This is a genomic window from Paenibacillus brevis, from assembly GCF_018919145.1.
GTDB classification, from domain to species: domain Bacteria; phylum Bacillota; class Bacilli; order Paenibacillales; family Paenibacillaceae; genus Fontibacillus; species Fontibacillus brevis.
The window spans coordinates 57,672-115,342 of sequence record NZ_JAHLQJ010000008.1; the positions used below are offsets into that span (position 1 = coordinate 57,672).

Sequence of the window (57,671 nt, forward strand, 5' to 3'; positions counted from 1 at the left end):
TTTGGGCTCTATGTGTTATATGGATCATCCCTGTCATCTTCGGCATATCTACCTCTTTCAGAACACAGTCGGAGATTGTGAAATCGGGCTTCCGTCTGTTCCCGGCAGAGTGGAGACTGGAGAACTATGTGACAATTCTGGGTAATACATCGACTGCACCGATCATGAGATGGTTATTCAACTCTGTGTTCATAGCATCTCTGCATACCTTTTTGGTTATTGTCGTAATCTCGTTGACCGGCTACGGTTATGCACGGATGAAATTCAAGGGCAGAGATACTTTGTTTTTCACTTTACTAGGGATATCCTTCTTTCCGGGTGTTGTGAACATAATTCCTTCTTATAAAATTATTGATATTTTTGGTTGGGTGAATACTTCCTGGGCGATGATTATTCCAGGTTTGGCGGGGATGGGGAATATCTTTCTGGTCCGTCAGTTCCTGAAGGGAATTCCGCATGAACTGGATGAATCCGCCAGAGTAGACGGTGCGGGAGATTTCAGAATATATGCCTCAATTATTCTTCCGTTGATTAAACCTATTTTGATTGTATGCGGACTGTTCTCTTTCGTTGGCTCATGGAATGACTTTTTGTGGCCAGTCATTGTTTATACCGATGTTGACAAGATGCCGATTACCGCCGGGTTGTTGTTGCTTCAAGATATTTATGGCAACTACCGCATGATCGGCCAGTTAATGGGTTCAGCAATCATAGCTATTATTCCAACCTTGTTGCTATTTGCATTCGCTCAGAAGTACTTCATTCAATCGATCAACCTGAATTCAGGCATTAAAGGATAATCGGCGGGACTACTAAGTAAGCTGGAGGGACAATAGATGGGGAACCGTATTCTTATAAATGCAGACATTTCCAAGGCTCAAATTAATAAGCATATTTACGGCCACTTTGCAGAACATCTCGGAAGATGTATCTATGAGGGTATTTGGGTAGGTAAGGAATCCTCCATCCCGAATACTAAGGGAATTCGAAATGATGTGCTGGAGGCATTAAGAGCGATTCGTGTTCCGGTGTTGCGCTGGCCGGGGGGATGCTTTGCCGATGAATATCATTGGAAGGATGGAATAGGACCGTATGAGCAGCGCAAGCGGATGGTCAATACCCACTGGGGCGGCGTAATTGAAAACAATCACTTTGGGACCCATGAATTCATGCTGCTTTGTGAATTGCTGGAGTGCGAGCCTTATATCTGCGGAAATGTTGGCAGCGGTACGGTACAGGAAATGTCTGAATGGGTCGAATATATGACCTTTGACGGTGAATCTCCTATGGCTTCCTGGCGTGGAGAGAACGGTAGAGAAACGCCGTGGAGGCTAAAGTATTTTGGAGTGGGCAACGAGAATTGGGGTTGCGGGGGTCATATGCGCCCTGAATACTATGCTGACCTGTATCGCAGATACCAGACCTATGTCCGTAACTATGGAGACAACCGGATTTTCAAAATTGCCGGCGGAGCTAACGTGGATGACTATAACTGGACGGAGGTGTTGATGAAGCATGCAGGCGGATTAATGGATGGCTTGAGCCTGCACTATTACACGATACCCGGTGATTTTTGGCTGGGTAAGGGATCGGCACTGGACTTCGATACAGATGAATGGTTCATCACGATGAAGAGAGCGCTTCATATGGATGAGCTCATTTCAAGACACGGAGCAATTATGGATAAATATGATCCCGATAAACGCGTGGGTCTGATTATTGATGAGTGGGGAACTTGGTTTGATGTGGAACCGGGAACCAATCCGGGCTTCCTTTATCAACAAAATTCGATTCGGGATGCTCTTGTGGCCGCGCTGCATTTCAATATTTTCCATAAGCATGCGGATCGGGTGTATATGGCGAATATTGCCCAGACCGTTAATGTGCTGCAAGCCATGATTTTAACGGAGGGGGATAAGATGCTTTTGACGCCGACGTATCATATCTTTGATATGTTCAAGGTCCATCAGGATGCTGAATTGCTATCGGTCGAATCAAGCCTTGGCGTCTGCGGGCATCAGGGCCAGGAGTTGCCGCAAGTGATGGTGTCAGCTTCCAAGGATCACGCGGGAAGAGTTCATCTTAGCCTGGTCAATATCGACCCGGGTCAGGAAGCAGAGATTTATGTTGAAGTGCGCGGGTTGGATGCTGAAGAATTGCGGCCTGTGGGGAGGATTTTAACTGCCCGGCATATGAACGATCATAATACTTTCGAGCAACCTAGCACCGTTGCCCCGGCTCCTTTTGAACAAGTAGTTGCGGATAAGACTGGCTTGAAACTACGGCTTCCTGCGATGTCGGCAGTCACGCTGTGTCTGAACTAGGGGAGGAGAAATCTATGAAATCGTTAAAGAGAGGGTTGACGCTGCTGTTACTGGTTGCCCTGCTGATTCCGGCCACGGGCTATGCTCGGGAAAACACGGCTTCAGGGATTACGAGAGTAGAATTTGCCGCCTGGATTAATCAAGTGTTTCGTTATATCAATGAAGGTGAATGGAGCTTCCGGGATCAGGATGTGAATGAGTCCTCATTGTCAGAGCTCAGAAAGGCTGTTGCTGCAGGATATATACAAGGATACGGGGACGGTACGCTTCGTCCATATCAAACGGTGAGCAGGCAGGAAGCAGCTGTAATGCTGGTAAAGGCATTTCGCTTGTCTTCTGAATCTGATTTTGTGATACCCGAAAGTATAAAGGATAGCAATGAATGGCCTGCGTGGAGCAGTTCGGCAATATCGGCCCTGTTTGAGCAGGGGTATGTATCGGGTTACCCCGATCAAACCTTCCGGCCTAAGCAGCCTATTAGCCGAAGTGAAGCATTTAACCTGATCGGACATATTGCCGGGGAAATGATCGACAAGCCGGGAACCTATTCAGGAATATCGAGTCGTAATGCTGTCATTAATCAGGCTGAGGTTGTGCTGGAAGATTCCGTGATCGCAGGAAACCTTTATTTGAGTGAAGGGATTGCAGAGGGAGCCGCTACGTTGAATCGAGTAACCGTAAGCGGCACGGTTTTTGTTTCGGGATCGCAGACTCTGCATTTATCGGGTTCTAAGTTACATCGGCTGGTTATGGAAAGAAAGGCTGATCTGGTCTTGGACAGTGATAGCTCGGTCGAGATCTTAGATATTCTGGTCAATGAGGAGATTCATGTCAAAGGCAACGGCTATATCGGCAGCGAGGATTCCAGAATAGTGCGTGAGGAAGAAACGGCAAAATCCGATGATTCCAAGGGAGCGGTGTCCTTGGGGATAACGCCAACAGCTCCTTCGCAAGGCGGAAATAGTAATAATCCCGCTAATCCGGAGCCGGGCGCTGAACCGCCGTTATTTACTAATGTATCAGTCCATGATCCTTCTGTAATTAAGGATGCTTCGGCTTATTATGTTTTTGGATCCCATATTGATGCTGCCAAATCAGCAGATTTACAGAATTGGACCAAATTCACGAATGGTTATACGACACCCGGAAACGTGATTTACGGGGATCTGTCGGAAAACTTGGCGGATTCATTCAAGTGGGCAGGCGAAGATGATGCCGATAGCAAGGGAGGGTATGCTGTTTGGGCGCCGGATGTAATCTGGAATGAAAATTATAAGAACCCGGATGGAACAATCGGAGCCTTTATGCAGTATTACAGCGCCTCTTCCACCTATATCCGATCAGCTATCGGGTTTGCCGTATCCCAAAATATCGAAGGCCCGTATTTGTATGGAGATACTGTTGTCTATTCCGGCTTCACGCTTAATGATGCAAAGGATGCCGATAGCTCGGTCAATAAGAAATGGACCCAAACCCATTTGCCTGAGCTCATCGAAACCGGACAGCTGAATAGCGAAAATCCGGGATGGTTCAAAAATACAGGAGAATACAACAATGCGATTTACCCGAACGCTATCGATGCTTCCTTGTTTTTTGATAAAGAAGAAAAGCTGTGGATGGCTTATGGCTCGTGGTCAGGCGGCATTTTCCTGCTTGAGCTTGATCCGGAAACGGGCCTGCCCAAGTATCCTGGACAGGATGGAGTCACCGAAGACGGCAGGCTGATCGATCGGTATTTCGGGGTGAAGATCGCCGGCGGCTTTACCAAATCGGGTGAGGGCCCATATATATTCTATGATCCGTCTACGGACTGCTATTATCTAAATGTGACGTATGGCTGGCTTGGAGCGGACGGCGGCTATAACATGAGGCAGTTCCGCGCGAGCAGCCCGGCCGGCCCCTATCTCGATGCATCCGGTCAAAATGCTGTCCTGACAGACCAGAATACAGCAAATGATCTTGTCGGCATCAAGATGATGGGCAACTTCCTTTTCAAGAAAGAGATTGGGGAAACCGGTCTGGAGGACGGCTATGGATATGTCTCTCCAGGTCATAACTCCGTATTCAACGATGAGGCTGCAGGCAAGTACTTTCTATTGTTCCATACCCGCTTCCCGGAGCGTGGGGAGGCGCATGAGCTTCGCGTCCATCAGATGTTTATGAACAAGGATGGATGGCTCGTGACGGCACCTGAAAGATATTCCGGGGAGACGGCTGCGGCAGTTAAGGAGGACGATATTTCCGGAGATTATAAGTTTGTGAATCACGGCTTGTCCTATTCCGGGGCTGTGACGGAGTCACTATCGATTACGCTTGAAAAGGATAAGAAGATCACGGGCGGCGTGGAAGGCAGCTGGAATCTGGAAGGTGGATATGACGCTGAGATTGTGGTGAACGGCGAAGCTTATAATGGGGTATTTGTCCAAGGCTGGGATCCGCTTCTGCAGCAAAACACATTAACCTTTACGGCTATTTCGGCCAAGGGAGAGACAATTTGGGGAATCAAGCAGCCGGATATGACCGATCAACAGGCAGTGAGAGCCGTTGAACAGGCGCTTACGCTTGGAGACACAAGCAGATTGACCGATAATCTTCAATTGCCTGAGAGAGGTGTGCGTGGAACTAAGATCGAATGGTTTAGCTCCGATCCTTCTGTTATTTCAGATTCAGGCGTTATCAGCCCTCCTGATCCAGGGGAAGAACCGCTGGCCGCAGAGCTTACGGCAACGATTACAAAGGGGGCCTTCAGCGCCGCGAAAAAATTCCAGGTTCGCGTCATTCCGTTGGATTTGAATGAGGGTCTAGTTGCTTATTATGCTTTTGAAGACGACTTGTCCGATTTGACAGAAAACTATAAGGATGGCAAAGTGACTGGGCCATTGATCGATGAACAGAATGGAAATATAACCTTTTCAAAAGGCGTCACCGGGAATGCGGCCGTATTTGACGGTGGATCCGGCATCCGCCTTCCGGATGGACTGGTCTCCGGAAATGAATACTCTGTTTCGCTTTGGGTATACCCGGAGGAGCATAGCCAGTTCTCGACCACTTTCTTTGGGGCGCGGTCCAAATCAAGCTGGGTCAGCCTTGTGCCGGATTCTTGGGATAACAATACAATGCTATGGTCTGGTGAGGCTTGGTATGATGGTTCGACAGGATCCAGAATTCGTACAAAAGAATGGCATCATCTTGTCTTTACCGTAAATGAGGGCAGCGTGAAAGTGTTCGTTAACGGTGAGCAGCAATATACCGGTAAAGGCTTCCCGGATATTTTTAAAGATGAGTCGGCGGTATTCAGCCTTGGCGTGAATTGGTGGGATCGTCCTTTCGAAGGGAAGATGGATGAATTGCGGATTTATAATACTTCATTGACCGATGCATTGGTCAAGCGGCTTTCACAGGAATCTTCCTTTGATGAAGAGGAGGGAAAAGCCGAATTGGCAGCCAAATTTCTGTTTGAGCATGATCTTGCAGATCATTCAGGGAATTTTGGTTCCGGAGAAATCATTGGCAGTCAGCTTGCCTCCCTTGATGCTGGCAATTTGGATTTTGCGGAAGGGGTAAACGGTTCTGCTGTGGTACTTGATGGCAAGTCAGGTATTCTGTTGCCGAAAGGCCTGGTAGCCACACCAAGTTACTCCGTCACAATGTGGGTTTATGCCGATGAGTTGACACCTTACACCCCGGTCTTTTTCGGTGCGCAGTCCAATACGAACTGGGTTAGCCTGCAGCCTATGGGCCATGACGGGGCAGGCAACAGTGCCATGCTCTGGTCCGGGAGTAAGTGGTATGACGCAGGTACCAGCATAAGGATCGCTCCGCAGGAATGGGTTCATCTAGCCTTTACCGTGAATCGCGGAAATGTAGTTGTATATGTGAACGGTGAGGTCAGATTTACAGGATTGAATTTCCCGGATGTCTTTACGGATGATCAAGGAACATTCAGCCTTGGCGTAAACTGGTGGGATCCTCCGTTCAAAGGGAGGATCGATGAGGTTTGCCTGTTTAAAGGAGCGCTTACGGATGAAGAGGTGAAGGAGCTGGCCTCTCCATAATAATTAGTGTAAGCAGATTTTTGGGAACCTGATCCAAGGTGTATATAAGTAAAGCGTGAGATCCAGCAAGTAATCCCCGGATTTCACGCTTTATTTATTATTCTTCATTTACATCGTAAAGAACACGTGCCAGCAGATCCTGCCCATAGTTGCCGAAATTTTTACCGAAGATGGTTAAGCCCCGCTTGTTTACGGATCTGTCGGTTACGGCGATACGAAAGGTCAAGTCGCTCTTGTAATCCAGTTGGATTTGGTCCAAGGTCACATCCGATATTCTGCATCCATCAATAAAACTGCCCTCGTGATTAATCCGAATGAGCTTCAGCATCCCGTACTGATTCAAGTGAGGCGGCCACCATTCCGGATTGAAGGTTCCTCGAATATCGCCAAAGTCGCCTGGACTAGTCCAGAAGCCGATCTCAATATCATTAATGTAGAAATGAATATCGGAAGGATAGTTATCACAATAGCCCGGGGCTTCCGATCCCAGCTCCATGGAGAACTGAATCTCTCTAAATGTATGATTAGGCTTTAAATAGTTAGGTATCCGATATTCCAGAAAGCCCTCAGACAACCATATGATCTCGGAATCAATCCGTTGCGGGTCGGCAAAATAACGCGGATCATCAAAATCGCCAATGATGCTGTCTTTAGTTGCCAGCCCACATGTTGGTAACGCCTGGTAGTTGCTGTAATGCCCCACTTGAATCTCAACTTCATAGAGATTCTCTACATCTTTTTTACGCAGATCAACCATAAGCTTATCTTTGTTCAAGTAGCAGATTTTTTGAATCCCATGCTTGCCGACAGTGGTATTAATCTCGATTAGCCCGCTTTCTTCAAGCTTTTTGATATGCATTGTGATAGCCCCGTTACTGAGATTCAGCTTGTTAGCAAGGTCATTCAGGTTCAGCGCTTGATTCTTCGCGAGCAGTTCGAGGATTTGAATTCTGATTTCAGAGCTTAAGGCTTTGAAAATATCGATGCCGCTCATTAAATCTTTAATATAAATCATGCGTCATATCCCTCTTCCAGAAAAAGTAATTAAATTTATGTTTGTTTTATATAATTATAAACCAACTTAGTCGTTTGCAAAAGTATTAAATCGAAAAGTGTAGATTCAGATAAAATTTTATATAAAATGTGGATATAAATGTCTATATATTTCATGTAATTATAAAATTAAATGAAGATTCAAGTATAAGTTTATTTAGATTAGAACTAATAAACATTGGGTTTTGCTAATAAATAGAATAATTTAATTTATAAAAACATGAAAAGATTTATGTTTTTATATTTACAGCTATGTTCTTGTATGTTATTTTATATCTGTAAGCGGATTCATTCAAGTGAACGGAAAACATTTTATTGTTATTTAAAATAGGAATGGAAGGTGATCATTTGTCATCCGCAACAGCTGGGCTCAAAGCAAAAATGGTTGTAGACAAATCATATAAAATTGCCGAAATTGATCCGCGGATTTATGGCTCTTTTGTGGAGCATCTAGGCAGAGCCGTGTACGGGGGGATTTACGAAGCAGCTCATCCTACGGCAGATACCTATGGCTTCCGCAATGATGTCAAGACATTGATCCAAGAGCTAAATGTACCGATTATCCGCTATCCAGGCGGAAATTTTGTGTCCGGATATAACTGGGAAGATGGAGTAGGACCGTTGGGTGATCGCCCCAAGCGGCTGGAGTTGGCCTGGAGAACGATAGAACCGAATGAGGTTGGCACGAACGAATTTGCCCGATGGGCGAAGGAGATCGGCTCTGAAGTGATGATGGCGGTCAATCTCGGAACTCGTGGAGTCGATGCGGCAAGAAACCTTCTGGAATATTGCAATCATCCAGGCGGGAGTTATTGGAGTGACTTGCGCCGCAGTCATGGATACGAGCAGCCGCATAAGATCAAGACCTGGTGTTTGGGCAATGAGATGGACGGTTCTTGGCAAATTGGACAGAAGACGCCTCAAGAGTATGGCCGAATCGCTTATGAGACAGCGAAGGCGATGCGCCTAGTTGATCCCACGATCGAGCTTGTTTCCTGCGGCAGTTCCAGCACGGCTATGCCGACCTTCCCGGAGTGGGAGGCAGTTACGCTCGACCACACCTATGAAATCGCTGATTATATATCCCTTCATCAATATTATGGCAACCGGGACCATGATTCAGCTAATTTCCTAGCCAGATCGATGGACATGGAGCATTTCATACGAACCGTGGCCTCTACCTGCGACTACGTCAAAGCTAAGAAACGCAGTAAGAAGACGATGTATCTCAGTTTTGATGAGTGGAATGTCTGGTATCACTCCAATGATACCGACGCCAAGATTGATCCATGGACGATTGGTCCGCCGCAACTTGAAGATGTATATAACTTTGAAGATGCTCTGCTGGTTGGAAGCATGTTGATTACTCTGCTTCGTCACGCAGATCGGGTTAAGATGGCTTGCCTGGCTCAGCTAGTGAATGTCATAGCGCCAATTATGACGGAAAATGGGGGACGCGCTTGGAGACAGACCATATTCTACCCGTATCTTCATGCATCCAGATACGGCCGGGGCGAGTCGTTGTTGCCCATCGTTGATTCGCCGAAATATGATGCGCAGGATTATACCGATGTTCCTTATCTTGATAGTGCAGTTGTATACCGTGAGGAAGAAGAACTTACCATCTTTGCAGTCAATCGTCATTTGGATGAAGCGCTCGGGTTGCGGTGTGATGTCCGCGGCTTCGAAGACTACCGGATCATAGAGCATATCGTACTTGAACATGAGGACTTGAAGGCGGTAAATACGGCGGAAGTGGAATCGGTCAAACCTCATTCCCGGGGAGGGGCGGAATGCCGGGATGGTTTTGTGCATGCCCGCTTATCCAAAGCTTCCTGGAATGTTATTCGTTTGAAAAAGGCTTAAGCCGAAAATTATATGTGGGAGGTCAAGGTATGAAGGGAAAATGGTTCACGATCTGTTTAGTGCTTGTAATGGCAACAGTACTCGGGGCGTGCGGCGGGAATTCTTCTTCCTCCAGCAGCGGTGAAACTTCAGTGCTCGATGGAGGAGCTGGAGAAAATGCGACGGAATTATCACTGTGGACATTTGTGGAGCTTCATGGTCAGCACTTTGAGAAAATGTTGGGAAAATGGAACTCATCTAATCCTGATCGCCAAATTAAGCTGAATGTAACCGTTATGCCATATGATGACATGCACAACAAGCTTTCTATCGCGGTGCAGACGGGGGTTGGAGCGCCGGATATTGCAGACATTGAGTTAGGCAAATACCCCGATTTTATGAAAGGCACCCCACAGCTGGAATCACTGGATGACGTGGTTGAACCATACAAAGACACGGTTGTTCAATCACAGCTCGATCTATACAGCAAAGACGGAACAGTTTACGGCTTATCGACACACGTCGGGGCATCAGTTGCGTTCTATAATACAGAAATTTTGGAAGCAGCAGGCGTGAACTACGAAGACATTGTAACTTGGGAAGATTTCAAGCAAGCGGGTATCCAAGTTTATGAGAAGACCGGGAAATATATGGGCACAGCCGATACGAGTGCAACCTGGCAAGAATCTATGCTGCTCGGTCAGCAAGGAGCTGACTTTACGGATGATGCGGGCAATCCAGTTGTAAACAATGAAGCAATGATTAAAGGCTTAACAATGTTGAAGGATCTGCAGGATAACAACGTGATCTCAACGATTGCAGGTGGCCAACCGGATACGGAAGAAGCATATGGCGAGTATAACGCCGGCAACTATGCAGCAGCATTTATGCCATTGTGGCAGATGTCCCGTTACACCAACTATATGCCTGACCTGGCGGGTAAAATTGCGATTGCTCCACTGCCTGTGTTTGAAACAGGCATGCCTCGTTCTTTCGGAGGCGGGGGTACGGCAACCGTGGTGACCAAGACGGCGAAAGATGTTCAGCTAGCCAAGGAATTCATTGCCTATGCGAAATTGTCACTGGATGCAAATATTGAAATCTGGAATACCCTTGGTTTTGATCCGATCAATATGGATGTCTGGGATATGGAGGATGTGACGCATAATCCGGACAATCAATTTGTGAAGTACTTTGTTAACAATCCGTTTGATGTATTGAATGAAATCAGAGAGGAGATTCAGCTCATTAAATCGACTCCGGCTAGTCCAACCATCAATAATATCCTCTGCACTGTAACCTTGAATGAAATTTTCGAAGATGGAAAAGACGTCAAGCAGGCGCTTGATGACGCCCAGGCACAAATCGAACAAGAATTGAAGTAAGCCTCAAGGTGACATGATTTGAGAGCTGCTCTAGCCGGAGCAGCTCTCTTTAAAGAGGAGGAGAGGACTATGATAAAGAGGTTCCTGTACTCGCAAAAGGTTGCGCCTTATGTGTTCGTACTTCCTTTTATCGCTGTCTTTTTGATTTTCTGGGTTTATCCGCTTGCAAGTTCATTCTCGATGAGTTTTCAAAAGCTGACACTCGGTCAGGAAGCGGAATGGGTTGGGTTTGATAACTACTCAAAAATGATCACGGATGGAGTTTTTTTCAAGGCAGTAACTAACAGCGTCATTTATATGATTCTTACTCTGATCATCTTAATTCCTTTTCCGATGTTATTTGCAGTTCTGATCAACAGCAAGTTCATGTGGGGAAGAGAGTTCTTCAAATCCTCCTTCTTCTTTCCTGCATTAACTTCAGTCGTTGTCGCGGGTACGATTTTCCGTCTAATGTTTGGAGAGATGGAAACCTCGATGATCAATAGTATTCTTGGGTTTTTCGGGATGGATCCGGTCAAATTTTTAAAAGGCCAGATTACGGGCTATGTTGCCCTGCTGGTCCTGGCTACCTGGCGCTGGACAGGAGTAAACATGCTTTATTTCTTATCAGGTTTAAAAAACATACCTGATGATTATTACGAAGCGGCGGCCATTGATGGGGCTTCCAAGGTTCAACAATTTACGAAAATCACCATGCCCTTGCTTAAGCCGACGACCGTTTATGTGCTTACGATCAGTATTTATGCCGGTTTAGCGATGTTCATTGAGAGTATGATGTTGTGGAATGGCAATAATTCCCCGAAAAATATAGGTCTTACGATCGTGGGTTATTTGTACCGTCAAGGGATTGAGAAAAATAATCTGGGTTATGCGGCTGCGGTGGGAATTGTTCTGCTTGCCGTTACGATGATTATCAATTTGACGCAGTTAGCGTTCAGCGGCCTCTTTAAAAAGGAGGATAACTGATGAGAAAAGAAGTTGCGTTCAAGGCGGTTCTCTTTTCACTTTTCTCCATTCTTTGCATCCTGGTACTTATTCCGTTCTATGCGATTGCATTAGCTTCTTTTAAACCCGGAGAAGACCTTGTGAGAAATGGCTTGAATTTGAGCTTTGATTTAGGCCGTATGAGTCTGGACAATTATATTTTTCTATTTACCGGCAGTCATTCTTACTTTACATGGTTCTTCAATTCGGTTTTTTTAACGATCGTTCAAGTAGTACTTACCTTATTTGTCAGTGCCACCGTGGCATACGGGTTTTCAGCCTATGAATTTAGAGGAAAGAATTTTCTGTTTATCTGCGTGCTGCTCATCATGATGGTTCCCTTTGAAATATTGCTGCTGCCCTTGTACAAACTCACGAATGATCTTGGCCTTATGAATACTTATTCCGCAATTGTTCTGCCGGGAATAGCGGGAGCCGCGACGATCTTTTTCTTCCGGCAATATCTCAGCGGAATTCCGAGGGAGATTATTGCTGCCGGCCGTGTAGACGGGGCGTCGGAATACGGCATATACATGCGTCTCATTCTGCCGATCATGAAGCCTTCCTTCGCTGCAATGGCTATTTTGAACGGCATGAACAGCTGGAACAACTTCTTATGGCCGTTTATGGTGCTTAGCAATTCCAATAAATATACGCTGCCGATCGGTCTGAAGACACTGCTTACGCCGTATGGGAACAACTATGATTTGCTCATCGTGGGTTCTTTTTTCTCCATCATCCCCATCTTTATTTTGTTCATGGCCTTCCAGAAGTACTTTATTGACGGGATGACGGCAGGAGCGGTGAAAGGCTGATAAAAAAGGATTAAAAGGATAAAGGAGAAACCGATATGAATACAAAGAGAGAATACAAAAACCCCATTGTTCTGCAACGAGCCGATCCTTGGATCTATAAGCATACAGACGGATATTATTACTTCACCGCATCGGTTCCGGAATACGACCGGATCGAATTGCGCCGGTCTGCCACGATTCAAGGGCTGCAAGGCGCAGCTCCAAAGGCGGTGTGGCATAAATATGATGCCGGTCCGCTTAGCGCCAACATTTGGGCACCCGAGATTCACTACCTTCAAGGCAAATGGTACATTTATTTTGCGGCAGCCAGAACGACGGAGACGCAGGATGGTTTGTTCGATCACCGGATGTACGTGCTGGAGACGGGGGCGGAGAATCCGCTAGAGGGAACGTGGATCGAGAAAGGACAGGTGCATACCCGCTGGGAGTCCTTTGCCCTTGATGCGACTGTGTTTGAACACCGGGGAGAACTATACTATGTCTGGGCGCAAAATGATCCTGAGATCGAGGGGAATTCCAATTTGTACATTTCCAAAATGAGCAATCCATGGACGCTGACAGGCGAGCAATCCATGATATCGACGCCTGAGTATGATTGGGAGAAGATCGGCTTTCTCGTCAATGAGGGCGCAGCTGTATTGAAACGAAATGGACGTATTTTTATCGCTTATTCAGCGAGTGCGACGGACTTCAACTATTGCATGGGCTTGCTTGCTGCGGATGAAGATGCGGACTTGCTGGACCCTACGTCGTGGACGAAGTCACCGGTTCCGGTATTTCAGACCAATGAGGAGACAGGCCAGTATGGCCCGGGTCATAACAGCTTTACGGTATCGGAGGATGGAAGGGACGTGCTTGTCTATCATGCACGGAACTACAAGGAAATTGTAGGGGACCCTCTCTATGATCCGAACCGGCACACCCGTGTCCAATTGTTCGGGTGGAAGGATGACGGAACACCGGATTTCGGAGTGCCGGTAAAGGATCACAGCGTGCAGAAGTGAGTGAACGGGTTTGAAGAGGACCGTCCGGGGAAGCGGGCGGTCCTTTTTTGTGCGGCGCACATGAGCAATTAATCATTCGGAGGCGATGAAAGTTCGTTGGAGGAAGCAGCCTTCCGATTTGAGGATTCAAGCTCCTGAGGTTCCAAGGACTCCAAGGGACATGCACACCTTTTCGGCGAAGTCTCCTACCCGATTTTACGGACATTACGTCTTCTTAGAACTAACTTTTGATGGTGATGGAGATGAGTGACGAAAATGTCCGTTAGAGAATCCGACGGTACGGTTTCGATTCCGGCTGGTGCCTGGAACGAAGCAGTCGCGAAGGAGTTTTCAGGGTACGTGGTGGGTATAAAACGAGCGGGGAAAAGGAGCTCCCGTTGTCCAAGGCTCCCCAAAGCAGCGCCAGACCCAATCACGCACGACCTGTCACGCATGGCCCAATCGCACAAGGCCAATCTCGCTTAACCACGGCTAGCTTGCGCTAAATCGGGACAACGGCATTGGTTGTCGAGCCCAAGCGCAATATAGTGCAACAATTCAACAGAATTATGTTTGTTGGAATTTTATTAAAAGTTATAATTATAAGTAACAGAGGATGTAAACGTTACACTAATCTTAGAATCTATTCCTCAAAAAAAGAGCATAATTTCACATGAAATAGGGCTGCCGAGTCTATGCCGGCGGAAAGGAGATCAGCGATGATTCAGGTGTTAATTGTCGATGACGAACCCAAGCTCCGTGAGGGCCTTCGCTCGTTCATTGATTGGGAAGCGTATGGGTACTGCGTGGTAGATACAGCTTCTAACGGCAACGAAGCATTGGAGAAATACCAACAGCTCAGACCAGGACTGGTAATCGCTGATATTCGCATGCCGGGGATGGATGGGCTCCAATTGATCGGTCATCTTCGGGAATTGGATCCCTCCTTGCATATCTTGATTTTGAGCGGCTATGCCGATTTTGAATACGCAAAAAGGGCAATACAGCAGCGTGCCGACGGTTATTTGCTTAAGCCGGTTGATGAAGATGAGCTGATTGATTATTTGGGCACGATCAAATCCCAGATTGAAGAAGAGAGCCAAGCGGAACAATGGAGACTTACAACAAGAGAATGGGGCAGAGAGTCTTTTATCCTCTCGCTGATGGTGGAGCATCCGGGAGATCCGGAGCAGCTTTGGAGCCGGGCAGAAGAGCTTGGACTGGCTTGGAAGTGCTATCAGGTGCTCTTGCTATCTACGGTTCTAGATGAAACGGATTATGGAGAGAAGCTCGCTGCGGTCAGAACTGCGATGACCCGCTTGCTGGAGGCAAAGGGGCGGGGATATGTATTCTCCCATCATTCCCAAATCGGTGTTTTGTTGAATGACCCGATTCTTCCGGTGGAATGGACTGAATTATATTCGAATATCCGAAATGTGGTTGAAGCATTGGATATCGATTTTTCCCTAGCTCTTGGTCCGAAGGTGTGCAGGATCGAGGAGGTTGCCTATTCCTATGGCGTGGCCAACAGGCTGAACAAGAACCATTTCTTTTTAGGCAATGACCGGTTGTTGACAGAGGAACTGCTTGTGGAGCAAAAGTATGACGGAGGTGCTTCGGTTCATGAGTTGGATGAACAGATCTTTTACGCTGTCGAAATTGGTAACCATGAGCTGGTAAAGCAACTGATTGAACAAAAAGGGGCTTGTTATATCTCCGAGGGACTTACAGAGGAGCAGATCAAGCTTCACTTTGCGGAAATGCTGACGGCCCTGTTAGGAAGAGCAATCAAGCAGTCCCAGGAGCTTCAACAGCGAAACAGGGAGTTCACGGAATATTTGTCTGATATATATAAGGCATGGACATTGAGTGAAGTCTATGAGAAGGCGCAGCAATTCCTTAAGAAAATGATGAGCGAGCTGGGCTCGAATGAATGCAGCAAGCACCAGGAAGTCAAGATGATGCTGGAGCTGATCCATCGTAATTACAATGAGAACCTCAAGCTGGAAACCTTATCGGGCATCTTGAACTACAATAGCGCCTATCTGGGCAAGCTATTCAAAAATGAGACGGGTGAATATTTTAACACCTATCTGGATAAGGTGCGGATTGAGAAAGCCAAGGGCTTATTGGAAGAAGGCTTGAAGGTGTACCAGGTTGCTGAGCGAGTGGGCTATACCAATGTCGATTACTTCCATAGTAAGTTCCGGAAATATGTGGGGACCTCCCCTTCTGCTTATCGGAAGACATCAAATAATTAGCATGAGATGAAGAAGAGGGCCGCACTCGGCCCTCTTCTTCTAGTTCTTACTGATTTTCATATGAAAAGAGTACAAATTTCTTAAGTATTAAAGCCCTTACAAGTCAAGTTATGATAGTTGCGGAGAGATATAATAGCGCTTTCAAAAAATAGGATAGAAACGGGGTTTGCTGAATGAATTTCCCATTTCAAAATGCTGATTTGCCTTTGGAAGAACGGGTTAACGACCTGGTCTCAAGATTTACCCTCGATGAGAAAATCGAATTAATGTGCCAATACCAATCCGAAATTCCGCGGTTAGGAGTCAAAAAATATAAGCATGGCACAGAGGGAGCACACGGTGTTGCGTGGCTGGGTGAGGCGACGGTCTTTCCTCAAAATATCGGACTTGCCTGTACCTGGGATCCCGATCTGATGCATGAAATTGGATCGGTCATTTCCGAGGAAGCCCGGATTTACTATCAACGTGATCCTGCTGTGAATGGATTGACTGTTTGGGCGCCAACCGTCGATATGGAGCGGGACCCGCGGTGGGGACGTACCGAGGAAGCCTATGGAGAAGACCCGCATTTGACGGGACGCCTTTCAACAGAGCTTGTAAAGGGAATGCAGGGAGATCATCCTTTTTATTACAAGACGGTCGCGACCTTGAAGCATTTTTACGGCAATAATAATGAAATTGATCGCGGCAGCGCTTCGGTTAGTATTGATCCGCGGAATAAACGGGAATATTATTTGAAGGCTTTTGAACCTGCATTCCGTGAGGGGAAAGCCGGGTCGATGATGACGGCTTATAACGGGATTAACGGGACGCCGTGCAACCTGAATCATGAAGTGAATGAGATTGTGAAAAAAGAATGGGGCATGGATGGATTTGTCGTCGGAGATGCCGGAGATGTGCTGGGGACCGTAATGGATCATGGATATGTCCAATCTTACGCTGAGGCCGTGGCTGGATCCGTCAAAGCAGGAATCGATAGCATTACGGACGAGCAAGATATCTCGTTCCGGGCGCTCCGTGATGCTTTGGAGCAGGGATTGCTGGAGGAAAGCGATCTGGATCATGCCCTGCGCAATACCTTCCGTGTTCGCTTCCGTCTGGGGGAATTTGATCCGGTTGATCGGAATCCTTACAGCCACGTTCCGGAATCGAAGCTATGCGCACCGGAGCATGCGGATTTGTCGCGCAAGGCAGCCCAGAAATCAGTGGTTCTCCTTAAGAACAACGGAATTCTTCCGTTACCTCAGGAATTGGAATCTATCGCTGTATTGGGTCCGCTTGCGAATGAAGCTTATACGGATTGGTACAGCGGTACACCTCCTTACCGGATCACACCGCTTCAAGGCATTCAGGAGAAGCTGTCAGAGAAGGACAAGGCTCGTTTCCATACAGGGCTGGATAAGGTGAGAATTCGCGAGGCAAAGAGCGGCTCTTATATTCGTATTATGAATGGAGAAGAAGCTATGCTCGTTGCTGACGGTAAGACAGCCGAATCCGCCGAGGCCTTTGAGCGCAACGATTGGGGTTGGGAGAACACAACTTTCCGTGCTGTAACTACGGGCAAATATATTACCGAAGGTGAAAAGGGATTGCAGGTCACGGCTGAGGAAGCGCGAGGTTGGTTTGTTAAGGAATCCTTCCAGCTTGAACCGGCGGAGAATGGCCAGATCATCCTCAAATCCTGGGAAGGGAAACCGGTTATTCTGGACGGCGCTCGATTGGTAGTCTCTTCCGAACCTGATGCGGCCGGAGCAAAATTTCTGATCGAGCGTATTGAGGACGGGATCGCAGAGGCTGTTCGTGCGGCAAAGGCTTCCAAGCGGGCGGTGATTTTTGTGGGCAACAGTCCTTTTATCAACGGAAAAGAAACGATCGACCGGCCTGATATCGTGCTCCCTGCTGATCAGCAAGCCTTGATCAAAGCGGTTCATGAGGCTAATCCGAATACCGTTGTCGCTATCGTTGGCAGCTATCCGTTTGCTGTTAATTGGGAGCAGGAGCATGTACCGGCGATCCTGTTCACCTCCCATTCGGGACAAGAACTCGGACGCGCTATCGGTGATGTGTTGTTCGGGGACTACAATCCGGCAGGGCGGCTCAATATGACCTGGTATAAATCAACAGACCAACTCGCTGATTTGATGGATTACGATATTATCAAGGGCAAACGAACCTACCAGTATTTTGATGGAGAGGTTCTGTATCCTTTCGGACATGGGTTGAGCTATACGGAGTTCGCCTATGAAGAATTAAGCCTTGATAAGGAGACGATTGGAGCAGATGAGACTGCAACAGTCTCTGTTCTTATCCGCAATGTCGGCGATACTGCGGGAGAGGAAGTTGTTCAGCTCTATGTCAGAGCAGATCAATCTCGTGTTACACGGCCGCTAAAGACACTTGCCGGATTTAGACGAGTCCATCTTGATGCGGGAGAAGCGAAGAGGCTGGAATTTAAGCTTCCGGCATCCGAGCTGGCCATGTGGGATGTAACCCGGGATAAATATACAGTAGAGCGTGGCAACTACACGATTATGATCGGAAGCTCGGCAGACTCCATCCAAGCGGATACAGTACTCCGAGTCGATGGTGAAGTGATCCCGCCCCGTTCGTTGCGGCAGCCGACACGTGCAGTTAACTATGACGATTACGAGCAGGTATATATTGACGAATGCCGTGAGGGTGGGGAAAGTATTGCTTTGTCTAAAGAAGAGGGATGGATTCTGTTCCGGGATGTGGAGCTGGGAACGGGTGCATCTTCCTTTGAAGCTAGAGTAGCCGGAGGAATTAAAGGTGGCGGTATTCAGATTGTGCTGGACCAACCGGATGGGAAAGCTGTTTCTGAGCTGAAGGTCATTCCAACCGGAGGCAGCCAGGCTTGGACTACAGTGGCTGCTGAACTCGATCGCATTAGCGGACGGCATGATGTCTATTTGAAGCTTCAAGGAGAGCTCCGCATCAGTTGGCTCCAGCTGAACTAAATACAGGGAGAAGTCAGACACCGCAGGAGCAGGTTCAAGCTCCTGCGGTTCAGGCTTCGATCTGTTCCAGCAATCGTTTGCGGAATTCGGAAGGAGAGCAGTTCATAGCTTTTCTGAATACCCGAATGAAGTAACTGATATTGTCGTAGCCGGCTTCGAGGGCCACGTCCGATATTTTTCGGTTCGGATCACGCAGCATCTCGGCAGCCTGCCGGATCCGGTAAGCATTAATGTAATCCATTGGCGTCTGCCGGGTCATGGACTTGAAGAAACGGCAAAACTGTCCTTCACTCATAGGAATTAGTGCGGCAAGCTCAGCGAGTCTGATCGGGTTACTGAAATTCTCCTGGATATATTGAATCACTGTTTTCAAACGCTCAATTTTGAAGGAATCGCTCCGGCTGCCTGCTTGACGATTGCAAGCTTGGCCAGAGGCCGTCATTCCAGCAATCATGAGGTATAAATGTCCTTTGACAGCGCCTTCATAACCAAGCGCCTTATCATTGCAGCATTGCATGATGGAATAGATATGCTCCAGCAGCACATTCATTCCGGGTTGATGCGATTGAATATGACGGGGGAAGGTCGCCTTTTTTTCCTGAAGGGGTAGAATAAGGTTCTCCTGGACGGCATCATAATGAGCACTCGCCAGCAGCTGGGTATCAAATACGAGCGAAAAGAAGCTGCACCCGTGCTCTCCGTGGGCATGAGCCGCATGGATATCACCGCCATCGATAAAGACGGCTTCTCCGGCGCGGACGAGAAAATAATCGGTATCCACCTGGAACATGGTCTCGCCTTGCAGACAGTAGAAGAACTCGGCTTCTTCATGCCAATGGCAATCGATCACATGCTCACCGGGTCCATACTGATACCAGTACGTACCAAGGGGAAGATACTCATTTCCGTGCATTTTGCTCTCCTTCAAGGAGCTGCGCATTGCCTGATCCATAGGAAATCGTTCCTTTCATCAATATTGTGTTAAGTAATCGTTGTATTCTGTTAGTTTCGTTGTTTTTTAATCAGTATAATGCAATTGTAAACCAAATTGCGGTACTAATACAAGCGATATGAAGGGTGGCAATGAACCATGAAATTTACAGACGGTAACTGGTTGATTCGAGACGGATATTCCTTGTCGACAGCAGTTCAAGCCTACGATTTTATACATGAAGGACACACATTGACAGCCTCTGCGTCAACGGCACCATTACGCGGTCGGGGAGATATGATCAATTCAACACTGCTTACGATTTCTTTTCATTCCCCGCTGCCGGGGGTTATCGGCGTCAAGCTGGTTCATTTTGATGGAACCGTGGATCATGGACCTAACTTTGAACTGACAAAGAGCGAAGATCACGCAGTGATTACCGAGACAGAGGATTATGCGGAGCTCAAGAGCGGCGACCTTAGCGTACGCATTTCCAAGGGAGCCCAATGGTCAGTTGACTTCTACCGGGACTCGCAGCGCATTACAGGCAGCGCCTTCAAATCGATGGCACATATTACAGAGACAGCTACCGGGACGACGTTCATGCGTGAGGAGCTTGATCTGAGTGTAGGAGAATGGGTATACGGCTTGGGAGAGCGTTTTACCTCCTTTGTGAAGAACGGTCAAATCGTTGACATTTGGAACAAGGATGGCGGAACCAGCTCTGAGCAAGCCTATAAGAATATTCCGTTTTACATCACGAACAAGGGTTACGGCGTATTCGTCAATGATCCGGGCGGCGTCTCCTTTGAAGTCGCTTCTGAAAAGGTAAAGAAGGTCCAGTTCAGCGTGACCGGCGAAGTTCTGGAATACTTCATCATTGATGGTCCGGAGCCGAAGGAAGTATTGAACAAATACACTGCCTTGACCGGCAAGCCATCACTGCCTCCAGCATGGACGTTCGGATTGTGGCTGACCACTTCGTTTACCACGAATTACGATGAAGCTACTGTAAATTCCTTCGTGGATGGCATGGCAGAGCGCGATTTGCCGCTGCACGTATTCCACTTTGACTGCTTCTGGATGAAAGAGTTCCATTGGACGGATTTCAAATGGGATGAGCGCGTATTCCCGGATCCAGTGGGTATGCTGAAACGCTTGAAGGATAAAGGGCTGAAGATCTGCGTCTGGATCAATCCATATATCGGTCAGCGTTCGCGCTTGTTCAAGGAAGGTAAGGAGCGCGGCTACCTGGTGAAGAAGCCGAACGGAGACGTATGGCAATGGAACCTCTGGCAGCCTGGCATGGCTTTGGTTGATTTCACCAATCCTGAGGCATGCGAATGGTTCGCCGGATATCTTCGTGAGCTTGTGGATATGGGAGTCGACAGCTTCAAGACAGACTTTGGCGAGCGGATTCCTACCGATGTCGTATACCACGACGGTTCTGATCCTGTGAAGATGCACAACTACTATACGTATCTCTACAACAAGGTGGTATTCGACGTCCTGGAAGAGAAGCTGGGCAAGAATGAAGCGGCATTGTTCGCTCGTTCGGCCACTGTCGGCGGACAGAAATTCCCGGTTCACTGGGGCGGCGATTGCTACGCGGATTATGAGTCGATGGCTGAAAGCCTGCGCGGCGGCTTGTCGCTTGGATTATCAGGCTTCGGCTTCTGGAGTCATGATATCGGCGGCTTTGAGAATACCGCTCCGGTTCACGTATTCAAGCGCTGGTTAGCTTTTGGTCTTCTTTCCAGCCATAGCCGGCTGCACGGAAGCAGCTCCTATCGGGTGCCTTGGGCTTATGATGATGAAGCTGTCGACGTAACGCGCTTCTTCACGAAGCTGAAATCCAGCCTGATGCCGTATCTGTTCGATACAGCGGTTTATGCTACAGAAAAAGGAGTTCCAACGATGCGGGCAATGTTCCTGGAATTCCCGAACGACCCTGCAGCGGAAACGTTGGACCGTCAATACATGCTGGGCGACTCCTTGCTGGTTGCTCCGGTAATTAGTGAAAATGGTGAAGTTTCTTACTACCTGCCGGAAGGGGCATGGACTCACCTTCTCTCCGGTAAAGTGGTTGACGGCGGCAAATGGCATAAAGAGACTTATGATTTCATGAGCTTGCCATTGTTCGTTCGTCCAAACAGCATTCTTCCGATTGGCGCCAATGATCTGCGTCCGGACTACGACTTTGCTGATGGGGTTAACCTAAGATTGTATCAGCTGGAAGAAGGCGAAACCGTCTCGCGCACCGTACGCAATATGAAGGGTGAAGCGGAGCTGACCGTCACTGCGGTACGGAACGGCAAGACCGTCTCCGTACAAGCGGAGGGTGCAGGTAAAGCCTTCACGCTGTCACTCTATGGCATGGGTGAAGCTGCATCTGCTCAAGGTGCCGAGTTAACAGAATCCGGCTTGTTGACTGTTGCAGGCTTCAGCGGAAAAGCAACAGTAGAAGTTACGTTGAAATAAGCAATGGAATTGCTTCCTGCTCCACAATTCATTAAAGTTTAAAATAACGAATCATTTATAACGCTCGATGGCCTGAATATCCCCTTTTAAAATAAAGGGGATATTCGGCCTTTTTGCGATATAAAAGAGATCGTTTTCAAGGCCGGAAGCCAAAGGAGAATCTGCCATGCTTAAAATAGCTGCGATGTTTATCAATAATCTCAAGCTGAAACACAAATTGATCGTTACCTATCTTCTGGTTGTTATGATCCCAGTGCTGATTGTTGGGGGGAGTGTGGTCGGGTATTTTCGGGAGCAAGCCATGAACAGGGCCATTGAGCAGACGACCAACAATGTGGAGAAAATAAAAACCCAGTTGGGTAATATGCTGCGCGCGCCTTTGGATGTTTCGGACACCCTATTGCTGGACACGGATTTGGAGCGCGTCATTACGACCCGCTATGAAAGTGTGCTGGAACTGACACGCGCTTATTTGAATTACAACGGGTTTGCGCAATATACGCGTCTATACCGGGAAATTGCCGGGGTTCGATTCTATTACGAGAATCCGACACTCATTAATAACCTCGAGTTGATTCCGGTGGATGAAACGGTGCGGGAGACCGAGTGGTATCAGGAAGCCATGGGGACGCGAAGCGTAAGATGGATTTATATGAATGATCCTGAAGTCATACCGATCAACAAGCTGAGCCTGGTCCGGCAAATGCCATATGCGGATCGTCGCGCCAACGGGGTTCTGGTGGTATCTATGGATCAGCAGGAATTGAACGGGATGCTGCTTCAAGAGCCCTTTGAAACACTGATTGCGGATGAACGGGGATATGTAGTAGCTGCCAAAAACCCGGGCTTTGTAGGAAAAACGCTGGAGAGGCTGGATTATGGTGTAGACCTGGATCAGCAGGAGAAGGGAACCTATAAGCTTGAGATTCGCGGGGAGCCTTCCTATATGATCGTGGACGAGCTGATCCCGGAGCTCAGCAGCAATAGTCTGAAAATTATATCCGTCTTCAGTACGGAGTCTATTGTCAAGGATGCGAACAAGGTCAGTTATATTGGATTACTGATTATTTTGCTGGTGCTGTTAATTGCGCTGCTCTTCGTCTATATCGTTTCTGTACTTACGACAAATCGCTTGCTGCGGCTTAGCCGGCATTTTAATCGTCTTGCGCTAGGGGATCTGCATGTCGCGTCCGTGATTGACGGGAATGATGAGATCGGACAATTGTCGCGGCAGTTCAATTATATGGTGGAAAGCATCCGTTCGCTGATGAATCAGGTGGTGGAGAAGAACGAGCAATTCACCGCATTGGAACTGGCTCAGCGTGAGATCAAGCTGAAGATGATGGCAAGCCAGATCAATCCGCATTTTCTGTTTAATGCGCTGGAGTCGATCCGAATGAATGCCCACATGAAAGGGGAAAAGGAGATTGCGAATGTCGTGCGTCTGCTTGGACGCCTCATGCGCAAAAATTTGGAGATTGGCCGGGAGAAGACGCCGCTGAAAGAAGAACTGGAGATGGTTCGATCCTATCTGGATATTCAGAGATTTCGTTACGAGGACCGCCTGCAGTATGAAATCGATGTGGATGCTTCAGTTATGGATTTTCGGGTTCCTCCGTTAATTATTCAACCTCTTGTGGAGAATGCAGTTGTTCATGGGGTTGAAGACAAGGTAGACGGTGTAAAGGTAGCTGTCAGCATCCGGAGGCTGGAAGAGCTGCTCGAAGTCAGCGTCAAGGACAACGGAATGGGAATGACGCCTGAACGTCTTGAAGAAGTAAAGGAGTCAATCATGGCCTCGGAGGAATCAGAGAAAAACCGCATCGGATTACGGAATGTCTATCAGCGGTTAGTGCTCACTTACGGGGAGAAGCATGGCCTGAATATTGAAAGCAGATATGGAGAAGGAACCCTGATTATTTTCACAATACCACTGAATCTCTAATTTTTATATGGTTTTTGCATCAATCTATCGGGTATTTGAAAACGCTTTTTTTATCTAAGATTAAACTATAAAAAGAAGGGGGGATTGGACACATGGAAACGCTGTCAGCTAAGAACGAATCTGATTTCTCAAGCGTAACCCCTTCTCCGCCAAAAAAGCGGAAGAAAGGTTTCTGGCAGATTCTCGTCCAACAAAAATATCTTTACCTCATGTCCTTACCATTTGTAATTTGGTGTTTTGTATTTAACTATTTACCGATTTGGGGCTGGACGATGGCCTTCCAGAATTATAAACCGTCCAAGTCGTTTGGTGAACAACAATGGGTCGGATTTAAGCAATTTATAGACCTGTTCCAGGATGAACGGTTCTATCTTGTATTAAGAAACACTCTGGCGATGAGTCTTATGGGACTGGTCTTCGGATTCGTAGTACCGATCTTCTTCGCTGTATTTCTGAACGAGTTGAAGGGGACGATCTTTAAAAGAACGGTACAAACCGTATCCTATCTCCCTCACTTCGTGTCCTGGGTTGTCGTAGGCGGGATTATCACTAAGATGCTATCGATCGACGGCGGGATTGTGAATGAGCTGTTGCTCACATTAGGCGTAATCAATGAACCGATACAGTTTATGGCCCAGGGGAAATGGTTCTGGGGGATTGTAACCGGTGCTGATATATGGAAGGAAACCGGCTGGAATGCCATCATTTATCTGGCGGCGATCACCGGGATTGACAAGGAATTGTATGAAGCGGCCCGCGTGGACGGAGCCGGACGACTGCGTCAAATCTGGAATATTACACTTCCGGGCATTCGGACAACGATCTCGGTATTGCTGATTATGTCGATCGGCCATTTGATCGGGATCGGCTTCGAGAAGCAGTTCCAGCTTCAAAATTCGCTCGTGTTGGATTATTCCGAGGTGTTGGATCTTTATGCGTTGAACTATGGGATAAATATAAGCCGATTCTCCTACGGTACGGCTATCAGTATGTTCACCTCTGTCGTAAGCGTTATCTTGCTGCTCACGGCAAACGGCATCATGAAGAAAACGACCAAGGAAAGCATCATGTAAAGGAGGGGACAAAATGGCGGCTTCAAAAGCATTTAACGCTACAAGATCAGAAAAAGTGTTTGATCTCTTAAACGTAATTTTAATGACTGTTATCCTAATCGTCACTTTGTATCCGTTCCTGAACGTGCTTGCGATTTCTTTGAACGATTCAACGGATACCGTACGGGGCGGCATTTATCTGTGGCCTCGCGAGTTCACTCTGGAGAACTATAAGACAATCTTTAATTATACCGGCCTGATCCAAGGCTTCAAGATATCCTTGCTAAGAACAGTTGTCGGTACAATATTCGGGCTGATCAGCTCCTCGATGCTAGCCTATACACTCAGCCGCCCCGACTTCCGTTCCCGAAAGTTCGTATCGACCTTTCTGGCTCTGACGATGTATTTCTCGGGCGGTCTGGTTCCGGGGTACATGCTGATGCGTCATCTGGATCTGATCGGTACATTCTGGATCTATGTATTACCGGGTGTCGTAAGTGCGTTTAACGTATTTATTATCCGGTCCTTTATCGATGGATTGCCTTACGCTTTGCAGGAATCAGCGAAGCTGGACGGAGCGAATGATTTCACGATCTATTATAAGGTCATCCTGCCGCTCTGCAAACCGGTATTGGCGACTATCGCGCTATTCCTGGCGGTAGGACAATGGAATTCCTGGTTCGACACCTATCTGTATAACGGAAACAAACCGCATCTGACGACATTGCAGTACGAATTGATGAAAGTACTCGCCAGCACCAACCAGGGCTCGGGGATGGTTAATGCCAATGATATGGCGAATCTGATGGCTCAGGTATCGCCTGAATCGATCAAGATGGCAATTACAATTGTTGTCACGTTGCCGATCCTTCTGGTGTATCCGTTCCTTCAAAGATACTTTGTATCGGGTATGACCTTGGGTGCAGTTAAGGCCTAAGTCCTTGCCTCCCTTACTCCGCAGAGCGTAAAGCAAGCTCTGCGGAACCGGGAGGAGATCAGAGCAGCCCTTTTTTTAAATCCGTTATGTAAGCCCTTACTTGACAAGGCGTGCGGATAAGCCACGGTATAAACAGGCAATGCCTGATATACAATATGCATCAAAAATAATGAATCAGGGGGAAAGTAGACATGAAGTGGAAAACTCCAAAAACCTTTGCAGCTCTCTTGCTGGCCACTACATTGCTTATCGGCGGTTGCGGTAACTCCGGCGACAACGCTTCAAGCAACACAGGCAGCACAGGAAACACTGGCAATAATGCGGAAAATTCGCAAAACGCAGCAGAAGATACCAGCCCGATTACATTCACCTTCTTCGGTGCGGACGCGAGTCCGAACTGGAACAATATGCAGGATGAAGTGGGTAAAGTCATCACCGAAAAAACCGGCGTTACGATTCAAGCTGAATATGATGTAGGCAGCGGCGGCGGCGAACAAAAAATCGCGCTCATGACGGCAAGCGGCGACGTGCCTGATTTCATTTTTGCAAAAGGCAGCTTGTCCAAGCTTGTTGATGCAGGACTTGTACTTGACCTGACCGATCTGATTGAAGAACATGCCCCTAATATCAAGAAGATTCTGGGCGATAACATGAATCGCATGAAATACAGCAACGACGATCAGTCGATTTATCAGATTACAACAAATATGGGTGTCGACCAACAATCCTTTGATGCAGGCGGCGGATTTGAAATTCAACAGCGTGTACTGAAAGAATTCGGTTACCCAGAAATTCGCACAGTGAAGGACTTTGAAGACATTCTTAGAAAGTATAAGGAGAAATATCCTGAGACTGACGGACAACCTACGATTCCTCTCACATTGAATGCCGATGACTGGAAGATCATGATTACTGTAACAAACCCTGGGTTTATTTCAACAGGAGCTCCGGATGATGGTGAATACTATGTAAATCCGGAAACTTATGAAGCCCAATTGCACTACAAGCGTCCTGAGGAAAAAGAATACTTCCGTTGGCTGAACCATATGTACAACGAAGGTCTTCTCGATAAGGATACTTTCGTCCAAAAGGATGACCAGTACAAAGCGAAGATTGCAAGTGGACGCGTACTTGGCTTGATCAGCCAAGAATGGGAATACCAAGACGGCGAGAACGCGTTGAAGGCAGCAGGCAAGGATGAGTATACCTACGCTCACTTCCCTGTCACGCTGACTGAAGATTATGTAGACCATTCCTTCCAGCCTGCAGGTCTCGATGGATCTGGTATCGCTATTTCGACGAAATGTAAAGATCCGGTTCGTCTGATTAAGTTCCTCGACTGGCTCGCTTCTGAAGAAGGTCAAGTATTGATGAACTGGGGTATTGAAGGCAAACACTACAATGTCGAGAACGGCGTTCGTGTAGTTCCGCAAGAAATTCAAGACAGAAAAGTGAATGACACCAATAACTTCAACAAAGAATCCGGTATCAGCTTGTACACTGCAATGACTGTTCACTATGGTGATGGTGTGAAGGATTCGACGGGCAACTACTATACAACGAACTTCCCTGAACAAATCGTTGCGGGCTACACTGAAGCTGAAAAGGAAACCTTGGCTGCTTACGGAGCAACGACCTGGAAAGATCTGTTCCCGCAAGAAAGCGACTTCGAGCCGAAAGAATGGGGCGCTCTGTACAACATGCCGGTTCCAACGGATGGCGATTATCAAGTAATCTACCAAAAGACACAAGACATTATCCGCAAGCGGATTCCGGAAGCCGTTCTGGCTAAGCCAGACCAATTCGACAAGATCTTTGATGACTTCCTTGCCGAGCTGGATAAAGCCGGTGCAAAGGAAATGGAAGCGGAATATACAGCACTTGTGAAGAAGAGAGTATCGCTCTTCACAGGTAAGGATGTACAATAAATCTAATAGTTCTAAATACAAAGGAAAAGGCCCGGATTCAACGGGCCTTTTCCTTAAGTTATAGGAGCGGAGGAGCACACCGTGAGCGAAAACCACCGGAAACAAGGGAACTGGAGACTGTGGTACAAGCAGCCTGCGGCCCGTTGGGAAGAGGCATTGCCGATCGGTAATGGCCGAATTGGCGCGATGGTCTATGGAGGACTTCAAGAGGAAGTTATAGCCTTAAATGAAGATACCTTATGGTCGGGAATTCCGAGAGATACGCAAAACTATGATGCTATACGTCACTTAAAGAGTGCCCGGGAATTGATATTTTCCGGGAAATACAAAGAGGCCGAGGAGTTAATTAATCTGCGTATGCTTGAGCGGCGTACCGAATCCTATCAGCCGCTTGGAAACTTGCGGATACAACAGCTTGGTATGGAGACGATCGAGGAGTATAGCCGTGAGCTGGATTTGTTGACTGGTCTGGCATCTGTTCAATATTCTGGTATGGGACAGTGCTTTGAGCGCGAGGGATTCATCAGCGCTGTGGATCAGGTAATGGTTCTGAGATATACCTCAACAGAAGGCTCGTTAAACCTGCGTATTGCTATGGACTCCCTGCTGCAGCATCATATTGAAGCGAGTAGCCAGGGGATACTAGTTATGAAAGGAAAGGCTCCCAGCCATATCGCCGACAATTACAGGGGGGACCATCCGCAGTCCATCCTCTATGAGGATGGAAGGGGTCTATCCTTTCAGGCTCATATAAGGGTTCTGACAGAGGGTGGAAGCGTAGCACAGGAAGGGGACGGGGTTCTCGTATCCGAAGCTGACTCGGTTCTGATTCTGTTTACAGCGGCTACCGATTTCGCCGGCTTTGATGTTGTGCCGGGAGTTATTCCGGAAGAACAGATCCGCCAGAGATGTCAGGAATGGCTGGATGCCGCTGCCAGTAAAGGCTATGAGGAATTGCTGAACAGACATCTGGATGATCATCAAGCCCTCTTTTCCCGCGTAAATTTGTATCTCGGAACATCGGCTATATCGAAGTTGCCTACGGATGAACGATTGATCCGCTATCGGGAAGGTAAAGAAGATCCAGCGCTCGAAGCCCTGTATTTTCAATATGGACGCTATTTACTGATGGCCAGCTCAAGGCCGGGTACTCAGCCTGCCAACCTTCAAGGCATCTGGAATCCTCACATGCAACCGCCATGGAACAGTAATTACACAACAAATATCAATGTGGAAATGAATTACTGGCCGGCCGAAGTAGGCAATCTGCCGGAATGCCATGAGCCGCTATTTGATATGATCAAGGACCTGAGCATTTCAGGAGCAAGAACGGCTAAGATCCATTATGGGGCAAGAGGCTGGACCGCACACCATAATGTCGATCTGTGGAGAACCTCTACACCGAGTGACGGAGATGCCAGCTGGGCGTTTTGGCCGATGAGCGGTGTATGGCTGTGCGGACATCTGTGGGAGCGATATGCTTATTCAAAGGATCTCGATTTTCTGCGGAATAAGGCTTACCCGCTGATGAAGGGAGCGGCGGAGTTCTGTCTGGACTGGTTGATTGAGGATTCTTCCGGGCGGCTCGTTACGGCGCCTTCCACATCACCCGAGAACAAGTTCCTGACCGCTGAAGGAGAAGCCTGCAGTGTCAGCGCCGGTTCTACGATGGATCTGGCACTGATCCGGGAACTGCTTGAGCACTGTATCGAAGCGGCTAACTTATTGGATACAGATAGAGAGTGGGCCCAATCGGCCCGCAGGGCGCTGGAGAAGCTTGCCAAGCCTGAGATTGCTCCGGACGGACGACTCCGGGAATGGCTGGAGGACTTCCCCGAAGCTGAGCCTGGGCATCGGCATGTATCCCATTTGTATGGTCTTTATCCGGGAAATGCGATTACGCTTGAGCATACGCCAGAGCTTGCAGAAGCGGCCCGCAAATCATTGGAGCAACGTATTGCAAGCGGCGGCGGGCATACGGGCTGGAGCTGTGCGTGGTTGATTAATCTGTATGCACGGCTTGCGGACAGTGAGCAGGCGTATAAATTTGTGCATACCTTGCTTGCCAGATCGACGTATCCGAATCTGTTCGATGATCACCCGCCGTTCCAAATTGACGGTAACTTCGGAGGGGTATCCGGCATCGCCGAGATGCTGATGCAGAGTCACCTGGATGACGTTCATCTCCTGCCGGCCTTGCCTGCAGCCTGGCCTAACGGCTGTGTGGAAGGAATTCGGGCAAGGGGAGGATATACCGTCGATATCGTCTGGAACGAAAGGGAATTGACTCTCGCCAGGGTAACGGCTTCCCGCAGCGGGTGGTGTCATATCCGGTACGCGGACAAGAAGCTGAGAATAGCCGCAGCTGACAAAGGCACGCTGGAATGGAAAGAAGACCGTTTCAAAATGGAGCCTGGAGGCTGTGTACTTGTAACCTTAGATGATTAAGCACATTAACAACTGTATATAGAATTTAACTTTTAAATGTGCAGCTTGCGAAATTGCTGGGGGGTCATCCCGGTATGCTTACGAAAGGTCGCTACAAAGTGACTGGCATCCCGAAACCCGCTCTCACCGGCGATTTGGATAACCGCTAGATCAGGTTGTCCGGCAAGCTGCTCTTTTGCTTTGTGTATCCTGTGTTGGACAAGATAAGCATAGGGAGAGATCGCGAATATGGACTGGAATAATTTATTTAGATGACGTCCGGAAATATTCAGCACTTCAGCCAGCGTATCCAGCCCGATATCAGGATTATCATAATTTTGGTTAATCCAGGTCAGGAGAGGCTGCAGCTTTTCAATCCCCCGGGTAATAGGAATTCGACTTGCTTGACCATACTTGCTCAGCAATCCCAAAAAGCGGTACGCGGCTGAAGAGACCTCCAACCCGAAGGGATCATTGCCTAATTGAAGCTGCTCAACAATAGATGCCAGAATGTCAGACAGGATGGAGTCGCTCTCCCAATCAAAACGCGCAGGCTCGTGAATGGCATAGGCGGACAAGACGGCAGCTGCCGCTTCCCCGCCAAAAGTAAGGTAATACGTCCCCCACTTATTTCGGTCAATCGTTTCATAGGCATGGGGCATCCCTGGAGGAAGCAGTATGCCGCTATTCGGCTTCAGTGTAATCGACTCGCCGCCATATGTGATTTTGCCCTCTCCGTCATCGGTCTGGAGCCAGTGGTAGCAAGGATAGCCTTCAGGCCTGTTCACCTTCTCCTGATCCGGATTGCAGCCGACGCTTTCAACGATGAGGGGTAAATGCGGGTTGGCAGAAGAGGGGAAGACAAAGCGGCGGTAAGCTGGAATTGACATACATTATACCTCCTGAGAGATGATCCATATTATTATATAGCCATTCACATTTATTATATGTAAAGCGGAATCTATCTGATTTACAATGGGATTATAATTATATCACATAATAAAGGATGTGCTTGGATTGATCAATCAAAAGCTGCCTAAAATCTGGTATGGCGGAGACTATAATCCGGAGCAATGGGACCGGGAAATCTGGAAAGAGGATGAGCGGATGTTCAAGCTCGCCGGGATTGATGTTGCGACGGTGAATGTCTTCTCCTGGGCGTTAACTCAACCCGATGAAGATACGTTTGACTTTTCTGTTCTTGATGAAACGATGGACCGATTGTATAAGGAAGGCGTATATATTTGCCTTGCAACCAGCACAGGCGCTCATCCTGCCTGGATGGCGAGAAAATATCCGGATGTACTGCGTGTAGATGTTCAAGGCCGGAAGCGTAAATTTGGAGGCCGGCATAATTCCTGCCCCAACTCTCCTTCCTACAGAAAGTTCTCTGTTCAGATCGCTGCCAAGCTTGCCGAGCGGTACAAAGATCATCCGGGTCTCCTGATCTGGCATGTGTCCAATGAGTATGGCGGCTACTGCTATTGTGAGAACTGTGCAGCAGGCTTCCGCACCTGGCTTAGGGAACGTTATGGTACACTGGATGCGCTGAATAAGGCTTGGAATACCCGCTTCTGGGGGCACACTTTCTATGATTGGGACGAGATCGTTGTTCCTAATGAGCTGAGTGAGGAATGGGGAGGCAACCGCACGAACTTCCAAGGAATTTCACTGGATTATCGCCGCTTCATGTCCTACAGTCTGCTGGAATGCTACAAGCTGGAACAGGCTGAATTGAAGAAGCATACACCGGATATTCCGGTGACGACGAATCTGATGGGCTTCTATCCGGAGCTGGATTACTTCGAGTGGGCCAAGCACATGGATATCGTATCCTGGGATAACTATCCGTCCTTGAATACGCCGGTCAGCTTCACGGCAATGACACATGACTTGATGCGCGGATTGAAGAGCGGAGATCCGTTCATGCTGATGGAACAGACGCCAAGCCAGCAGAACTGGCAGCCTTACAATTCCTTGAAGCGGCCTGGCGTGATGAGGCTGTGGAGCTATCAGGCGGTGGCGCGCGGCGCGGATACGGTGATGTTCTTCCAGCTCCGGCGTTCTATCGGAGCCTGCGAGAAATATCACGGTGCTGTAATTGAGCATGTCGGTCACGAGCATACGCGGGTATTCCGCGAATGTGCAGAGCTGGGACAAGAATTGCAGTCTTTGGGTGATAAGCTCCTGGATGCGCGGACACAGGCTCGAGTAGCCATTGTATATGATTGGGAGAATCGTTGGGCTCTTGAATTATCAAGCGGTCCGACCGTTGCGTTGAACTATGTGAATGAAGTGCATAAGTTTTACGATGCTTTATTCAAGATGAATGTAGAGGCGGACATGGTCTCGGTTGAAGAGGATTTCAGCAAATACGATATTGTGATTGCGCCGGTGCTATATATGGTGAAGCCAGGCTTTGCCAATCGTGCGGAGCAATTTGTATCATCTGGAGGCATCTTTGTTACAACCTTCTTCAGCGGCATTGTTAATGAGAACGATCTGGTGACGACAGGAGGATATCCGGGAGAGCTTCGCTCTTTGCTTGGAATCTGGTCGGAGGAAATTGATGCGTTGTTCCCGGATCAGAACAATGAAATCGTCATGAAGCAGGACTGGAACGGCTTGTCGGGCAGCTATGAGTGCGGCGTGCTTTGTGATCTCATTCATTCCGAAGGGGCAGAGGTACTGGCAGAGTATGGTCAGGATTTCTATCAAGGTATGCCGGTATTGACCCGCAACCGTTTTGGGTCGGGTAAAGCCTATTATGTAGCAAGCAGTCCGGATGAAGCGTTTATGGAGAGCTTCCTCGCTAATCTGTGCGAAGAGAAGGGGATTAAGGGACTGCTGCCGGATCGGGCCCCGGAAGGTGTAGAGACAGCCCGTCGTGTAAAGGATGGCAAAGAATATTTATTCCTGCTGAATCACAATGCGGAAGCAGCAGAGGTGAATATCGGGAACAATCCGCGGCAAGACCTGCTCGCGCATTCCTCGGTATCGGGATTAGTTACTGTTCCGGGACGAGGTGTTGTGATTCTGGAGAGCTGATCTCTTGACGATGCAGGACAATGAGAATAGATACTCTACATTTGAGACCGTCGGCTTGGCCGGCGGTTTCTGCTTCTCGTAGTAACCTGAAGAAGAAAGAGTGAGTCAAGGAGAGGATAGCATGAAAAATGCTCTGAAAAGGTCGTTAACCCCCGAGGAATTGAATCAGTTGACTGCACAGGTGTTTGGAGCGGATTCCGAAATTTTCAAGACCGTTGAATTAAAGGATGGATGGTTTAATACCGCATATGACTTACTCTTGAAGAACGGGTTGCATACGGTACTGAAGCTTGCTCCGCTAACCGGAGAAGGGGTAATGCGCTATGAACGGAATATGATGCAAACAGAAGTTGAGGTGCTCAAGCTGCTTCAGCAGATAGATTCCATCCCTGTACCTGAGGTTTATTTTGCCGGAAAAGATCCTCAAGGTGGCGAATGCTTCCTGATGAAGTTTATTAGCGGTCTTCCCTTAGACAAGGCAAAAATGCAACTGACCGAGCCGGAAATGCAAGCTGTTCGATATGAGCTGGGCACGATTAGTCAACGTATAAATGAGATTGAAGGGGAGCAGTTCGGATATTTTGCTGCGGGAGGAGTTCGAGGGCCTTCCTGGTACGAGGTATTTGAGAATATGACTCAAAATCTGCTTCTGGATGCACGCGACAAGGGAATAGCCTTGCCTGCGCATGAAGGAGAGATTTGCGGCGCTATAACCGTACGGCGAACCAGTCTGGAGGAAGTAACCGTACCTAAATTGGTGCATTGGGATTTATGGGATGGCAATGTATTCGTGGACAAAGGTCGGGTAACTGGTCTGATCGATTGTGAACGGGCTTTATGGGGAGATCCGCTGATGGAGTTCTATTTCAGGGAGTTGGCCGGCAATCAAGAAGCTTTTCTGAGGAGGTATGGGAAGACGAGCTTTTCCCCTGCCGAACGGGAGCGATTGGAGCTTTACGATCTGTATCTGGCCTTGATCATGCATATTGAATGTACGTACAGAGGATACGAAGACGAGAATCATCATAAATGGGCCGCTGAGCAGTTGGCTCATGTATGGGGGAGAGTGTCACGAAGGTCATCGTCATAGTTTCCTGCAAGAGCGCAGAAATGGCCAATATTAAACCGACCAATGGTTCTGCCTGCGTGCCGGGGGCAACGTGTGAAGTGTGCCTACGATCGCTGTTGTTCGCGGATTTCTTTGATTGAACTAAGCCATCATAAGGTAGAAATTCACTCACAAAGGCGACCACTTCGTTTCTTCAACACACTTCACACTTATGCCCCTCTAACGAGCCTTTTTAAGTTTAGCTATTACAGGGCCTCCCGAAAGATCAAGTCTTTCGGGAGGCCCTGTTTTGCTTTGCATGGATTAGCTGTTCTCCAAAATGGTGTTGAGCGTGGTACGGTCCAGCCCCTTAATGAGCTTGATCATTAGCTCCTTGGCAGCCTCATAGTCATCGGTGTGAATGATGGATGAGGAAGTATGAATGTAACGGGAGCAAATACCGATAATCGCGGATGGCACCCCAATACCGCTCAAATGGACTTGTCCGGCATCCGTGCCGCCTTGGGAGACAAAGTATTGATATTTAATTTTGTGGGTATCGGCCGTATCGCGAATATACTCCACCATTCCGCGATGGGTCAGCATCGTCGGATCATAAATCCGAAGCAATGCCCCTTGACCCAACTGACCGAAGGCGGATTTGTCCCCAGTTGTATCGTTCGCAGGGCTTGCGTCCATACCGAGGAAAATATCGGGCTGAATCAGGTTGGCAGATGTCCGCGCTCCTCGCAGTCCCAATTCTTCCTGCACGGTTGCGCCGCAATATAAGGTGTTGGGAAGCTGTACGTTATGGAGAGCTTCCATCACTTCCAGAGCAAGTCCAACGCCATAGCGGTTATCCCAGGCTTTAGCCATAATTTTCTTAGGGTTAATCATGGGCGTGAATTCGCAGATCGGCACGATCTGTTGACCTGGAGTGATCCCTGCCTCTTCTGCTTCCTGGCGGCTGTCAGCTCCGACATCCAGATACATGGTTTTGAGATCTACAGGCTTGCTGCGCTGAGCTTCATCCAGCAAATGTGTCGGCGTAGAGCCAACAATACCGATAATTCGTCCTTTAGGCGTAATGATCTGAAGACGCTGGGCAAGAACGGCCTGGCTCCACCAGCCGCCGATCGGCTGAAATTTTACCATGCCATTGTCGGTAATACTAGTCGTAATAAAGCCTACCTCATCAAAATGTCCGGCAACCATAATGCGCGGCCCTTGATCATCTCCGCGAAGCACTCCGAACAGGCTTCCAAGCCGGTCTTGAACAAATTCGCTCGTATAAGCGGACATCCGCTCCTTGAACCAGCCGCGCAGCTCACGTTCGAAGCCGGGTGCGGCCGGATATTCCGTTAATTGCTTAAAAAGTTCTCTTGTTTGGGTATTCATCATCGTTCTCTCCTTCCATGATATTCAGTATGTACCACCCTAATTAGATTGTCTATGATGCATGGGCACCATTAGGACGCACTCTACATATAATACATCAATTCACCCCGCATTACACCGTTTCAGGGAGGCGCACAAGCCATGCTAGAAAGGCATTCCAAGGATTGGCTTCTAATTATCGTGCTGTTCATCTTACTGGTCATTATTTTGCAGTTGCTGTGATTCAAGTAATATTCACCAACTGAAACAGGCGTTCTCCACCGGAGACGCCTGTTTTTTTTGCTGGAATCAAGTGGTATTTATTTCCGGAACATAACAAAGCCATTAGGAGCAAATAATGTATATACAGCTTAGGAAAAAATTGAAGCACGAAAAGGAGGAGCGCATGTGCCAGCAAAATCAAAACCCGGCGCCAGAATGAAGCTGAATTCCATGTCGCTAACCGAACAAGACTATAAGCAGATCGCAAAAAAACATAAGCCGAAGCCCAAGGTGCTCACCAATTGCCTGAAGGCATTTCTCGTAGGCGGAACGATTTGTCTGATTGGCCAGTGTATCCAGCAACTGTTTATGACTTTTGCCGGAATGTCGGCGAAGGAGGCAAGCAGCCCCACTGTCGCAGTGCTGATCATCATATCAGTTATCCTCACCTGTTTTGGAGTTTACGATAAAATTGCCCAATGGGCCGGAGCGGGCTCGGCAGTTCCGGTAACCGGATTTGCGAATTCCATGTGCTCCTCGGCGCTGGAAGCAAGAGCGGAAGGGCTGGTTCTGGGAGTCGGAGCAAGCATGTTCAAGCTCGCTGGCTCGGTCATTGTGTTCGGGGTTGTCGCCGCCTTCATCATTGGCGTTATCCATGTGATATTCGGACTTGGGGGGAACCATTGATGCTGATCGGCACCCAGACCTGGGAGTTCAAATCCAAGCCGGTCATTCTTGGCACGGCGACCGTAGTTGGACCGGAAGAGGGACAAGGTCCCCTTTCTTCCGACTTTGACTTTGTATACGACAATCTTGAAATTGACGAAAAAACCTGGGAGAAAGCAGAGCGTAAATTGCTCGAACATGCCTCGTCACTGGCCCTGGTGCATGCCGGAATTTCCAAGGACCAACTGCAGCTGTTTGTCGGCGGTGATCTTATGAATCAGATTATCAGCGCGACCTTCGCGGCGCGGACAATCGGAGCGCCTTATCTTGGTGTATTCGGAGCCTGCTCCACCTCGATGGAAAGCCTGGCGGTTGCGGCAATGGTGGTGGATGCAGGCGGCGCACAGTATGCGCTGGCGGCGACAGCAAGCCATAACTGCACAGTGGAGAAGCAGTTCAGATATCCTACGGAATATGGATCGCAGAAGCCGCCGACTGCCCAATATACGATAACAGGCTCCGGAGCAGCGGTCGTAGCCTCATCAGGTTCAGGACCGCGAATTACCCATGCGACGATCGGAAAAATCCAGGATCTTGGTGTCAAGGATCCCTTTAATATGGGAGAGGCTATGGCTCCGGCGGCAGCGGATACGCTAGTCGCGCATTTCAAGGATACCGGCCGGACGCCGGAGGACTATGATCTCATTGTGACAGGGGATCTGGCTTCTATAGGACATGCCATCGTCAGCGATCTGCTGAAGCAGGATGGAGTCACCATGGAGAAGACGGCTTTTAATGACTGCGGGTTGATGATTTATGACCGGGAGAAGCAGCCCTTTGTCCTTGCAGGCGGCAGCGGCTGCGGCTGCTCGGCGGTCGTAACCTACGGTCATATTTTGAAGAGGATGAAGCAGGGGGAATTGAACCGGGTACTGGTCGTCGCAACCGGAGCCTTGTTGTCTCCACTGTCGTATCAGCAAGGAGAGAGTATTCCTTGCATTGCCCATGCAGTCTCTATTGAAAGGGGTGAAAGCTAAATATGATCTTTTTCTGGGCTTTTGTCGTCGGAGGTTTAATCTGTGTGGTGGGTCAGATCATGTTTGATATTTTCAAATTAACACCGGCTCATACGATGAGCACACTTGTCGTGATCGGCGCAGTTATGGATGCTCTGGGTTGGTATGACCCGCTTGTGAAGTTTGCCGGAGCCGGAGCCTCTGTGCCGATCACAAGCTTCGGCAACTCCCTGGTTCACGGCGCCTTGACCGAATTGCACCGTGATGGCTGGATTGGCGTCATTACGGGAATATTTGATGTGACGAGCGCAGGGATTTCGGCGGCTATTATTTTCTCTTTTCTGGCCGCTCTGGTTGTAAGACCGAAGGGATGAGCACCCTGAAGACAAAATGAGCAGCAGACTGTGTCCGGAGGCAGAAATTTTGCCCGAAGATGCGGTCTGTTTTTTTACTTCCATAGGAATCATCATGTACAATAGAAGTAATACACATCGGTACAATTCAGCATAGAGCGACAAGATGACTAAACGCCTGGAGGGATGAGCATGCCGATCGACGAGCAGTCAATTTCAGCGCTGAACGCTGTCAAGAGCAATCTGGAATCATGTATATTAGGGAAAACCTTTGAGATTAATCTATTGCTTACCGCCCTTCTTGCCGGAGGACATGTGTTGATTGAGGATGTTCCCGGTACCGGAAAGACGCAACTAATCAAGGCTCTGGCCAAATCGATGGACGGAGAATACAGAAGAATCCAGTGTAATCCGGATATTTTACCAAGCGATATCACAGGCGTATCCGTGTTTCACCCGCATGAGGAACGCTTTGTGTTCCGCCCGGGGCCGGTCATGACTAATATTTTGCTTGCGGATGAGATCAACCGTGCCACGACCAAGACGCAATCGGCATTGCTTGAAGTGATGGAAGAGAGAAGTGTGACGGCGGACGGGGTAACCTACGACCTGCCGGTGCCCTTCATGCTATGTGCAACCCAGAATCCGATTGATTTTGAAGGTACATATTTGCTTCCTGAAGCGCAGCTGGATCGTTTCATGTTGAAGATCAGCATGGGGTATCCGGATGCGGCAACCGAGAAAAGCATGCTTCGTTCGCATGCTGCCGGACAACCGGTTGATCAGCTTCGCCCGGTGACGAATATGTATGATATCGCGAGAATTCAACAAGAGATTACTCAGGTGCATATCAGCGATGCTCTGACTGACTATTTATTGGAAATCGTTAGAAGAACCCGTAGCCATGATTCTGTCCTGCTTGGGGCTTCACCGCGCGCATCGCTTGCTTTCATGAAGGCTGTGAGAGCCTACGCATTCTTGCAAGGGCGTGATTATACTTTGCCGGATGATATTAAGGTGCTTGCTCCATATGTACTTGGACACCGTATATTGCTTCGACCGGAAGCCCGGCTGGATAGCCGGAATGCCGGACAGATCGTGCAGCAGATTCTGCTGCAGGTCCAGGTTCCGGTTAGTGCGGGAATATAAGTCATGCGTACTGTAATGGGAGCTGTCAGAGCGGAATTGTCTTCCTTTAACTTTTGGAAAATGGCCTCCCTATGGATCATTTGCTTGTTGTATGTATTGTTCCAGGGGGGCAAAACTTCCTTGATGCTGCTGGCCATGACCCTGGTCTTATCCTGTTATTGGATTATAGGAGGGTGGGGAGGCATCCGCAGAACTCAAGGATCAAGAAGCTTGTCTGTAGACGGAGAACGCCCCGTTTTATTAAAGGCCGGCGACGCGGTTCAGATACGCCTCGAGGTTCAGACACCACGGTTCCTTCCGCTGCCCTATATTGTCCTTAAAGAGCACTTGCACAGGCATAATGGGGAGGCATGGGTTTTTCAGGAGAGTATCATTCCAAGAATGCAGAAGAACAGTACATTGGCTTACCAAACCCCTCCACTGGAGCGGGGCAGATATAGCTTTGAAGATACGGAATGCTATTCCGAGGATATCTTCGGATGGATGAAGCATAAGAGCAGCTTTATGGCTGGAGGCGAGTTCCGGATTCTTCCTCGTACCGTCTTCATTCCTTATTGGCAATTGCAGAGCCGAAACTCCCGGCTTGCCGGGACGGAAACGGCGGTATCCATGTCACGGAGGGAGACAACCCAGATTAACGGGGTCCGGGATTATGTGTACGGCGACCGTATTTCAAGGATTCATTGGAATGCAACGGCCAAGACAGGCACGTGGAAATCCAAAGAGTTCGAGCATGAGTCGCTCCCGAAGACATTCCTTGTGCTGGACGGGCATTCCATCGGCTACATGAAGCCTGAGCAATTTGAACTCGCAGTATCTACCGCCGCCTCCTTGCTTGAATTTGGCGCAAGGCAGCGGATTAATATGGGGCTGTGCACACTGGGCAAAGAAATTAGAGGTTTCGCGCCTTCCGAGGGACATCTGGAACGGCTTGAGATGCTGCATCATTTAGTGGATATTCATGCCGACGGATACGGCTCGCATATCCAGAAGCTGGACAAGGCAAGGATACTGCAATCACCGGGAGCCTTTTTTATCCTGATCAGTCCGCTAAGCGATGAGAACTTATTTTCTATCTTGCGTTGGGCCAAAAGTCATCACATGACGCCTTATCACATTCATATTGCTGCGAATACGACGGGTTCCGCTCGTAAAAGTCTTGTTAAGAGCATGCTGCAAGAACGGGGGATTCGGGGGATTTCCGTATCCTCGCTGGCTGAACTGCCTGCTGCGCTTGGAGGTGGAATCCAATGAAGTTCACTGAGCGTTCCTATTCCTGGTATCATATTCTTTCCGTTATCTGCATCTGGATTATTGCTTTTCAGTGGATTGACTTTACGGTTCCGTTATGGTTTCAGGCAACAACGACACTTGTTACGGTTACTCTGCTGATCGTGGGAGCAGTGGAGCTCCTCCCGCTTCGAGCAGGCTGGCGTTGGACGATGAAGCTGTTTGTTGTGGTCGCCTCCTGGAGAGTGATACTGGTAGGGTATGGTGTATACACTCCAAGCGGACAGCTCTACCCGGACCAGTTGCGTGATATGTCATTATCATTCCAGCCCTATATATGGTTTTCGCTCGCTGCTTGGTTTCTTTTTGAGCTAGTCCTGATGGCGGTGAAGGGGAAAGCTCGGATTATGCTGTTTTTAGCAGGTCATCTCATTGTGTTTGCCGCTCTGGACTCTTTCACACCTTACTATTTATGGATGAACGTAGCATGGATCGTATTTGCGGGCCTGAGCTGGCTGGCCGGCTACCATTTTCGGGAATATCAATTGAAGTTTCCTCAGGGCTGGGGCGTGTTGAAAAGTCATCCCTTGCAAATTTCCGGCAATATTATTGTCGTATTTGCCTGTGTACTGTTGATCGGAATCAATATGCCTGCGGTATCGCCGTTGTTGACTGACCCGTATACCGCCTGGGTGAACCGAAATAGCGGCAGCGGCGGAGGCGAAGGGGCTGTAGAAACGGCTGCATCGTCCATTTCGACCCTTGCTCCTGCCCTGGAACAAGATGCGGTTGTGTCGGGATACAGCAGAGACGATCAGGAGCTTGGCGGGGGCTTTGAGTTCAGCTATGGTCCGGTGATGTCCGTTGACTCTTCCGTAAGATCCTATTGGCGGGGAGAGACACGCAGATTATACACGGGCACAGGCTGGCTGGACTACTTAAGTGAAGGCAGGAGCAATAAAGGTGTAAACGCAAGTGAAGAGTTTCCGCTGAATGACCCTGCACCAAAGACCGAAACCATGCAAGTTGTACAGACAATTACGATGCAAAATGAGCAAATCTATCCAATTTTGTTCGGCGGATATGCCATTGCAAAAGTAGAGTATCTGGATGAGGAGTATCCCGAATTCTATAACTCAAGTGCTGCCTGGTATCCGGAAGAGGCGGAGCTGCGCTGGGACACATCCTCTGGAGCTGTTCAGGCATTGAGCAGTGTTGAGCCAACACGTCTCTATCCAAGAAGATACGCGGTCACTGCCAATATTCCGCTGATTCCGCTGGAAGAGGTGCGTGAAGCCGCATATCAGGAACTGTACCCTGAAGGTTCACGGGATGATCAGTATCTGCAGGTGCCCTCGGACTTTCCGGAGCGGGTTCGCCAATTGGCGGAGCAGATCACGTCGGAGGGGGATACCCCTTACAAGAAGATGGAGCTTCTACAGGCTTATTTGCGGCAAAACTTCGAATATACAAACAAGCCTGATTTATCCCGTAAACAAAGCGATGATTTTGTGGATAGCTTTTTGTTTGAAATACAGCAGGGGTATTGTGATTACTTCTCCACATCCATGGTTATGATGGCGCGGACGCTTGGCATTCCGGCACGCTGGGTGAAGGGGTACGCACCAGGCAGCCAACCGAGTCCGGAGACATTGGACAGATTCCCGGAGCGGGGCATGGCCTATCAGGTTAACAATGCCGATGCTCATTCCTGGGTAGAGCTGCACTTTGGCGATTATGGCTGGATTCCATTTGAGCCTACGCCCGGATTCAATGCCCCAGTACTGTACAAGCAGGACGATAGTGTAGTTGCCTTTGCAGATATAGAACAGCCTGACATGTCGGATCGCGAAGCGGCAAGCGGCGGCTTTATAGATCGTGTCTCACCCCAAGCGCTTCGGATCATCTCGATAATTTCAGCAGCGGTTATCCTGGTCTGGGCAGTGTACCGTTTCCGTTCCAATTTGTATTTCGTATTCATGCGGATGCGAATGGGTCACAAGCTCTCGGCAGCTGAGAAAACCGTTCTGGAGACGATGCGGGTAGTTCGAGCCCTCAGGTGGAGAGGGTTTACACGAAGCGAGGAAGAGACACTAAGAGAGACCTTTGCCCATTGGGGTGCTGCCAATCCTGACTTGTCTTCGATTCTGGACGATTTGCTGCAGGAATTCGAGCTGGCAAGCTACAGCCGGGATGCATATGGGGAAGAGCGCTGGCGGCATGTAAGAGATCTGAGCAAAGAATTATTCCGCAATACAGGCAAAAGAAGATAAATATAAGGAAGTTCAGGGTAGAATATGGTATAGTTTGTCGTATGTAAAAAACTGAGGTGAACAAAATTTGTTTGAAATTTTTATGCCCAAGCTGCGGGTGAATCATGTATTCGACATAGACCTTGAAGGCCTATATGAACAGGGTTACCGCGGAATTATAACGGATCTTGACAATACACTGGTGGGAGCGAAGGCCCCCCTGGCTACGCCGGAGCTGGTGGATTGGTTCGAGAAGGTCAAGAAAATCGGATTTAAACTTGTGATCGTATCCAACAATAATCTGGACAGGGTATCCAAATTTGCTGCCCCTTTAGATATTGAGTTCGTCCATAAAGCTAAAAAGCCGACCGGAGCTTCATTCCTTCGAGGAATGAAGCTGATGGGTCTTAGTCCGAAGGAGACGATCATGGTTGGTGACCAACTGATGACGGATGTATACGGGGGCAATCGTCAGGGGCTCTTTACGGTGCTTGTGCTGCCGATCTCGGTTCAAGATGAAGGATTCGGCACACGCATTAATCGGCGTCTGGAACGTATCGTGAAGTCCCGGCTGGGGAAGTCTGGATTATGGCTTGAGGAGGACAAACATAAATGACGGAAATGCAAAATACTGCGGACGCAGCCCGTTGCAGCGGCTGCGGCATCAAGCTGCAGACGGAAGCACAGGACAAGCCGGGCTATGTTCCGGCACAGGCTTTGGAACGTGAGCCTGTTATCTGCCAGCGGTGCTTCCGGATTAAGAACTATAATGAATCTTCATCCGTGACGGTGCTGCAGGATGAATTTCTTCGGCTGCTTGGGCAGATTGGAAGCAAGGATGCGCTTGTTATCCACATCGTGGATTTGTTTGATTTCCATGGAAGCGTTATTTCCGGTTTGCAGCGATTTATAGGCAACAACCCGGTACTTCTTGCCGTGAACAAGACCGACTTGCTGCCCAAGGTTACGAACTGGAACAAGGTCAGAAACTGGGTGCAGAAGGAAGCCAAAGAAATAGGCTTGAAGGTGGTCGATGTCGTTCTGTGCAGCGCCAAGCAGAACAGCGGGTTCGACCGCTTGCTGGAGATGCTGTCGCACTATCGGGGAGACCGTGATGTCTATGTAGTCGGTGCTACCAACGTAGGCAAATCTACGCTGATCAATAGGCTGATCCGGGATTACAGCGATCTGGATCAGGAGCTTACGGTGTCGAGATATCCCGGAACAACGCTGGATATGGTTCATATCCCGCTGGATGACGGCAAGTCGATTATCGATACGCCTGGAATCGTGTATCCTTCCCGATATAGCGAGCTGGTTAGCCCGCAGGACCTGGGCGTGATCATGCCGGATAAGCCTCTTAAACCGGCGGTATACCAGTTAAATGAAGGACAAACCTTATTCTTTGGCGGGTTTGGCCGCTTTGATTTTATCCAAGGCGAGCGTCAGTCCTTCACCTTCTTCGCAAGCAGCAGCATTCCGCTGCATCGGACCAAACTGGAGCGGGCCGACGAGCTATATGCTGATCATGCCGGGGAGTTGCTATCTCCGCCGGATCGGAGCAGTCTGGAGAAGCTGCCGGAATGGACCAGACATGACTTCCGGATACCGAAAGGCCGGCACTCGGATTTGTTTATCTCCGGCCTTGGCTGGATCAAAGTAAATAATGATAGCGGAGCTGTATTGGCTGTTCATGTGCCGAAGGGAGTCAAGGTGCTGGAGCGTCCGTCGCTGATTTGAAAAATTGGATTTTAGCAGGGAATAGGGGGGAGAGTAACCATGAATCTATTGCTAGGAGTGATGGGGGATCCTGTGATTCAATCCAAATCGCCGGTTATGCATCTGGCTGCTCTTCATGCCGCTGGTCTCCCTGGAACTTATGTCCCGTTACATGTGAAGGCGGATCAATTGGAAAGGGCCATTCAGGGGATTCGGGCGCTCGGGTTTCATGGGGTAAATGTCACGGTACCGCATAAGATCCGGGTGATGGATTATCTTGACGAGATTGATCCGGCAGCGGCTGCCATTGGTGCCGTCAATACAGTAGTGCATAAAGACGGCAGACTAATCGGTTACAACACCGATGGAATCGGATATTTGCGCTCATTGAAGGAAGAGACGGGAGCGAAGCTGAACGGTGCGAACATCGTTGTGCTTGGAGCGGGCGGCGCCTCTCGTGCCATTATTTATGCGTTGCTGCAGGAGAAGCCTAATTGCCTCACCATAGCGAACCGGACGGAGGCAACTGCTCAGGGGCTGGTTTCTGAATGGGGACATCTAGGAAGCCTGTCAGCCTGCGCATATCATAATGTTCGCGGCGCTCTGGAAACAGCGGACATTCTTATTAATACAACTACAGTAGGGATGTATCCGCATATCGAGGATATTCCTGTTGAACCGGATTGGTTGCCTTCAGGGATCATCGTCAGCGACTTGATATACAATCCGCTGGAGACCGTATTGCTTACGGAGGCGAAGCGAAAAAACTGCCGGATTCACAACGGACTGGGCATGTTTATCTATCAAGGTGCTTATGCCTTTGAATTATGGACAAATTCCAGTGCGCCGGTTGCCGAGATGCGAGCTGCAGTTACCGGTGAATTGAATAAAGAATACTATTAAACAATATTAAGGGGTTATGAACTACATGCTTAGCGGAAAACAAAAACGTTATTTACGGAGCCTTGCTCATCATCTTCAACCGATCTTTCAGGTCGGCAAGGGAGGAACGAACGAGCAGATTATCCGTCATATTTCCGAAGCGCTGGAACGCCGGGAACTGATTAAAGTCTCAATTCTGAATAACAATCTTGATGATCCGAAGGAGATTGCAGAAGAATTGGCGGAAGGAGCCGAAGCAGAGCTGGTTCAGCTGATCGGCAGAACGATTGTGTTGTATAAGGAGTCCCGGGATTACAAGCAGATCGAGCTCCCTTAACAGAAGATAATTCAAAGAGTCGGCTGAGAAGCCAGCCGTTTTTTTGAACTCGCTTAACAGGGAAGGGGAAGTTGAGATATGAAGAAAATCGGTATTATGGGCGGAGCCTTTGACCCGATCCATATCGGACACCTGTTGGCAGCCGAGGCAGCGCGGGAGAAATACGGGCTGGAGGAGGTATGGTTCATGCCTTCGCATATTCCGCCGCACAAGCATCAGGCAGGCGGAAGCGGAGAGCAGCGGCTAGAGATGGTTAAGGCTGCAACGCATAGCCATCCCGCTTTCAAGCCGCTTGATATTGAGCTGCGCCGGGGCGGGGTATCCTATACGGTAGATACCATTCGTGCGCTTCGCTCCGAGCATCCTGATCTGGAACTCTATTTTATCATTGGCGCAGATATGGTGAATTACTTGCCTAAGTGGGAAGGGATTGAAGAGCTGGTCGGCATGCTTCGGTTTATCGGCCTCCAGCGTCCCGGAAGCTTCCTGGAGCTGGATACACTTCCACCGCTGATCCGGGATGCTGTCATGCTCGCGGATATGCCGCTGGTTGATATTTCCTCGAGTCTGATCCGGTTCCGGATCTCCCGCGGACTCTCCGTCCGCTATATGGTGCCTGAGCCGGTGTATGAATATATCATGGGGAGCAGATTGTATGAAGTACTCGCGTGAACAACTGATCACTATGATCTCCGGGCAAATGCCGGAAAAGCGCTGGAGACATGTCGAGGGTGTCATGACAACCTCCGTATCTCTTGCAAAGCGTTATGGAGCCGATCCGGAAAAGGCGGATCTGGCAGCCTTGCTGCATGATCTGGCCAAATTTTGGCCGATGGAGCGGCAGGAAGCGGTTATGCTTGAGCATGGTCTGCAGCCGGAATTGCTTCAGTATGACCGGCAATTGCTTCATGCGGAGATCGGGGCATATGTAGCGGAGCAGGAATACGGAATTCAGGACGAGGAAGTTCTCAACGCTGTTCGCTACCATACGTCAGGCAGAGAGCAAATGACACTGTTGGATAAAATCGTCTGCCTGGCGGATTATATCGAGCTTGGCCGAAATTTCCCGGGCGTAGACCGGATCCGGGAGCTGGCTGAGGAGAACCTGGAGAAGGCGTTGATTTGCGGCTTTGATTCCACGATTTCTTTTCTCTTGCAGCAAGGGAAAATCATATTTCCACTAACGGTGATCGCGCGCAATAGCCTGATCCGTGAGTTAAATGAATAAAAAGAACGATAATACTATTTTCAGGAGGTTGAATGAATGGCAGTAGCACCTAATGAATTGCTGCGTATTGCAGTCGCGGCTGCAGAAGACAAGAAAGCGATGAATCTCGTGACACTCGATCTGAAGGGCGTATCCCTGATTGCGGATTATTTCGTAATCTGCCACGGGAATTCGGACACACAAGTACAGGCGATTGCAACAGAGGTTCGTAAACGGGCGCAGGAGGCCGGGGCAACGATTCGCGGAATTGAAGGGCTGAATTCTGCCCGTTGGGTCCTGATGGACCTTGGCGACGTTGTAGTCCATGTATTCCATCGCGATGAGCGCGAGTATTACAATATTGAGCGTCTGTGGTCAGACGCTAAAGTCGTGGAGAACGTATGAGCCTGATTGCCGGTACGGTTCTTTCACTCCCTGTATCCAGAGAAGTATCTCCTTACGGGTATTTCCTCAGCGGGGGAACACAGGATGTGCTGCTGCATTATTCGGAGCTGACCCGCGAAGTAAAGCCCGGAGATACAGTAGAGGTATTTTTATTCTATGATACAGAGGATCGGCTCGCGGCAACGATGAAGAAGCCCTTCCTGACGCTGGGTGAGCTGGCCCTTCTTGAAGTGGCGGATGTTCATCCCCGTCTGGGCTGCTTCCTTGAGATGGGGCTTGGCCGACAGCTTTTGCTGCCGATCCGTGAGTTGCCCGAGCTGCGGGAACTGCATCCCAAGGTAGGCGACCGGGTGTATGTCATCATGGAGCATGATAAGCAAGGACGGCTGCGGGCCAAATTGGCCGGGGAGCAGGAGCTGGCACCACTCTGTTTCCATGCGCCTGAATCCTGGAAGGATGAATGGAAGGAAGCTATCGTGTATAAGCCGCTGCAAATAGGTACCTTTGTCATTGTGGACGGAGGGGTGCTTGGCTTTGGAGCGATTGGGATGGTTCATGCTTCGGAACGCCCGAGACTTCTGCGGCTTGGTGAGCAAGTGAAGGTTCGGGTCGCGTTTGTTCGCGAGGACGGACGGGTCAACCTGTCGATGGCCGCCCGCAAAGAAATTGGAATGGGCGAAGATGCCGAACGGATTCTTAGCTATCTGGAAAGCCGTCCCGGCGGAGGAATGCCTTACTCTGATGCTACGGCTCCGGACTTAATCAAGCAGCGGTTCGGAATCAGCAAGTCTGCCTTTAAACGGGCTTTAGGCAAGCTGATGAAAGAGGGCAAGGTTACGCAGAGCGAGAACTGGACCTATCTTGTATCTGCCTTGAAAGATAAAGAGAATCAGGAAACAGAGTAAGCAGCCCACTGCGGCGTATGCTGGAAAGCGGTGAAGGAACGATGGTTGCATACCGAAAATTTGCTTATGTATATGATGAATTGATGGAGGACATGCCGTATCCGGAATGGATTGCCTTTGCCGAGCAAGCGTGGTCAGAGACAAGCAGGCCCAGAACCGTGGTGGATCTGGGCTGCGGAACCGGCAGTATTGCCATTCCGCTTGCGGTGGCCGGTTACCGGGTAACCGGACTTGACCTGTCGGAGGATATGCTGGCAGTTGCTCGTCAAAAGCTGGAGCGTTCTTCTCAGGGAACAAGGCTGTTTCGTGAGGGGAGCTTGCAATTGACCCGGCAGGATATGACTTCATGGACCCTGCCTGAGCCGGTGGATGCGGTCATTTCCTTCTGTGATTGTATGAACTATTTGCTTGAGGAAGAAGATATTATCCGTACTTTTCAAGCTACCTGGAATGCGCTCAAACCTGGCGGAACGTTTATCTTTGACGTGCATCATCCTGACACACTGCGCAGCTATGAGGAAGAACAGCCCTTTATTTGGGATGAGCCCTCATTGGCTTACATATGGACCTGTGAACGCAATGATGAACGGAATGAGATCGAGCATCATCTGACGATTTTTGCAAGAGAAGAAGAATCGGGAGCCGGCCTCTACCGAAGATTTGAAGAGACGCATATCCAGCGTGCCTATGATCCCGAGTGGATGAGAAAGATGCTGCTTCAATGCGGATTCAAAGGCGTATCCTGCCATGGCGATTTTAGCTGGAATGCGCCGATTGAGGATGCCGCAAGGCTGTTCTTTGTTGCTGTGAAATAAAAACTGTTGAGGTGGATTGTGATGTCACAAAACCGGCTGATTTTGTTTCAAGGGGATTCGATAACCGATGGGAATCGGGATCGCGGGCAGGATTTGAATCATATTTTAGGGCATGGGTACGCTTATATTATTGCAGGCATGCTTGGAGGAAAATATCCCGAGCGGAATTTGAGCTTCGTCAATCGCGGTGTCAGCGGGGACCGGGTATCCGATCTGTATGCGCGCTGGAATGAGGATGCCATCAGTCTGCAGCCCGAGGTCCTCAGCATTCTGATCGGAGTGAATGATGCCTGGAGAATCATGTCTGGCGAGCCAAGCGGTGCTACCGACAGATTTGAGCGTGCTTATGTGCATTTGCTTACGGAGACGGTTGAGGTGCTTCCGAAGACACGTCTGGTATTATGTGAGCCGTTTATTCTTCCCGTTGGCGCTACGGCGGACAAGTGGGAGGAGTGGCGGGCACTCCTTGGGCGCTATCAACGCATTACGCGTGAGCTTGCCGAGCAGTTTAATGCTGTGCATGTGCCGCTTCAGGATCGATTCGATGAGGCAGCCAAGCAGAAAGAGCCTGCTTATTGGTTATGGGACGGAGTACACCCCACTGCGGCAGGGCATCATTTGATTGCGGAGCGTTGGATGTCGGTTGCTGATCAGCATGGATTTTTGAAATAATGTCGGACACTTTGTTAAGCCTGTATTTTTCCCAGAGGAGATTATATGAATCATGAGTGAAGCTACTGAAAAACCAACCCAAGTTGCCAAAAATAATCGGCGTTCCAATTCTTCTCCGCCGCCAGTACGGGTGTATTCCCTGGGGGGGCTGGGAGAAATCGGGAAAAATATGTATGGTGTGGAATATAAGAATGAAATTATTATTATCGATGCCGGACTCAAATTTCCGGAATCCCGATTGACGGGCATTGATTATATCATTCCTGATATTACTTATTTGATTGAAAATCGTCATAAAATTAGGGGGTTGTTCCTGACTCATGGTCATGAGGATCATATCGGGGCCCTGCCATTTGTGCTTCGTCAATTGTCCGTGCCGGTATACGGAGGACCGTTAACGATTGGACTTGTAAAGGCTAAGCTGGAGGAATACCGGATGCTTGGCGAGGTCAAGCTGCATGTGTACGAAGAGAGTGACCGTTTTCAATTCCAGCATTTGGCCGTGCACTTTTTCCGGACAACCCATAGTATTCCCGATGCCTTCGGAATCGTGATTGATACTCCTTATGGTGCAGTAGTGCATACGGGAGACTTCAAGTTCGACTTTACACCGGAAGACCGGCCGGCTGATCTGTTCAAGATGGCTGCGGTTGGTGGCGAGGGCGTGCTGGCGCTGCTGGCAGACAGTACGAACAGTGAGAAAGAGGGATTTACTTCCTCTGAGCGCAAGGTTGGTACTTCGATTCTGGAAACGTTCCGCAAATGTGAAGGACGAATCCTGTTCGCTACCTTTGCTTCGAACGTTCATCGGCTGCAGCAGGTGGTTGATGCGGCAATTTCGTGCAATCGCAAAATCGTGGTCATTGGCCGAAGCATGGACAAGGCCTTCTCCATCGGACAAGATCTGGGATATATCCGGATTCCGGACGGTATGCTGATTGATGTGAAGCATATCGACCGATACGAGGATCGGCAAATCCTGATCGTTTGTACCGGAAGCCAAGGCGAACCCAATGCCGCGCTCAGCCGGATTGCCTCTGGTGCCCATCGCACGGTGCAGATTTATCCGGGAGATACAGTTATCTTTTCGTCCTCTCCGATTCCGGGCAATGGTCAAAACGTGAACCGCGTAATTGATACTTTGATGCGCGCGGATGCGAATGTCATTTACGGTTCGATCTTTGATATTCATACTTCCGGCCATGGGAATCGGGAAGACTTGAAGCTGATGCTGAGCTTTATCCGTCCGAAATATTTTATTCCGATCCATGGGGAGTACCGGATGCTGCTAAGACACAAGGACCTTGCGATCCAGACAGGCCTGACCGAGGATCGGGTATTCCTGCTCAACCTTGGCGAGACCGTCTCGATTTATCGGAACCGGGCCAAGCGCGGCCGCACGATTCCGTCCGGCGAAGTATTTGTGAGCAATGGCGAAATGCGTGCCCAAGAGGAGCAATTGGTTGAGGAACGCCTGGAGCTGTCGCAAGAGGGCATTGTGATCGTAGTGATGACGGTGGATGGTAAAACCGGACAGATTCTGGCCGGTCCGGATATCGTAACCCGCGGCTTTGTCTACATGCAGGATGCTCGTCCATTGCTGCGGAGAGCGGAGACCGTGCTGAAGCGGAATCTGGCCAAGCTGGCGGAGAAGCAAGCCTTTGATAAGGCGGTATGGCTCCGTTCGGTGCATAAAAGTATGAGAAAATACTTCATGAAGGAAGTAGGGCGCGCGCCTCATATCATGCCCTCAATATTGGAAGTTAAGTAGAAATGGAATGGTTGCGGGGGCTGGTCGGAGAGTCAGTATTAATGACTCTCCGACCAGCCTCTTTCCTGTGTTTTTGTCGTGTAAACGCCGTATGAGAATACGGAATAAGCATTAAAGATACGGGGCGATCAACCGCGGGAACACATCGACTGGCGGACGTTCTCTTTTCCTGCGGTCATCCGTGAGCACAACAACCGTTTCCAGACTAGGAATAACATAAATAAATTGTCCTCCATATCCGCGGGCGTAGAAATAATCAAAGGATGGCTTCCCGTCCTCCTCGAAACTGTCGCACCACCAATGCCAGGCATAAGAGCCGCTCCAGGGATCTGTAACTCTGATCGCAGGCTGCACGGAGTGGACCGCTAGCCCGGAAGAGATTAATTGGCGGTTCTCCCATTGCCCTTGTTGCAAGTATAGCCGCCCGAAATTCAGCAGGTCGACCGGACGGAGGGACAGCCCGAATCCTCCCGTATGAATGCCTTGGGGATCTTGCTCCCAGAGAAAGTCGTTAATCCCGAGGGGGCCAAATAAATAGGTCTCAGCAAATGAAGTTATAGAGCCGCCGGTCGCCTGGACAAGCAGATGGGACAGAATTTGAGAGCTTCCGGAATTGTACTCCATCATCTTGCCTGGCGGATTAGCCATAGGCTGCTCCATGGCAAAAGTAACCCAGTCCTGTGAGCGAGTCATCTGCGGGAAGGAGTTGATACCGCCAAATTCCTTCCACCTCCAGCCGCCAGACATCGTTAGCAGGTGACGGATCGTAATGTCTTTTCTCCAGTCTCCCCTTTCCTTATCCGGCATCGGAACATATTCGCCGATCCTTGTATCGGGCGGAGGAAAGAGTCCTTGGTCCAGGGCGATACAGATTAGTGCAGAGAGAAAGCTCTTTGTGCATGAATTAATTTTGGCTGTTTCATGCTTGACTTGTTCATGTCGATAATGCTCGAAAATTAGCTTTTCTTGACGATAAATGAGACAGCTCCTCAAATGAAGCGGCACAACAGCCGCAGAAATCCTTGACAGATTCACGCTGCAACATCCTTTCTTTCACTGGAATTATTGTATCATAAGCGCTAGAAAGCCCATATAATGAAAAGTTGCATCAAATTTGAAAATTTCATTTTTATTACTTTCTTCGACAACATTCGTCTTTTTTATCGAAAACTATACAATTAATTCACTCTTGCTCCGATAATATATGTGACTAAGGTCATATAAAAGCACACTGAAGAATGAATTGAAAGTATAGCATTCTTAAGAAGGAAGGGAAATAAAATGAAAATTCAGGCCAAATTAACTATTGTCATTATCGCAGTTACTATGTTTTCAACTTTGCTGATGGGCTTTTTCACAAGAAACAAGTCGATGGATGAGATTACGGAGCTGTCTGAAACGGCTATGAGACAAATGGCGGAGGGGAAAATCGATACGATTCGCGCTTTGATTTCCAAGGAATCCGAGTTTCTTAGGATGGTTGCGGATTACCCCGACATTACCCAGTTGCTGCAATCCTCAGGAGGAGCAAGCCAGAATCAGGAATTATTGAACAATCTCAATGCCAAGCTGCAGGAATGGGTGGATGAAGCAGGCAACTTGGAGCATATTTTCGTAGCGGATATGAAAGGGATTGGAGTGGCAGATAGTGATGCTGCGCTAATCGGCACTGATTTTAGTGAACGGAGTTATTTCAAGCAGGCCGTGGAAACTCAGCAATCCGTGATCAGTGAGACATTGAAATCTAAATCTACGGGCGCTTTCGTAGTAGCTTTTGTGGAGCCGGTTAAGGTAGACGGTCAAATGATCGGATTTGTTGCTGCGGCAGTCAGAAGTGACAGTCTGGTCACTTATCTGGCTAATTCAACTGTGTTGAATGCGAAATCATCTTATGCTTATCTGGCGGATGAGACGGGAACTCTCATCTTTCACCCTGACCCAACCCGAATCGGTACAGTGACAAAGGTTGAAAAAGTTGTTGAAGTCGTAAATAAATTAGCTGCCGGAGAAGAAGTTGTCCCAAGTCACTATGATTACATACTCGATGGTGTGGCAAAGTCTGCTTATTATACGACCATACCGGAAACTGGCTGGACCCTGGTCTTGACGGGAGATGAGAAAGACATTGTCGCTCCGGTTAAAGAGATGATTCTGTTTATCTGGATCATAGGAGCCATCAGCCTTGTGGTTACCATTATTGCGGCAGGCTTGATTGCACGCGGGATTTCCGTTCCGATTATCAAGCTGACGAGCCTGATTGATAAGACAGCTGATCTTGATCTGAAGAGATTGGACGGCTATGACCGTCTTGCCAAAGGCAAGGATGAAATCAGCTTGATGGCAGCAGCAACGCTTAAAACCCGCGAGGTCTTGAGAGAGACGGTTGGAGGTCTTTCCGAAATTTCCTCTAAAGTAGTGAACAATACTGTAGTGCTGGAGCAGCTGTCTACGGATGTCCGGGAAAATGCCCATGACAACGCGGCGACGACGGAGCAACTGTCTGCAGGAATGCAAGAGACAGCAGCGGCGTCGGAGGAAATGACGGCGGCAATTCACGAAATTAACTCTAATGTAAGCTCCATTGCAGATCAGGTTAGAAAAGGTGTCGAGGTCTCGGGGCAAATCACGGAACGCGCCCAGCATCTGCGGCAGGATGCCATGGAATCGTCAGAAAGAACCGAACAAATGTATGGGGAAGTCAGACAGAAGATGGAGCAAGCGATTCAGCAGTCAGCGGCGATCCAGGAGATCGACCAGCTCGCAGCTACGATCCTTGCCATTACGGGCCAGACAAACCTGCTGGCATTGAACGCGGCTATTGAAGCGGCGAGAGCAGGCGAAGCCGGAAAGGGCTTCTCCGTCGTTGCTGGTGAGATTCGCAAGCTGGCGGAGCAATCCTCTCATACAGCTTCAGGTATTAAGGAGATCGTAGAAAATGTGACCTCCTCCGTCAGCGAAATGAAGACTCAGTCTGAAGCCATGCTGGCATTCATTAATGATAGTGTATTGCATGACTATCGCAAGCTGGGGGATGTCAGCGTACAGTACAGCCAAGACGCGGTCATAATCGACGAACTGATGAGTGAGTTCGATAACTCTGCTTCTCAATTGAATTCGACCGTATCCGGTATTTCCACCGCCGTGAACGAAGTGGCCGCTACCATCAATGAAGGAGCTGTCGGCGTACAGGACATTGCCGAGAAGAACTCGGATATTGTGGAGAAAACCTTGGTAGAGGCTGCCAAAGCGGAAGAGACGCTGAATAGTGCTCGGGAGATGGAGCAACTGATGTCCAAGTTTACAATCTAATTAGAAATTCTATCAAAATGGGCTCTCTCAAAGGACTGGATCCGGCGGGAGGGCCTGTTTGTGTTAAGAGACCGGCGCGGCACAGAATTTCTTGGCAGGCGAAGGCAAGCATGAAATGTGCAATAGCGGGAAAGTGTGCAAAACATAAGAAGGCGAGTCAGAGGGGCAACGTGTGAAGAGTTGCTACGATCGCTGTTGTTCGCGGATTTCTTCAATTGGACTAAGTTCTGACAAGGGGGAAATCCGCTCACAAAGGCGACCGCTAACGCCTCTTCACAACCCTTCACACTTATGCCCTTGCTCTTTGCCGTTGCAATTTTAACTGAAAAGCAGTTTGCACATGGCTGCGCCGTAAACTGTGCTGCATTAAGCTTGCCTCTTGCCGTTCTGCGGCATACAAGCTTGGATGCTGCCGTCCGTATGCAGCAGACCCAATTAGCTTTACGTACAGCACCGACTACATACTGTATAGGCTGATTGCAGGGATAGTTGCACTGCCTGCAACTATCCCTGCACAAACTTGTCAAACAGTAAGTCTTAGTAACAAAATGTACAACTAGAGCCACCGACAATCACGACATTGGTTTGCTCCCTCTAACTGTAACTTCGAGTTTTGGCAGGTATAGCAGGGTTGGCTAGGCGTCTTCCCAGTGAAGGTACGATGCTGTATATCCTAATCTTACTGCCTATTACTCGATATAGAGGGTTATAGTGCATTTTGCCCTACAAAGCCGAGCTCAAGAGCCTGCGTTGTTAGGGTATAAGTGTGAAGTGTGTTGAAGAAACGGAGTGTTCGCCTTTGTGAGCAGATTTCTACTTCTACCTTGTTATGGCTTATTCAATCAGGAAATCCGCGAACAACAGCGATCGTAGGCACACTTTACACGTTGCCCCCGGAACGCAGAATCACTGGTCGGCTTTTTGCTGTTCTCTAAGTGGTTCCCTAATTTAAAGGGTAGGAAGAAGAGATATTTTGCTATATAGTAGTAAGATATTGGAAGGCTAGGAGGCACGAAGCGAGTGAGTATCATCGAGGCACGCGGGCTAAAAAAGGTATTCAAGCAAGCGATCAAGGACCCGGGATTAGGTGGGGCGATCAAACATTTGTTTACACAACAGTATCGGGAGAAATATGCGGTAGAGGGAATTGATTTGACGATTGAGGAGGGGGAGACTGTAGCCTACGTTGGTCCCAATGGAGCGGGAAAATCAACGACAATCAAGATGCTCTGCGGAGTACTTATCCCTTCAGGCGGAGAGATTCTCGTAGATGGCCGGGTTCCCCACAAGCAGAGAATGGAGAATGCCCAGCATATCGGTGCGGTATTCGGACAGCGGACTCAGCTCTGGTGGGATATTCCGGTACGTGAATCTCTGACTTTATTGAGAGATATCTATCAGGTTCCTCCGGCTGCATTCAAGAAAAATCTGGATGGATTTACCGAGCTGTTAGGGATGGAGTCCTTCCTCCATCTGTCGGCTCGCAAGCTGTCCTTGGGACAAAGGATGCGTGCCGATTTGGCAGCGGCATTGCTTCATGATCCGAAGATTGTCTATCTCGATGAACCGACGATCGGACTCGATGTGGCGGTTAAGCACCGGATTCGCGATTTTATCAAGGAAATGAACCGGGAGAAAGGCACGACTATGATGCTGACCACGCATGATTTGGGGGATATTGAGAACTTGTGTGAACGGCTGGTTATTATTGATCAAGGCCGGATTATCTACGACGGCAAGTTGCAGGAGGTGAAGGACGCCTTTGCCAGAGAACGAACCATACATACTCAACTCAGTGCGCCGATCGTTGGGGCGGAGGAGCTATTTGCCGATATGCCCGAAGTGACGGTTGAAAGCCGCGATGGCGATGAGGAAAAAGGAGATAGTATTCCTTCATTGTCTATTAAATTTGACCGTTTTCGTTGTACGGCAAGCGAGATTGTGAAGCGGGTCATGAATCACGGAGAGGTTGTCGATTTCAGGATCGATGAGCCGAGCATTGAGGAGATCATTACCCGCGTATATGAAGGACAGTTAGATTCTGCGGCGTTGTCGGAAGCAGGGAAGGGGAGGGAATGAAGGTGTCTGTGGCATCTTTCAAGAAGTACATTACTTTGGCCCTCTGCTCCATGCAGAATACGCTTGCTTACAGACTATCTTTTATATTGAATTTTCTAGCCAGCTTTATCGGACTTATCGCGATGTATTGTCTGTGGCAGGCGGTATATACCGGCAGAGATCAGCTATCCGGGTTTACGTGGGAACAAATGCAGGCTTATCTGCTCGTGACCTTTTTCGTAAATTCCATGCTGTCCTATTATTCTGAATCCAGTATTTCGGGGAAAATCATTGACGGCAGTGTCATGATGGATTTGCTTCGTCCCATCCAGTTCCAGAAGGCACGGCTCGCAGAGACACTTGGCTCTTGTGTGTTGGAAGGTCTGCTAAGCTGCATCTTGATCGGCACCGCCGCTGTGTTTACGCTGGGAATCTCATTGCCGCAGGATGGGGTGGGTATGCTCCAATTCGGGATCAGCATGCTGTCGTCTATTTTTGTGAAATTTTGTATCGTATATATGTCTGCTTTGCTCTGTTTCTGGACAACGAGCAGCTTTGGCATCTATTGGGCGCGAACCTCCATCACGAATTTGTTATCCGGGGCGCTTGTACCGTTGACGTTCTTTCCGGGGTGGCTGGAGTCGCTGGCAATGGCGCTTCCTTTTCAGGGAATTGTCAATACACCGGTCCGAATTGCGCTTGGTATGACGGGAAGAGCGGAAGCCTGGCAGATGATTGGCGTACAATGGATCTGGATTATCCTGCTCTGGCTGCTCGGCAGGTGGCTATGGTCCAGGGCTGTACGGCAAATCACGATTCATGGAGGTTAGTGGGATGGAGATCAGA

Annotated in this window: 44 protein-coding genes (2 of these 44 cut by a window edge); 39 read left to right on the forward strand and 5 right to left on the reverse strand. The window is 48.8% G+C overall.

Going from position 1 to position 57,671, the window contains the following annotated elements:
• The 3 genes in view from KQJ23_RS10780 to KQJ23_RS10790 are tightly spaced (at most 36 nt apart) and all read left to right on the forward strand, a layout consistent with a single transcriptional unit that may run on beyond the window.
• Positions 1-800, forward strand: the 3' portion of a protein-coding gene (locus tag KQJ23_RS10780) for a carbohydrate ABC transporter permease (protein WP_216478889.1). It extends 43 nt beyond the left edge of the window; 800 of the gene's 843 nt are visible here — the last part of the coding sequence; its start codon lies beyond the left edge, outside the window; its stop codon occupies positions 798-800.
• Positions 801-836: 36 nt separating this feature from the next.
• Positions 837-2,324, forward strand: coding sequence for an alpha-N-arabinofuranosidase (locus KQJ23_RS10785; RefSeq protein ID WP_216478890.1), 1,488 nt, complete (start codon positions 837-839; stop codon positions 2,322-2,324).
• Between the two features lie 14 nt (positions 2,325-2,338).
• On the forward strand, positions 2,339-6,379 hold the full coding sequence (locus tag KQJ23_RS10790) for a LamG-like jellyroll fold domain-containing protein (RefSeq protein WP_216478891.1): 4,041 nt from the start codon (positions 2,339-2,341) through the stop codon (positions 6,377-6,379).
• A gap of 97 nt (positions 6,380-6,476) precedes the next feature.
• Here the strand turns inward: KQJ23_RS10790 and KQJ23_RS10795 are convergent, their stop codons facing one another.
• Positions 6,477-7,394: an ArsR/SmtB family transcription factor gene (locus KQJ23_RS10795; protein ID WP_216478892.1), complete on the reverse strand. Its 918-nt coding sequence runs from the start codon at positions 7,392-7,394 to the stop codon at positions 6,477-6,479.
• Positions 7,395-7,765: 371 nt separating this feature from the next.
• On the opposite strand from KQJ23_RS10795, the gene arfA reads away from it, so the two are divergent.
• From arfA to KQJ23_RS10830, 7 genes are all read left to right on the forward strand, one after another.
• Entirely contained in the window at positions 7,766-9,298 is a 1,533-nt protein-coding gene (arfA, locus tag KQJ23_RS10800; protein WP_249529682.1) for an arabinosylfuranosidase ArfA, read from the forward strand.
• 29 nt (positions 9,299-9,327) lie between these two features.
• On the forward strand, positions 9,328-10,662 hold the full coding sequence (locus KQJ23_RS10805; protein WP_216478893.1) for an ABC transporter substrate-binding protein: 1,335 nt from the start codon (positions 9,328-9,330) through the stop codon (positions 10,660-10,662).
• A 69-nt stretch (positions 10,663-10,731) separates the two neighbouring features.
• On the forward strand, positions 10,732-11,628 hold the full coding sequence (locus KQJ23_RS10810; RefSeq protein ID WP_216478894.1) for a carbohydrate ABC transporter permease: 897 nt from the start codon (positions 10,732-10,734) through the stop codon (positions 11,626-11,628).
• Positions 11,628-12,461 (forward strand): carbohydrate ABC transporter permease, encoded by an 834-nt coding sequence (locus KQJ23_RS10815; RefSeq protein ID WP_216478895.1) that lies wholly within the window; start codon positions 11,628-11,630, stop codon positions 12,459-12,461. The genes KQJ23_RS10810 and KQJ23_RS10815 overlap by 1 nt, the downstream gene beginning before the upstream one ends.
• Before the next feature lie 35 nt (positions 12,462-12,496).
• Positions 12,497-13,465, forward strand: coding sequence for a glycoside hydrolase family 43 protein (locus KQJ23_RS10820; RefSeq protein WP_216478896.1), 969 nt, complete (start codon positions 12,497-12,499; stop codon positions 13,463-13,465).
• 698 nt (positions 13,466-14,163) lie between these two features.
• Entirely contained in the window at positions 14,164-15,705 is a 1,542-nt protein-coding gene (locus KQJ23_RS10825; protein ID WP_216478897.1) for a response regulator transcription factor, read from the forward strand.
• A 173-nt stretch (positions 15,706-15,878) separates the two neighbouring features.
• A complete protein-coding gene (locus KQJ23_RS10830) occupies positions 15,879-18,683 on the forward strand; it encodes a glycoside hydrolase family 3 protein (RefSeq protein ID WP_216478898.1) in 2,805 nt (934 codons plus the stop codon).
• A 49-nt stretch (positions 18,684-18,732) separates the two neighbouring features.
• Here the strand turns inward: KQJ23_RS10830 and KQJ23_RS10835 are convergent, their stop codons facing one another.
• Entirely contained in the window at positions 18,733-19,635 is a 903-nt protein-coding gene (locus KQJ23_RS10835) for an AraC family transcriptional regulator (protein WP_216478899.1), read from the reverse strand.
• Positions 19,636-19,773: 138 nt separating this feature from the next.
• Here KQJ23_RS10835 and yicI point away from each other — a divergent pair, with 138 nt between their 5' ends.
• The 6 genes from yicI to KQJ23_RS10865 all read left to right on the forward strand — a co-directional run bounded on the left by yicI (position 19,774) and on the right by KQJ23_RS10865 (position 30,405).
• Positions 19,774-22,095, forward strand: coding sequence for an alpha-xylosidase (gene yicI, locus KQJ23_RS10840; RefSeq protein WP_216478900.1), 2,322 nt, complete (start codon positions 19,774-19,776; stop codon positions 22,093-22,095).
• 166 nt (positions 22,096-22,261) lie between these two features.
• The gene (locus tag KQJ23_RS10845; RefSeq protein WP_216478901.1) at positions 22,262-24,040 is read left to right on the forward strand and encodes a cache domain-containing sensor histidine kinase; all 1,779 of its coding nucleotides are present in this window, start codon (positions 22,262-22,264) and stop codon (positions 24,038-24,040) included.
• A 92-nt stretch (positions 24,041-24,132) separates the two neighbouring features.
• A complete protein-coding gene (locus tag KQJ23_RS10850) occupies positions 24,133-25,113 on the forward strand; it encodes an ABC transporter permease (protein WP_216478902.1) in 981 nt (326 codons plus the stop codon).
• Positions 25,114-25,126: 13 nt separating this feature from the next.
• Entirely contained in the window at positions 25,127-26,029 is a 903-nt protein-coding gene (locus KQJ23_RS10855; RefSeq protein ID WP_216478903.1) for a carbohydrate ABC transporter permease, read from the forward strand.
• Between the two features lie 191 nt (positions 26,030-26,220).
• On the forward strand, positions 26,221-27,957 hold the full coding sequence (locus tag KQJ23_RS10860) for an ABC transporter substrate-binding protein (RefSeq protein ID WP_216478904.1): 1,737 nt from the start codon (positions 26,221-26,223) through the stop codon (positions 27,955-27,957).
• A gap of 81 nt (positions 27,958-28,038) precedes the next feature.
• Positions 28,039-30,405 (forward strand): glycoside hydrolase family 95 protein, encoded by a 2,367-nt coding sequence (locus KQJ23_RS10865; RefSeq protein WP_216478905.1) that lies wholly within the window; start codon positions 28,039-28,041, stop codon positions 30,403-30,405.
• A gap of 32 nt (positions 30,406-30,437) precedes the next feature.
• On the opposite strand, the gene KQJ23_RS10870 is transcribed toward KQJ23_RS10865, so the two are convergent.
• Positions 30,438-31,274 carry an AraC family transcriptional regulator gene (locus tag KQJ23_RS10870; protein WP_216478906.1) on the reverse strand — a complete coding sequence of 279 codons (837 nt, stop codon included), beginning with the start codon at positions 31,272-31,274 and terminating at the stop codon, positions 30,438-30,440.
• A gap of 127 nt (positions 31,275-31,401) precedes the next feature.
• Here KQJ23_RS10870 and KQJ23_RS10875 point away from each other — a divergent pair, with 127 nt between their 5' ends.
• Together KQJ23_RS10875 and KQJ23_RS10880 are read left to right on the forward strand one after the other, a co-directional pair.
• Positions 31,402-33,432 (forward strand): beta-galactosidase, encoded by a 2,031-nt coding sequence (locus KQJ23_RS10875; RefSeq protein ID WP_216478907.1) that lies wholly within the window; start codon positions 31,402-31,404, stop codon positions 33,430-33,432.
• Positions 33,433-33,553: 121 nt separating this feature from the next.
• Positions 33,554-34,522, forward strand: a complete 969-nt coding sequence (locus KQJ23_RS10880) for a phosphotransferase family protein (RefSeq protein WP_216478908.1) — start codon at positions 33,554-33,556, stop codon at positions 34,520-34,522.
• A gap of 282 nt (positions 34,523-34,804) precedes the next feature.
• On the opposite strand, the gene KQJ23_RS10885 is transcribed toward KQJ23_RS10880, so the two are convergent.
• A complete protein-coding gene (locus KQJ23_RS10885; RefSeq protein WP_216478909.1) occupies positions 34,805-35,878 on the reverse strand; it encodes a M42 family metallopeptidase in 1,074 nt (357 codons plus the stop codon).
• 417 nt (positions 35,879-36,295) lie between these two features.
• On the opposite strand from KQJ23_RS10885, the gene spoVAC reads away from it, so the two are divergent.
• From spoVAC to rnjA, 17 genes are all read left to right on the forward strand, one after another.
• Entirely contained in the window at positions 36,296-36,766 is a 471-nt protein-coding gene (gene spoVAC / locus KQJ23_RS10890; protein WP_216479002.1) for a stage V sporulation protein AC, read from the forward strand.
• On the forward strand, positions 36,766-37,782 hold the full coding sequence (spoVAD, locus tag KQJ23_RS10895; protein ID WP_430522294.1) for a stage V sporulation protein AD: 1,017 nt from the start codon (positions 36,766-36,768) through the stop codon (positions 37,780-37,782). Before spoVAC ends, spoVAD begins: the two co-directional genes overlap by 1 nt.
• Positions 37,783-37,784: 2 nt before the next feature.
• Positions 37,785-38,135 (forward strand): stage V sporulation protein AE, encoded by a 351-nt coding sequence (gene spoVAE / locus KQJ23_RS10900; protein ID WP_216478911.1) that lies wholly within the window; start codon positions 37,785-37,787, stop codon positions 38,133-38,135.
• A 171-nt stretch (positions 38,136-38,306) separates the two neighbouring features.
• Complete coding sequence (locus KQJ23_RS10905) at positions 38,307-39,263, forward strand: AAA family ATPase (protein WP_216478912.1); 957 nt, start codon at positions 38,307-38,309, stop codon at positions 39,261-39,263.
• 3 nt (positions 39,264-39,266) lie between these two features.
• Complete coding sequence (locus KQJ23_RS10910) at positions 39,267-40,517, forward strand: DUF58 domain-containing protein (protein WP_216478913.1); 1,251 nt, start codon at positions 39,267-39,269, stop codon at positions 40,515-40,517.
• Entirely contained in the window at positions 40,514-42,766 is a 2,253-nt protein-coding gene (locus tag KQJ23_RS10915; protein WP_216478914.1) for a DUF4129 domain-containing transglutaminase family protein, read from the forward strand. Before KQJ23_RS10910 ends, KQJ23_RS10915 begins: the two co-directional genes overlap by 4 nt.
• Before the next feature lie 67 nt (positions 42,767-42,833).
• A complete protein-coding gene (locus tag KQJ23_RS10920) occupies positions 42,834-43,361 on the forward strand; it encodes a YqeG family HAD IIIA-type phosphatase (RefSeq protein WP_216478915.1) in 528 nt (175 codons plus the stop codon).
• Positions 43,358-44,485 carry a ribosome biogenesis GTPase YqeH gene (gene yqeH / locus KQJ23_RS10925; RefSeq protein ID WP_216478916.1) on the forward strand — a complete coding sequence of 376 codons (1,128 nt, stop codon included), beginning with the start codon at positions 43,358-43,360 and terminating at the stop codon, positions 44,483-44,485. Before KQJ23_RS10920 ends, yqeH begins: the two co-directional genes overlap by 4 nt.
• Before the next feature lie 39 nt (positions 44,486-44,524).
• On the forward strand, positions 44,525-45,367 hold the full coding sequence (gene aroE, locus KQJ23_RS10930) for a shikimate dehydrogenase (protein WP_216478917.1): 843 nt from the start codon (positions 44,525-44,527) through the stop codon (positions 45,365-45,367).
• Between the two features lie 25 nt (positions 45,368-45,392).
• Positions 45,393-45,683: a ribosome assembly RNA-binding protein YhbY gene (gene yhbY / locus KQJ23_RS10935; protein WP_216478918.1), complete on the forward strand. Its 291-nt coding sequence runs from the start codon at positions 45,393-45,395 to the stop codon at positions 45,681-45,683.
• 78 nt (positions 45,684-45,761) lie between these two features.
• Entirely contained in the window at positions 45,762-46,355 is a 594-nt protein-coding gene (locus KQJ23_RS10940; RefSeq protein WP_216478919.1) for a nicotinate-nucleotide adenylyltransferase, read from the forward strand.
• A complete protein-coding gene (gene yqeK, locus KQJ23_RS10945; RefSeq protein WP_216478920.1) occupies positions 46,339-46,911 on the forward strand; it encodes a bis(5'-nucleosyl)-tetraphosphatase (symmetrical) YqeK in 573 nt (190 codons plus the stop codon). The genes KQJ23_RS10940 and yqeK overlap by 17 nt, the downstream gene beginning before the upstream one ends.
• A 36-nt stretch (positions 46,912-46,947) precedes the next feature.
• Positions 46,948-47,295, forward strand: a complete 348-nt coding sequence (gene rsfS, locus KQJ23_RS10950) for a ribosome silencing factor (protein ID WP_216478921.1) — start codon at positions 46,948-46,950, stop codon at positions 47,293-47,295.
• Positions 47,292-48,200, forward strand: a complete 909-nt coding sequence (locus tag KQJ23_RS10955) for a CvfB family protein (RefSeq protein WP_216478922.1) — start codon at positions 47,292-47,294, stop codon at positions 48,198-48,200. Before rsfS ends, KQJ23_RS10955 begins: the two co-directional genes overlap by 4 nt.
• A 41-nt stretch (positions 48,201-48,241) precedes the next feature.
• Complete coding sequence (locus KQJ23_RS10960; RefSeq protein WP_216479003.1) at positions 48,242-49,015, forward strand: class I SAM-dependent DNA methyltransferase; 774 nt, start codon at positions 48,242-48,244, stop codon at positions 49,013-49,015.
• A 21-nt stretch (positions 49,016-49,036) separates the two neighbouring features.
• The gene (locus KQJ23_RS10965; protein ID WP_216478923.1) at positions 49,037-49,687 is read left to right on the forward strand and encodes an SGNH/GDSL hydrolase family protein; all 651 of its coding nucleotides are present in this window, start codon (positions 49,037-49,039) and stop codon (positions 49,685-49,687) included.
• A 52-nt stretch (positions 49,688-49,739) separates the two neighbouring features.
• Positions 49,740-51,458 carry a ribonuclease J1 gene (gene rnjA / locus KQJ23_RS10970; RefSeq protein ID WP_216478924.1) on the forward strand — a complete coding sequence of 573 codons (1,719 nt, stop codon included), beginning with the start codon at positions 49,740-49,742 and terminating at the stop codon, positions 51,456-51,458.
• Positions 51,459-51,569: 111 nt separating this feature from the next.
• On the opposite strand, the gene KQJ23_RS10975 is transcribed toward rnjA, so the two are convergent.
• The gene (locus KQJ23_RS10975; protein ID WP_216478925.1) at positions 51,570-52,493 is read right to left on the reverse strand and encodes a serine hydrolase domain-containing protein; all 924 of its coding nucleotides are present in this window, start codon (positions 52,491-52,493) and stop codon (positions 51,570-51,572) included.
• Positions 52,494-52,739: 246 nt separating this feature from the next.
• On the opposite strand from KQJ23_RS10975, the gene KQJ23_RS10980 reads away from it, so the two are divergent.
• From KQJ23_RS10980 to KQJ23_RS10995, 4 genes are all read left to right on the forward strand, one after another.
• Complete coding sequence (locus KQJ23_RS10980) at positions 52,740-54,767, forward strand: methyl-accepting chemotaxis protein (protein ID WP_216478926.1); 2,028 nt, start codon at positions 52,740-52,742, stop codon at positions 54,765-54,767.
• A 1,020-nt stretch (positions 54,768-55,787) separates the two neighbouring features.
• Positions 55,788-56,846 (forward strand): ABC transporter ATP-binding protein, encoded by a 1,059-nt coding sequence (locus KQJ23_RS10985; protein ID WP_216478927.1) that lies wholly within the window; start codon positions 55,788-55,790, stop codon positions 56,844-56,846.
• On the forward strand, positions 56,843-57,655 hold the full coding sequence (locus KQJ23_RS10990) for an ABC transporter permease (RefSeq protein WP_216478928.1): 813 nt from the start codon (positions 56,843-56,845) through the stop codon (positions 57,653-57,655). The genes KQJ23_RS10985 and KQJ23_RS10990 overlap by 4 nt, the downstream gene beginning before the upstream one ends.
• 4 nt (positions 57,656-57,659) lie before the next feature.
• A protein-coding gene (locus KQJ23_RS10995; protein WP_249529683.1) for an ABC transporter permease crosses the window boundary here: on the forward strand, positions 57,660-57,671 show its beginning. Its footprint extends 798 nt past the window's final position; 12 of the gene's 810 nt are visible here — the first part of the coding sequence; it begins with the start codon at positions 57,660-57,662; its stop codon lies beyond the right edge, outside the window.

What these genes read in the sequence shown, in the direction of transcription:
- KQJ23_RS10915 (WP_216478914.1), top strand. Translation starts at nt 40,514, where the DNA reads ATGAAGTTCACTGAGCGTTCCTATTCCTGGTATCATATTCTTTCCGTT.
- KQJ23_RS10785 (WP_216478890.1), top strand. Translation starts at nt 837, where the DNA reads ATGGGGAACCGTATTCTTATAAATGCAGACATTTCCAAGGCTCAAATT.
- spoVAE (WP_216478911.1), top strand. Translation starts at nt 37,785, where the DNA reads ATGATCTTTTTCTGGGCTTTTGTCGTCGGAGGTTTAATCTGTGTGGTG.
- KQJ23_RS10910 (WP_216478913.1), top strand. Translation starts at nt 39,267, where the DNA reads ATGCGTACTGTAATGGGAGCTGTCAGAGCGGAATTGTCTTCCTTTAAC.
- yqeH (WP_216478916.1), top strand. Translation starts at nt 43,358, where the DNA reads ATGACGGAAATGCAAAATACTGCGGACGCAGCCCGTTGCAGCGGCTGC.
- KQJ23_RS10990 (WP_216478928.1), top strand. Translation starts at nt 56,843, where the DNA reads ATGAAGGTGTCTGTGGCATCTTTCAAGAAGTACATTACTTTGGCCCTC.
- KQJ23_RS10835 (WP_216478899.1), bottom strand. Translation starts at nt 19,635, where the DNA reads ATGGATCAGGCAATGCGCAGCTCCTTGAAGGAGAGCAAAATGCACGGA.
- KQJ23_RS10855 (WP_216478903.1), top strand. Translation starts at nt 25,127, where the DNA reads ATGGCGGCTTCAAAAGCATTTAACGCTACAAGATCAGAAAAAGTGTTT.
- KQJ23_RS10980 (WP_216478926.1), top strand. Translation starts at nt 52,740, where the DNA reads ATGAAAATTCAGGCCAAATTAACTATTGTCATTATCGCAGTTACTATG.
- arfA (WP_249529682.1), top strand. Translation starts at nt 7,766, where the DNA reads ATGGAAGGTGATCATTTGTCATCCGCAACAGCTGGGCTCAAAGCAAAA.
- KQJ23_RS10815 (WP_216478895.1), top strand. Translation starts at nt 11,628, where the DNA reads ATGAGAAAAGAAGTTGCGTTCAAGGCGGTTCTCTTTTCACTTTTCTCC.
- KQJ23_RS10905 (WP_216478912.1), top strand. Translation starts at nt 38,307, where the DNA reads ATGCCGATCGACGAGCAGTCAATTTCAGCGCTGAACGCTGTCAAGAGC.
- aroE (WP_216478917.1), top strand. Translation starts at nt 44,525, where the DNA reads ATGAATCTATTGCTAGGAGTGATGGGGGATCCTGTGATTCAATCCAAA.
- KQJ23_RS10845 (WP_216478901.1), top strand. Translation starts at nt 22,262, where the DNA reads ATGCTTAAAATAGCTGCGATGTTTATCAATAATCTCAAGCTGAAACAC.
- KQJ23_RS10860 (WP_216478904.1), top strand. Translation starts at nt 26,221, where the DNA reads ATGAAGTGGAAAACTCCAAAAACCTTTGCAGCTCTCTTGCTGGCCACT.
- KQJ23_RS10805 (WP_216478893.1), top strand. Translation starts at nt 9,328, where the DNA reads ATGAAGGGAAAATGGTTCACGATCTGTTTAGTGCTTGTAATGGCAACA.
- KQJ23_RS10870 (WP_216478906.1), bottom strand. Translation starts at nt 31,274, where the DNA reads ATGTCAATTCCAGCTTACCGCCGCTTTGTCTTCCCCTCTTCTGCCAAC.
- rnjA (WP_216478924.1), top strand. Translation starts at nt 49,740, where the DNA reads ATGAGTGAAGCTACTGAAAAACCAACCCAAGTTGCCAAAAATAATCGG.
- KQJ23_RS10880 (WP_216478908.1), top strand. Translation starts at nt 33,554, where the DNA reads ATGAAAAATGCTCTGAAAAGGTCGTTAACCCCCGAGGAATTGAATCAG.
- yhbY (WP_216478918.1), top strand. Translation starts at nt 45,393, where the DNA reads ATGCTTAGCGGAAAACAAAAACGTTATTTACGGAGCCTTGCTCATCAT.
- KQJ23_RS10955 (WP_216478922.1), top strand. Translation starts at nt 47,292, where the DNA reads ATGAGCCTGATTGCCGGTACGGTTCTTTCACTCCCTGTATCCAGAGAA.
- rsfS (WP_216478921.1), top strand. Translation starts at nt 46,948, where the DNA reads ATGGCAGTAGCACCTAATGAATTGCTGCGTATTGCAGTCGCGGCTGCA.
- yqeK (WP_216478920.1), top strand. Translation starts at nt 46,339, where the DNA reads ATGAAGTACTCGCGTGAACAACTGATCACTATGATCTCCGGGCAAATG.
- KQJ23_RS10885 (WP_216478909.1), bottom strand. Translation starts at nt 35,878, where the DNA reads ATGAATACCCAAACAAGAGAACTTTTTAAGCAATTAACGGAATATCCG.
- KQJ23_RS10940 (WP_216478919.1), top strand. Translation starts at nt 45,762, where the DNA reads ATGAAGAAAATCGGTATTATGGGCGGAGCCTTTGACCCGATCCATATC.
- spoVAD (WP_430522294.1), top strand. Translation starts at nt 36,766, where the DNA reads ATGCTGATCGGCACCCAGACCTGGGAGTTCAAATCCAAGCCGGTCATT.
- KQJ23_RS10795 (WP_216478892.1), bottom strand. Translation starts at nt 7,394, where the DNA reads ATGATTTATATTAAAGATTTAATGAGCGGCATCGATATTTTCAAAGCC.
- KQJ23_RS10790 (WP_216478891.1), top strand. Translation starts at nt 2,339, where the DNA reads ATGAAATCGTTAAAGAGAGGGTTGACGCTGCTGTTACTGGTTGCCCTG.
- KQJ23_RS10830 (WP_216478898.1), top strand. Translation starts at nt 15,879, where the DNA reads ATGAATTTCCCATTTCAAAATGCTGATTTGCCTTTGGAAGAACGGGTT.
- KQJ23_RS10960 (WP_216479003.1), top strand. Translation starts at nt 48,242, where the DNA reads ATGGTTGCATACCGAAAATTTGCTTATGTATATGATGAATTGATGGAG.
- KQJ23_RS10965 (WP_216478923.1), top strand. Translation starts at nt 49,037, where the DNA reads ATGTCACAAAACCGGCTGATTTTGTTTCAAGGGGATTCGATAACCGAT.
- KQJ23_RS10825 (WP_216478897.1), top strand. Translation starts at nt 14,164, where the DNA reads ATGATTCAGGTGTTAATTGTCGATGACGAACCCAAGCTCCGTGAGGGC.
- KQJ23_RS10810 (WP_216478894.1), top strand. Translation starts at nt 10,732, where the DNA reads ATGATAAAGAGGTTCCTGTACTCGCAAAAGGTTGCGCCTTATGTGTTC.
- KQJ23_RS10850 (WP_216478902.1), top strand. Translation starts at nt 24,133, where the DNA reads ATGGAAACGCTGTCAGCTAAGAACGAATCTGATTTCTCAAGCGTAACC.
- yicI (WP_216478900.1), top strand. Translation starts at nt 19,774, where the DNA reads ATGAAATTTACAGACGGTAACTGGTTGATTCGAGACGGATATTCCTTG.
- KQJ23_RS10820 (WP_216478896.1), top strand. Translation starts at nt 12,497, where the DNA reads ATGAATACAAAGAGAGAATACAAAAACCCCATTGTTCTGCAACGAGCC.
- spoVAC (WP_216479002.1), top strand. Translation starts at nt 36,296, where the DNA reads ATGAAGCTGAATTCCATGTCGCTAACCGAACAAGACTATAAGCAGATC.